Raw genomic sequence first — 41,947 nt, 5'->3', positions numbered from 1 at the left:
AATTGTCCTCCTATAACTAAGAATAGATATAACTAAAATAGCACGGATTGAAAAAGTTTTCCACAGATTACGATAAAAAAGGTTAGAAAAAAATACTTTTCCACAAAACGGGATAAAAGAAAAATGGAAATGCACATGTTCGAAATCCGACTATCCACAGGTAGAAAAAGAATGTGCATAACTGTAAAACAATCTCCTTTATCCACAGATCGATGTGAAGATCACACCTTGACAACACTAGGTTTCGGGGTAGTTATCAACAGTTAAAAAAGTGATTGTGGAAAACTTTTCTACAGGCTGTTTGTTTGTGGAAAAAGCCAAAATAACTCTGGGGAAAAAGTTATCCACAAAAATTGGCTATAAACAGCAAACCCACACAAATCAAAGGGATTGTGGATAAAGAATGCCTGATTTTGAGCAAACTTCTTATTGACAAACTAGTACTTGACTCGTTATACTATCAAAGTATGTCTGTGCGCATAAGCATTATCCTGATGGAGGTGGAAATAAATGAAAAGAACGTATCAACCAAATAAACGTAAACGTCAAAAAGTTCACGGATTCCGTAAACGTATGAGTACAAAAAATGGACGTCGTGTTTTAGCTAGCCGTCGTCGTAAAGGCAGAAAGGTTATTTCTGCGTAAGCCACTGAATGCCAGTGGTTTTTTTTTATGCCGTTTTTGCGGAATATAGTGTCTGACTTTTGGCAAATATGGTATTATTGACAGGTGAGTGGTTACGGATTCAATCCGTTTCGCGAAGCTTAATTGAAAGAAGTGAAGGAACCGAAGATGAGAAAATCCTATCGAGTAAAAACAGAGCAAGATTTTCAAAAAGTTTTTCAGGCAGGAAATTCTTTTGCAAATCGGAAGTTCGTGGTGTATGTCTTACCTAAAGAGCAATCACATTTTCGAGTTGGTTTATCTGTAGGGAAAAAAGTCGGTAATGCAGTGAAGCGAAATGAGATCAAGCGCAAGATCCGTGCAAGTTTAACGGAAATGAAGCCGCGAATCGAACCAGCGGTCGATTTCATCGTGATCGCCCGTCCAAGTATCGCCACTTGTTCCTCAAAGGAAATCTACTCGAATTTAGAGCATGTCTTAAAACTTGCCAAAATTATTCATTAATGGAAAGGAATTAGTTACGTGAAAAAAGGGAAACGCGTCTTACTATTTTTGGGAGTCCTCTCATTAGTAGTTGTCTTATCTGCCTGCGGTGCAACAGGTGAAGTAAATGCACAAAGTACTGGTCTATGGGACCGTTACATCGTTTATTATTTTGCAGAGGCGATCAAAGCCCTCTCCTTCGGCAATGCCGGGATCGGGATCATCCTCTTTACATTGATCATTCGGGTCATTTTGATGCCGTTGATGCACTTTCAAACCAAAAGCATGCGCAAAACGCAAGAATTACAACCGAAGTTAAAAGCGCTGCAACAGCAATATGCGTCAAAAGATACGGAAACACAAAGCAAGTTAAAAGAAGAAACACAACGCTTGTATGCGGAAAACAATGTCAATCCCTATGCCGGCTGTCTACCATTATTGGTACAAATGCCGATTTTGATGGCCTTGTGGCAATCGATCTCACGGGTTCCTGCTCTGCAAGAAGGAAAATTCTTATGGCTGCAGCTGGGTGATCGTGACCCATACTTCATCTTGCCGATTTTAGCGGCGCTCTTTACTTTTGCAAGTACCTACTTATCAAGTATGAGCCAAGTGGAATCAAATGCGAGTCTGAAAATCATGAATTTCGCTATGCCAATGATGATCTTACTGATGGGGATCAACATTGCCAGCGGTCTTTCCTTGTACTGGGTCGTTTCCAATGCATTCCAAGTTGTGCAAACAATGATCTTAAATAACCCATTCAAGATTCGCCAAGAAAGAGAAGAAGCTGCCCGCAAAGAACGCGAGCGTGAACGTGCGCTGAAAAAAGCAATGAGTCCTAAAAAGAAACGGAAAAAATAAGAGGAGGTTGCACTGCAATGCCGATTTATGAAAATCTGACAGTAGATGAAGCAATTCAAGAGGGATTGCAAGTCCTTGGTATCACCAAAGATCAAGCAATAATCGAAGTCCTGGATGAAGGAAAAAAAGGCTTCTTGGGTCTAGGAAAAAAACAAGCACGGGTCTCCATTGAAAAACGAATCGTTGAAGAACCGGCACCCGTTGAAGAAGTACCAGCAAAACCGCTGGTAGAACCAGATCCTGTGACGACAGAGGATGCAAGCAGTGTGATGGAAGCAGCAGCGAGCGAACCTGTTTTGCTGACGGATCTTTCAGATGAGGAAGCGCTGGCTCAGCTGGGACTCTATCTGACAAATATTTCAAAAGCATTGAATGCACCCGCCTTAGTAAAAACCGCTCGTCAAGACGGCGTGATCGTCTTTCATTTAGAAACGCAAAAACAAGGCATTTTGATTGGGAAGCACGGCAAAACCTTGAATGCACTGCAATATTTGGCGCAAGTGTATATTCACCGCATCGCGAAAAACAAATTGTCGATTGTAGTGAATGTCGGAGATTACCGTGAAAAACGTCAAGCGATCTTAGAACGTTTGGCTAGCCGTACTGCTGAAAAAGTCAAACGTACAGGCCGCCCAGTCTTTTTAGAACCGATGCCGGCGTTTGAAAGAAAGCAGATCCATTCAGTTTTGAGTAAAGATGCGTATGTTCACACTCATTCTGAAGGGGATGAACCGTATCGCTACTTAGTAGTGGAACCTGCGGACAAACGAATTTAATGAAAAAGGGAAAGGCGGTCTGACAAGCCTTTCCCTTTTTTGATGGGAAAAAGCGATTGACAACAAATTTAAAACCAAGTATCCTTGACTAGAAATCATTCTTATCAAAGTCAACATACGTTACGTAGGTCAGCCTTTGGTATCAAAAAAGAGTCCGTATGCCGCGGACTCTTTTTTGTATTTTTCTTTGATGATAGAGGCAATTAGCCGCCGATGGTTGATTGAGTAAATTGAACCACTGTACCATAGGCAAAGATCTCAAGGTAGGTTTTGTCGCCTTCGACGATGCGGTCATGTTCGAAATGACAGTTGATCACTGCATTCGCTCCGTAGCTGTGGGCGGTTTCTTTTAAGCGATAGGTCACATCTGCCAACAGATCGTTCAAATTCACAGATGTATCAAATAGATCTACTTCGATTTTGTCTGCCGCAAAGACGATATCCCGCACGACGTAAGGCCGATTCACGTTTCCTGTCGATAAAATGATTTCTTTAATGCGAGCAGCGCTGTTTGATGATTTGATGGTTTCCATAATAGATCCCTCTTTTCTTATTCTTTGCTTTTATTTTAAAGGTTTTTGCGGACAGATGCAAAATTTAAAAGTTTTTGAAGGAAGCTTGCGACTCACGCAAAAATGTGCTAATCTATTTCCAGAATTTAATTGACAAGCAGTCAAAGTGCTAAGTCTACTCGTTTTTATTGATTTTCAATCAATTTGACGGGTGGAGTGGGCACTTTTTTTATGTGAAAAAATAGGAGGAGCAAGCAACATGGCGAATATAACGCAAGAATTTGATACGATTGCCGCGATTTCCACCCCGCCAGGCGAAGGGGCCATCAGTATTGTGCGATTAAGCGGGGAAGAAGCGATCGCAATTGCGGATCGGATTTTTCAAGCAGGCACTAAAACCCTCGCCCAAGTCCCTAGTCATACGATCCATTATGGTCATATCGTGGACCCAGAAGAAAACCGTTTGATGGATGAAGTGATGCTATCAGTGATGAAAAAGCCACGGACCTTTACCCGAGAAGATGTCGTCGAGATCAACTGCCACGGCGGGATCGTTGTCGTCAATCAACTCTTGCAGCTGGTTTTACGACAAGGCGCACGGTTGGCTGAGCCGGGAGAATTCACCAAGCGGGCCTTTTTAAACGGACGGGTTGACCTTTCTCAAGCCGAGGCGGTGATGGACCTGATTCGTGCCAAGACCGATAAGGCGATGAATCTCGCAGTCAATCAGCTGGATGGCAATCTTTCCCACTTGATTCGGACCTTACGCCAAGAGATCTTAGAGACGCTGGCGCAAGTTGAAGTGAATATCGATTACCCTGAATACGATGATGTGGAAGAATTGACGACCCGCTTATTGCTAGAAAAAGCCACGATGGTCAAAGGGCAGATCCAAGCCTTATTAGCGACTGCCCAACAAGGAAAAATTTTGCGAGAAGGTTTGAGTACCGCGATCATCGGTCGGCCGAATGTCGGTAAATCCAGCTTATTGAACCATTTATTAAGGGAAGAAAAAGCCATCGTGACAGACATTGCTGGTACGACTCGAGATGTCATTGAAGAGTATGTCAATGTTCGCGGGGTACCGTTGAAACTGATCGATACGGCTGGTATCCGCGAAACAGAAGATGTCGTTGAGAAAATCGGGGTCGAACGCAGCCGCAAAGCACTGGCAGAAGCGGAGTTGATTTTGCTGGTTCTCAACCAAAGCGAAGGATTGACCCAGGAAGACAAACAATTGCTGGAGCTGACTGCTGGCAGCCGTCGGATCATCTTATTGAATAAGACCGACCTTGAGCCAAAATTAGCACCCGCTAAGCTAGCACAGTACGCAGCAGATGAACCGATTTTTTCTGTCTCTGTGTTGACGAGTGAAGGCTTGGATCAACTGGAACAAGCCATTGCCGATCTATTTTTTGGGGGCAAGACCACTGATAAGGATGCTTCCTATCTTTCTAACACTCGCCACATTGCCTTATTAGAAAATGCCGTTCAGTCGTTGTCTGAGGTCATCCAAGGGATCGAAGCAGGAATGCCTGTCGACTTGGTTCAAATCGATATGACACGCTGCTGGGACTATCTAGGAGAAGTTGTCGGCGACAGTGTCCAAGATGAGTTGATCACCCAATTGTTCAGTCAGTTTTGTTTAGGAAAATAAAGAATGCGCCACTGGCGCAAAAAGGAGAACACCATGCAAGAATATCAAGCAGAAAGTTATGACGTGATCGTTGTTGGTGCCGGCCATGCCGGATCAGAAGCTGCCTTGGCAGCCAGCCGAATGGGAGCAAAAACCCTCTTGCTGACCATCAACTTAGACATGGTCGCATTCATGCCTTGTAATCCCTCCGTCGGCGGACCAGCAAAAGGCGTCGTGGTGCGCGAAATCGATGCTTTAGGCGGAGAAATGGGCAAAAATATCGACAAAACCTACATCCAAATGCGGATGCTCAATACAGGAAAAGGTCCCGCTGTGCGGGCCTTGCGGGCGCAAGCCGATAAACATGCCTATGCGGCTGAAATGAAACGAACGATCGAAAAAGAAGCCAATCTGACACTGCGCCAAGGAATCGTTGAAAAGCTGATCGTTGAAGAAGGCGAATGCCGTGGCGTCGTGACCTCTACAGGCGCTCGTTACCAAGCCCAAGCTGTAGTGATCACTGCGGGAACAGCGTTGCGAGGAGAGATCATCATTGGAGAGTTGAAGTATTCTTCTGGACCAAACAACTCCCAGCCATCGATTGGACTAGCCGATCATTTGAAAGAGCTTGGCCTAGAGATCGCTCGTTTTAAAACGGGTACACCACCGCGGGTGAAATCCAGCACCATCAACTATGAGGTAACGGAGATCCAGCCTGGCGATGAACAACCGAATCACTTTAGTTACAGCACACCCGATGAAGCCTACAATCAAAACCAAGAACCTTGCTGGTTGACCTATACGAACGAAGGGACGCACCAAATCATCAACCAGAATTTACACCGGGCGCCGATGTTTACAGGGATCGTCGAAGGAGTAGGCGCCCGTTATTGCCCATCTATCGAAGACAAAATCGTGCGTTTTGCAGACAAATCTCGTCACCAACTGTTCTTGGAACCAGAAGGGTTGAACACCGAAGAAGTGTATGTTCAAGGGTTTTCTACTTCTATGCCAGAAGATGTCCAAGTTCAAATGCTGCATTCCATCGCAGGTTTAGAAAAAGCGGAAATGATGCGGACGGGCTACGCCATTGAATATGATGTCGTGGTGCCTCATCAATTGCGTCCAACATTAGAAACCAAAGTCATCGAAAACCTCTTTACGGCAGGACAAACCAACGGAACCAGCGGCTATGAAGAAGCGGCCGGTCAAGGCTTGATCGCAGGCATCAATGCTGCTTTGAAAATTCAAGGCAAAGAACCCTTCATTATGAAACGCAGCGACGGTTATATCGGTGTGATGATCGATGATTTGGTGACCAAAGGAACCAATGAACCTTACCGCTTATTGACCTCTCGTGCCGAATACCGCTTATTGCTGCGTCATGATAATGCGGATCTGCGTTTGACCGAAGTGGGACATCAAATCGGGCTCGTCCCAGAAGCACAATACGAAGCGTATGTAGCGAAAAAAGAAGCTGTTGAAGCAGAAATTAAACGTTTATCTAAGATCCGCATCAAACCAATGCCAGAAGTACAAGCGTATTTGACTGCTAAAGGGACGGCTACCTTGAAAGATGGCGTTTTAGCAAATGAATTCTTGCGTCGGCCTGAAGTGACGTATGCCGAAATGCTACAATTTATCGAAGCCAATGAAGCATTGAAGCCAAAAGAGATCGAACAAGTCGAGATCCAAATCAAATACGAAGGCTATATCAAAAAAGCTCTCGAAAAAGTGGAGAAACTCAAACGGATGGAAGCCAAACGCATTCCTGAAAACATCGACTATGCCGCTATCAATGGCTTGGCAACAGAAGCCAAACAAAAACTGCAAAAAATCCAACCCGAAACCATCGCCCAAGCGAGCCGTATCAGCGGAGTAAACCCAGCTGATATCAGTATTTTGATGGTGTATATCGAGCAAGGGAAGATTGCCAAGGTTAACTAAAGACGGTTAATATTCTTTGAAAAACCAATTTATAAATGGTAAATAGAGTGTCAAAAGCCCGCTGCGAAAACAATTCGCAGCGGGCTTTTTGTCTTAATAATTGAGTTATTCCACTTTTTCAATCGTAGTGGTTCCCCAATTCATGATGTTGCTGAGATGGACATAGCCATCGTACAAATTCAAGAAAATCGAGAAGGCACAGACGATATAGATCAATACATAAAAATTATTGGCTTTTTTGTTACGCCATAAAACAAAGCCATCTAAGATCAGTCCTAAAGGAAAAAGAAAGGAGCCGATTCCAGCTAACAGTAGCAAGAGCAGACTTTCATCTTTATCTGCTGCCATCGTTCTTTGGAGTAACGACAATTTTTCTTTCTTGTCGTTGATTTCTTGATTGTTGGTTTCGATCCGCTCTTTTAAGGCTTCGTTCTCACGTAAAAGCTCATCGATCGAGACTTGGTAGAGATCGCTCAACAAAATCAAATTCTCAATATCTGGATAGCCGCGCCCATTTTCCCATTTTGAAATCGACTGGCGTGAAATCTGTAATTTTTCTGCGACTGCTGTTTGCGACAATCCTGAAGACTCGCGACAGCTTTTTAATTGTTCTGCTAAAGCCAATGTATGCTCCTATCTGCTATTTAACAACTAGCTTCCCATTTGAGATCGTGGTTACGACACTCCCATTGGTAGTGATTATACCTGCTTTTTGCTTAAACGTACAGGTGGCTTTGGTGGACGTGTGAGTTAATGAACTAGAAGTGATACTTCCTCTGTGAGCAACTAAACTTAAATTCGAAGTGCCTGTAAATTGATTGCGGCTATTGACCGTTACATTATAACTAGCGGTCCAATTACCTGCGGATGTTTTTGACACACGATACGTTCCCGCTGCCAGATTTGCTCGGAATGACGGCAATTTTTCAATGGTCAAAATCACCTCGTTGCCTTCTTCATCTACCGTGATCAGCTGCTCATAGGGACTATCTGATGCTAAGTCATAAACGAGTTCAGGTTCTTCCACTGTCTGGGCGGCAGCTGGGAGAGCAAAGAGGAAACAAATAAAAATAAACGGCACAAAAAATAATTTTTTCACAAACACCACTCCTTGTACTTTTAATAATTCAAGTATACAAGGTTTATTTAGTTAAAGAAAGCACAAGCTAGTTTACATAGGTAACGGATGGTTCACAATTGTTGCTAGATCAGCATTTCATAGGATTATTTTTTAGGATGTCGAGAAATTTTAAAAGTGATGGTTCATTCAAAAGGTCTTCGTTTTTTAGGTTTCTGACAACGAACCACTGCTTTTTAAAAGAAACGTCAAAGAAGCGGTTGCTTTAGTTTTAATCAAACCTAGCTGTGAAAGGAAACAAAAAAGCGAAAGAGTAGGCAACGTTTTGCGCAACTAAAACGACAAAGGTAAGACCTCCTTCTGCTTTTTTGCAGCCAATTTTATTCTCTCAAATCAATATCCTTTTGATGGTCGCCGTCTTTTTTATAAACGTTCACCACGGATTCTTTGTTTTCGGCGATTTCTTTGGCACGGGCGATGGCATCTGCCTTCTTGTCGAAATGATCACTGACACGTTTCGCCCCTTTGGAACGGACTTGCCATTGGTCGTCTTCATACACAACTTCTACATCCGCATCCATTAATTTTTCCGCATTCTTATTGGTTTGATGGGCGTCGTCTTTTTGCGGATTTTTCTCTTTCTGAAAAGCTTTTTTCTCCTCTTCATCTGCATTGTCATACCATTTTTCTGCTTGACTCGTGGCGATCGGGATCGCCCGATCATCAGAATAGCCATCGGCTAGCAGGGCATTGGCGATATCGATCGCTTTTTTACGAACTAAGGGGTCTAGATTCTTCATTGACGCAGGATAATCACGGATATTCCAAGGCATTCTTTGTTTCCTCCTTTTTCTTGATCCAAGGTCATTTTCTTAGGGGTTCCCTTTTACAGGTACTACCAGTTGCTACTTATTAGTTTACCCCCTTCTAAAAAAAAGGGAAATTATTTGATTTCTGGTCAAAAATGGGGGCACTTTCTTTTTTCATTTTCTAATAAACGATGATTTATTTTTGTTAACAAAGCGTTATATTTCCCAAAAAAAAATGAATGGTTTAGAATTTTATTATAGAGAAAAGGAGGACGTAAGAATGAGTGAACCTATTTTGACTGATCCACGGGAACTTTATCACACGGGTAAATACAGCAAACAGGAACAAGATACGCCTGCTTTACAAGAAGAAATGCGACCAAAACCTGATTGTGGTGAAGAATCTTATGAGGGAAGTCAGCAGTTAGAAAACCGGCGTGTACTGATCACCGGTGGGGATTCTGGGATCGGACGAGCAGCAGCGATTGCCTTTGCCCGTGAAGGAGCAGACATTGCCCTACACTTTTTCCCAGGAGAAGAAGAAGATGCCGAAGAAGTTGCAGGGTACATCAAAGAAGCTGGGCGCAAAGTGATCTTGCTACCCTATGACCTGCGAGACGAAGCGGCACCACAAGAGATCGTTGACAAAGCGGTGGCAGCATTAGGTGGGTTAGATACATTAGTATTGAACGCAGCACAGCAAATCACGCGGCCATCGATTGCAGAATTACCGATTGAACAAGTGAAAGATACCTTTATGGTAAACATTATCTCCATGTTTGCATTAGTCAAAGCTGCTGAGCCGCACTTACCGGCTGGAGGAGCGATCGTGACAACGACTTCTGTCCAAGCCTTTAGTCCAAGTGCCCATTTAATGGATTATGCGGCAACCAAATCGGCGATCGCCAGTTTTACAGTCAGCTTGGCGAAACAATTTGCTGAAAAAGGAATTCGCGTCAATGGGGTAGCCCCAGGACCGATCTGGACACCATTACAGTTAGATCATGGTCAACCGCAAGACCAGCTGCCTGAATTTGGTCAGCAAGCGTTACTTGAGCGGGCAGGACAACCAGCTGAGCTAGCACCCGTCTATGTCTTTTTAGCTTCGAATAAAGCTAGCTATGTGACAGCACAGATTTATGGTGTTACCGGCGGAGAAGCCATCAACTTGTAAGCTTATCGAAAATTGGAGAAAAAGGAGGAGGTGTCCTATGAGTAAAGGGTGGAAAATCGTATCAATCATCGTTTCGTTGATCTTTATCACTGTCTTATTACCAATCGTATTAATGAGTAATCCTTATATGCAGCTGCCATTTGGTTTGGACAGCAGAGGCAATGTCGTCACGTATTTCTTTGACAACTTGTTTATGCGTCAATATATGTTTTGGGTAGCTGTTGTCTTGATCGCCTTATTCTTGATCGTGATCTTAGTCGTGCTTTTTTATCCAAAAACCAAAACGACCTTTGTTTTGAAAGAGGATAAGGGCGCATTGACGATCGATAAGAAAGCAATCGAAGGACTTGTACGTACGAAAGTAAATGAAAAAGAATTTGTTGAAGGACCAAAAGTTCATGTCAAGGCGACCAAAAATCGAATTTTGATTAAAATCAAAGGACGCTTGAAACGGACGTCTGCCTTAGTCGGCAAAACCGAAAACTTAATGGCGGAAATCCAACAAGATGTCCAACGAGTGCTTGGTTCAAGTGAGAAAGTCAAAGTCGAAGTCAACTACGCGAATTTTGAACAAAATGAGACTCCGGAAAACCCGCGAGTAGAATAGGAGGGCTATGATGAACGAACTACAACAATACAAAATCCCATTGATTTTTGGAGCAATCGGCCTTGTTCTGGCTGTGTTGTTTGTAACGATCGGTTTTTTCAAAACATTGCTGATTTTACTCCTAACAGGTTTGGGTTTTGCGTTAGGATTGTATCTCCAACGTACCGGTATCATCGACGAATTTTTTAACCAACAATAACGCATTTTAATAGGAGGAATTTTTAATGAATAACGATAAAAACGAATTAAACAATGATAAAAAAGTCAGCGCACATCCAGATCCAGTGGTTCCTAACACCAATCATCAAGCAAATGAAAATGCGATTCCGATGACTGAAGCACCAGATCCAGTGGTACCAAATGCTGAAAAAGCAGTAGCAGGACAACAAAACGGACCAAAACCAGGGGATCATCCAGCACCAGGAAATCCAAATCCAGCAGGACATCATCCAGCACCGCCAAAACCTGGTCACAACGATTTTGAAGGACCAACTGGCGACGCACCTGTTCATGGTTCATTGACCTATGATGACAAAGTGATCCAAAAAATCATCGGGATCGCATTAGAACACGTGGATGGTCTGTTGACGGTCGATGGTGGTTTCTTCTCTAACATTGCGGAAAAATTAGTCAATACAGACAATGTGACTGCGGGTATCAATACCGAAGTAGGGAAAAAACAAGTAGCCGTTGATTTAGATATCGTGGTTGAATACGACCGCAACATCCCAGAAATCGCTGACCAAGTCAAAGAAGTCATCCAAAAAGAAGTAACAACAATGACCCAATTAGAAGTCATCGAAGTCAACATCAATGTTGTAGATGTAAAAACGATCGCTGAATACGAAGAGGAACAAGAAACGGTTCAAGACAAAGTATCGTCAGCTGCATCTAAAACCGGCGACTTTGCTTCACGTCAAACTAACAAAGCCAAACATGCGGCTTCCCGCGCGTCTGATCGTATCGAAGAATACAACGAGCCTCGGGTGAAATAAAAAAGTTTCATATGAAACAAAAACAAGCATTGATCCTGTGATCAATGCTTGTTTCTTTGAGAAAAAAGCTGACCAGAAGGGTTGGCAGCCTCGCTGGTCAAGGAAAAATGAAAAAAGTTTTTTGGATTGAAATGAGTATAATTCCTCTGCCTTAAACCAACCTTAAAGCCCCAGTTAAAAAATGGTAAATTCTCCTAGAAAGCAATGTCTGGCTATTGCATCACATTGCTTTTTGCGTTAAAGTAGGAACTAGTCTGTGAAACATTTTTCTGTTTCACAAAATAGAAAGGATTCGTTATGCTACCTGAAGAATTTCATGAAGAATTACGCAAAAACGGGATCGTTTTAACCGAAGAACAAATGGAAAAATTCGCTGTCTATTTCGAGCGTTTAGTCGAATGGAATCAGAAGATGAATCTAACCGCAATCACGGAAAAATCAGAAGTGTATTTGAAGCATTTCTACGATTCTGTTTCCTTAGCTTTTGAAACCGCCTTTGACCCGCAAAGTCATTTGTGTGATGTCGGTTCAGGTGCTGGCTTTCCAAGTATTCCACTAAAAATCGTGTTTCCTGAATTAGAAGTGACGATCGTCGACTCTTTAAATAAGCGCATCACCTTTTTACAAACCCTTGTGACGGATCTACAATTGGAAAATGTCCACTTGTACCATGACCGTGCAGAAACATTTGGTCAAAACCCGCAATTTCGTGGGCAATTCGATTATGTGACTGCTCGTGCGGTTGCCCGTTTGAATGTGTTAACGGAACTCTGTGTGCCATTGGTGAAAAAAGCAGGCTATTTTTATGCGCTCAAAGCTGCCAAAAGCGAGGAAGAACTGGTTGAAGCCAAACCAGCCATCTCACTCTTAGGCGGCAAATTTATTGAAGAAAAAAGCTTTACCTTACCGGTCAGCGGCGATGAACGCCATCTTTTGATCATTCAAAAGAAAAAAGAAACGCCAAAGAAATACCCCCGCAAACCGGGAATGCCAGCGAAACAACCAATCAAATAGGAGGAAAATCAATGGCCCGTATTATTTCTGTTGCAAACCAAAAAGGCGGCGTAGGCAAAACCACCACAACGGTGAACCTAGGTGCGTCCTTAGCATTTGTCGGCAAAAAAGTGTTACTCGTAGATATTGATGCCCAAGGCAACGCCACAAGCGGTGTCGGCATTCGCAAACCAGATGTGGAACAAGACATCTATGATGTATTAGTCAATGAAACACCGATCGTTGAAGCGATTTTACCTAGCAGTCGGGAAAACTTGGATATCGTTCCAGCGACGATCCAATTAGCTGGTGCGGAAATTGAATTGACCTCCATGATGGCACGGGAATCTCGATTGAAATCGGCTTTGAATGAAATCAAAGAACAATACGATTATATCTTTATCGATTGCCCGCCATCTTTAGGTCATTTGACGATCAATGCCTTTACCGCCAGTGATTCGATTTTGATCCCAGTCCAATGTGAGTACTATGCATTAGAAGGGCTGAGCCAACTATTGAATACCGTGCGTTTAGTACAAAAACATTTTAACCCTGAGTTAGAGATCGAAGGGGTCTTACTGACGATGTATGATGCCCGTACGAACTTAGGCGCGGAAGTCGTGGAAGAAGTCCGCCGCTATTTCCAAGAAAAAGTATATGAAACCATTATTCCGCGGAATATCCGGTTGTCTGAAGCACCTAGTCATGGATTGTCGATCATTGATTATGATCCACGCTCAAAAGGAGCCGAAGTCTATCAGACGTTAGCAAAGGAAGTGTTAGCCCGTGAAGAATAAAGGGAAAGGATTAGGGCGTGGAATCGATGCGTTGTTTCAAGACCTGCAAGGGTTAGAAGAAGTCGATATCAAGACAGAAAAAGTCGTTGAACTGCCTTTAAACGAATTAAGACCCAACCCTTATCAACCGCGAAAAACCTTTGATGAGCTTTCATTACAAGAACTGGCCAATTCGATCCAGCATTCAGGGGTCTTTCAACCGATCATCGTGCGGCAATCATCCGTCAAAGGCTATGAGATCATTGCGGGTGAACGCCGGTTTCGAGCGTCCAAACTAGCTGGCAAGGAAACGATCCCAGCCATCATCCGCAATTTTGATGAAGAAGCGATGATGCAAGTCGCCGTTTTAGAAAACTTGCAGCGGGAAGATTTGAATCCTTTAGAAGAAGCAGAAGCTTATGACATGCTGATGAAAAACTTGAAATTGACCCAAGCACAAGTCGCTGAACGCTTAGGGAAAAGCCGCCCGTATATCGCCAATTATTTGCGGTTGCTGTCCTTGCCGAAACTCGTCAAAGAAATGGTTCAAGATGACCGTTTGTCTATGGGACAAGCCCGGACATTATTAGGTTTGAAAAATAAAGAACAGATCTTAAAATTAGCCAATCGTTGTGTCAAAGAAAATCTGACAGTCCGCCAATTAGAACAAATGGTCGCTGAGATGAACGACACGAAAAACGAAAAGAAAAAAGTTCCGCGTCTGATTCGAGAAAAACCGTACTATTTACGAGAAAGCGAAGAACGGTTGATGGATAAATTTGGCACGAATGTCGAGATCCGCGAAAAAGAAGGCAAAGGAAAAATCGAGATCGAATACCTGTCACAAAAAGATTTAACCCGTATTTTAGATTTATTGAACATTCAATTTGATGAAGCTTGAGGTGATAAAGATGTATGATCTTGGGGATATTGTCGAAATGAAAAAACCGCATGCCTGCAAAGCCAATCGTTGGGAAATCATCCGCATGGGGGCAGACATCAAAATAAAGTGTACGAATTGCGGCCACATCGTCATGATGACGCGCCGAGAATTTGATAAAAAGATGAAGAAAATCCTAGAAAAAAAAGAGAAAGAGTGAAGTGAAGCATGGCGTTAACTGCCGGAATCGTTGGATTGCCAAATGTGGGCAAATCTACTTTATTTAATGCAATAACCAAAGCAGGAGCAGAAGCCGCAAACTATCCGTTTGCGACGATCGATCCGAATGTAGGAATGGTGGAAGTGCCAGATTGGCGCTTACAGCGTTTAACAGAATTAGTCCGTCCGAAAAAGACAGTCCCAACCACCTTTGAATTTACGGATATTGCTGGAATCGTCCGCGGTGCCAGCAAAGGGGAAGGATTAGGGAACCAATTTTTGAGCCATATCCGCCAAGTGGATGCGATCTGTCATGTCGTTCGTTGTTTCGACGACGACAACATCACCCACGTGGAAGGCCGCGTGGACCCATTAGCTGATATCGACACCATCAACTTGGAGTTGGTTTTAGCGGATTTAGAATCCGTCAACAAGCGCTATACTCGGGTCGCAAAAATTGCCAAAACCAAAGACAAAGATGCGGTTGCGGAATTGGCCGTTCTTGATAAAATCAAACCGGTCCTAGAAGAAGGGATCTCAGCTCGTTCGATCGAATTTACAGATGAAGAACAGCGCATCGTCAAAAGTTTGTTTTTACTAACGACCAAACCAGTTTTATACGTTGCCAACGTAGCAGAAGAAGACGTGGCGGACTATGAAACCAATGACTATGTCAACAAAGTGAAAGAATTTGCAGCAAGCGAAAATGCGGAAGTGATCGTCATCAGTGCTCGTGCTGAAGAAGAGATCGCTGAGCTGGAAGAAGAAGACAAAGCAGAGTTTTTAGAAGCATTAGGAATTGAAGAATCAGGGTTGGATCAATTGATTCGTGCTGCCTATGATTTACTAGGTCTAGCAACGTACTTTACCGCTGGTGAACAAGAAGTGCGTGCGTGGACGTTCCGTAAAGGCATCAAAGCACCGCAAGCAGCGGGGATCATCCATACGGACTTTGAGCGCGGCTTTATTCGTGCGGAAACTGTTTCCTTTGAAGATCTGAACCAATACGGCACGATGCAAGCGGCCAAAGAAGCCGGTCGGGTACGTTTGGAAGGAAAAGATTATGTCGTGCAAGATGGCGACGTGATGTTGTTCCGTTTTAACGTATAAAGGGCTTTCTTCCCAGTGAATTTGTGGTAAAATGTCCATTGTGAAGAAAACGCAGAAGGGAGAATCAATTCATGGAACCAGAAACTCTGCGAAATTATGTTTCCGAAAATCGTGAATTAGAACAACAATTAACAAAACGAAACCAACAATATATATTTGATTTAAAAAAATCGCTAGAGGCAGCCAACCTTTCTGAAGAAGAAAAAACGATTGCCTTGCATGAGATGCTGCCGGTCTTAGTCAAAGAACAAAAAGGCGGCAAAACGGCCCGCCAATTATTTGGTACAGTGTCTGAACGTACCGAAGCCATCATCAACAAACCCGTTGAGCAAAAAGAATCCGGCCCCTTCTTGATGTGGTTGGATAACACCTTGCTGATTTTAGGGATCTTTGGCTTGATGTTAGGGGTTATGGGGATCTTTACTAGAGGACAAGCACAACCTTATGGCTTATTGACCCTCTTCTTGATGGCGATGCTTGCTGGTTGGGTCTTCTACTTGATGTACAAATACATGTATCAATATGAACGCCCAGGTGCCGATAAGAGCAAACGGCCGAAGATGTGGAAGATCATTTTGATTTTAGTCGCAGCCTTCATGCTATGGATCGTTGTGATCTCGCTTTCTGCGATGATCCAACCACCATTGAATCCACAAGTGGACCCTGTGATCGAAGCCTTGATCGGGGCAGTGGCATTAGCAGCGAAGTACTACTTGAAACGCAAATACAATATCATCAGCAGTCTGTCTGTTCCTAGAGGCTGATGGCTACACGTTGATCGTGCGCCTTCTTTTGTTAAAAAAGACCGCACGATCAGCGTGTTTTTTTTTAGAAAAAATGGCGAATTATGAGATTTGACCAAAGGTTTGAAGAGGATTATTAAGAAAGCTTTCCGAATGGTTGACTTATGAAAAAATCTTTGCTATTTTTTTTAAAATACCTAAAAACTTTAAGGAGTGGTTACAAAAATGTCCAACTGGGAAACCAAATTTGTAAAAAAAGGGTTAACGTTTGATGATGTCTTATTGATTCCGGCAGAAAGTCACGTCTTGCCAAATGACGTGGATATGAAAGTGCAGCTTGCCCCGAATATTACACTAAATATTCCAATCATAAGTGCCAGTATGGATACCGTAACTGATAGTAAAATGGCGATCTCAATGGCGCGTCAAGGCGGACTTGGCGTGATTCACAAAAACATGAGTATCGCAGCGCAAGCAGATGAAGTGCGCAAAGTAAAACGTTCTGAAAGCGGCGTGATCATCGATCCGTTTTTCTTAACACCAAGCCACTTAGTTGCTGATGCAGAACATTTGATGAGCAAGTACCGCATCAGCGGGGTACCGATCGTAGAAACGATGGAAAACCGCAAATTAGTCGGTATCATCACGAACCGCGACATGCGTTTTGTCACGGATTATACGATGCCGATCAATGATGTGATGACCAAAGACCAATTGATCACAGCACCTGTCGGTACGTCGTTGAAAGACGCTGAAAAAATCTTACAACAACACAAGATCGAAAAATTACCGATCGTTGATGAAGCAGGGATCTTAAGCGGTTTGATCACTATCAAAGATATTGAAAAAGTGATCGAATTCCCGAATGCAGCCAAAGACACGCATGGACGCCTATTAGTGGCAGCGGCAGTCGGCGTTACCAGCGATACCTTTGAGCGAGCACAAGCATTATTGGATGCAGGCGTGGACGCGATCGTTATTGATACTGCCCACGGACACAGTGCGGGTGTTTTACGCAAAATCTCTGAAATTCGTGCGCATTTCCCAGAAGCGACATTGATTGCGGGAAATGTTGCCACTGCAGAAGGCACGAAAGCATTGTATGATGCTGGTGTCGATGTCGTAAAAGTCGGGATTGGTCCAGGTTCGATCTGTACTACTCGGGTGGTAGCCGGTGTCGGAGTTCCTCAATTGACCGCGATCTATGATGCAGCCTCTGTGGCACGTCAATACGGCAAAGCAATCATTGCCGATGGTGGGATCAAATACTCTGGGGATATCGTCAAAGCTTTAGCAGCTGGCGGACATGCCGTAATGCTAGGCAGCATGTTGGCAGGAACCGATGAATCACCAGGTGAATTTGAAATCTACCAAGGCCGTCGCTTCAAAACGTACCGCGGAATGGGTTCACTGGGGGCAATGGAAAAAGGCTCCAGCGACCGTTACTTCCAAGGTGGCGTAAACGAAGCCAACAAATTGGTTCCAGAAGGCATCGAAGGGCGTGTCGCTTATAAAGGCAGCGTTTCTGATATCATCTTCCAAATGATCGGCGGCTTGAAATCAGGGATGGGTTATGTCGGTGCTGGCAATCTACAGCAATTACGTGATGAAGCACAATTCATCCAAATGAGCGGCAACGGACTAAAAGAATCACATCCCCACGATGTTCAAATCACGAAAGAAGCACCAAACTACTCTGTAAAATCATAAAATGTTTCACGTGAAAACCAACGCCCCCTCTGTTCAAAAGTGGACAGGGGGGATTATTTGTTCAAAAAAGAACGTCACTCTCAGCTATCTAGGCAAGAGTGGCGTTCTTTTCTTTAAAATCGCTGCTTGATGATCAGCAAATCGCTTTAGCAGCAGCTTATTCGTTTGATTTCAACGCATCGATCATGTTGACATGAGTCAGTTTCACATGGGTGACGTACATCACGATGATCGTAAAGAGAATCGTCATGCCGCCGGCTAAAGCATAGGCCGGCCAATTGATCACTAATGGAAAGACCATGTTTTCCATCGAAGCTTGGATCAAAATAAAGTCAGTCAAGAAGTAACCTACCACGTAGCCAGCGAGAATCCCAAATAACGTAAAGACGATATTTTCCCGTACGATGTACATGGTGACTTCTTTATTGTAAAACCCTAATACTTTAATAGTAGAAAGCTCGCGAATCCGCTCGGAAACATTGATGTTGGTCAAGTTATACAAGACGACAAAGGCTAATGCCCCTGATAGTACAACTAAGATCAAGACAATGGAGTTCAAGTTGCCCATCGAATCATCCTGCATTTTGATCTGAGTGGAAAGGAACGTCGTGTTTTTGACTTTGTCGGTAGCTAACAAGGCTGTTGATAAAGCTTCCTCTTGTTTTTTCGTCATCGTCTTGCTTTTGACTAAGAACGCATTCGGTTCAAAGGCACTGTCGGTGATTTCTTCGTAAAGAGTCGGTGACAGATACAGAGAATTGCCTAAATAGTTTTCTGCGATGCCGCTGATAGGTACTTCAAAAGCTTCTTGATCGCTAGTATAGAAGGTCAATGTATCCCCAACCTGCAGATCATACAATTCTGCGTATTTCATAGTCAGTACGGCGCCTTCTGTTAATGGCAGCTTCTGCCCTTCCGTCGTTTTCAAATGGACATAGTCGGTAAAAGCTTCTTGATCTGCCGGAACCATCAAGGTCAAACTTTGTTTTCCTTGGTTAGCTGGTCGAATCTCGATCGTTTCATTGTAGACTAGCATCGAATGGGTCACAAGAGGATCGTCTGTTAAAACCGTTTCAGCGGCAGCAACGGTTTCTTCCTTCGCATCATTTAAGGTCACGACGGCTTGATAATCCGTAATGGGCCCAAATTGTTTCGCAGTCACAGCACTTAAGGAATCTTTCAACCCAACGCCTGCCACCATCAGTCCCGTACAGCCGGCGATGCCAATGATTGCCATGATCATTCGCGATTTGTAGCGGAAGATGTTACGGAAGCTGACTTTTTGATTGAAGCTTAAACGTGACCATAAGGGTGTAATGGCCTCTAATAAAATCCGTTTCCCAGGTTTTGGCGCCCGAACTTGCAGTAGCTGGGCAGGTTTTTCCCGCAATTCTTTGATCAAAACAAAGAGGCAAGCACCGAGCGTCGCCAGTAAAAAGGCGATCGCGGCCAAAATAATTGGCGACCAGACATAATAGACGCGAATCCCGTCTAAAAGATACCGTTCGCTGGATAGAAAATAAATCAAACGCGGCAACAGTTCCGTCCCTAATACGGCACCACTGATAATGCCAATGGCCGAAGACAGGAGGGCATAAATCAAATATTTAAGGGAGATCTCGACTTTGCCATAGCCCATCGCTTTTAAGGTACCGATCTCTTTGCGGTTTTCTTCTACCATCCGCGTCAGTGTCGTAAAGGTGATCAACGCAGCGATAAAGAAGAAGAAGACAGGAAACACATTGGCGATCGCTGCGATGCGATCAGACAGCCCGCCATACTCTTGGAAACCGGGGTTGTCTTTGCGTTGGTTGTAAAGATACGTAGGTTCTGCCAAGTCTTCGATCTCTGTACGTTTTTCTGCCAGTGTTTGTTGGGCATCGGTTAGTTCTTGTTGCTGTTCATCTAATTGGGTTTGCTGCTGAGCCAATTCTTCTTCCCCAGCGGTCAATTGGCCTTCGAGGGCTGCTTGTTGTACGGGCGGCAGCTGTGCCAGGGCGGCTTGCTGTTGTTCTAGTTCCGCTTTGGCCTGATCCAGTTGGGCTTGTCCATCAGCTAACTGTTTTTGTCCATCGCGGACTTCTTTTTCTGCAGGCGCTAATTCATCAAAAGCATCTTGCTGAATTTCTGCTAAGCGTTCTTTAGGGCGATCCGCAAACAGTTCCTCAATCGTTTCTTGATGGGCTGCCATCTTGTCGGTATACGCATCGGAGTATGTTTCAAGGCCTGCGACATCATCAAAGGCGAGATAAAGGATCGATTTGACCTCCATCTTGAACTGTTCTTCCGGTACATAAGCAAAATACGTCACGACACCGCTGCCGACATTCGCATAGCCACGTTCGGCAGCACTGATATAAATGGGAGAGGTGGCGAACCCAACGACCATATAGTCTTTGTCCGACAGATTATCGGCATCATCGATCGTAAAAGTATCCCCTATTTGCCAGCCATAATTTTTTGCTTCGGTGTCCAGCACGATTTCATCGGCTTTTTCTGGCAGTCGGCCGTCCTTCACCAGTAGCTGGTTGAGTTCCTGTGAGGGATCATAAGAGGTCACTTGCACGACTTCATCTGAATTGGCAGCGTAATAAAATTGATAGGCGGCTTCTGTGTGCGCACCGCTTTTTTCCGCCGCATCAATGTCGTCCTCCGTCAATCCCAGCGTGGAAGTGACTTGCAGATCTGCTAAATGCTGACCGTTGACATATTCACTCGCGGAATGGTTCAGGATCGGTCCCGTCGCTTTGACACCGACAAAGAGAAACGTTCCTAAAAAAATGATCAAGGTGATTGCGATAAAGCGACCTTTTGATTGGCGAATCTCCCGCAAACTTGCTTTAAGATAAGTTTTATTTTTCATCAGATCCTCCTACCAAACGATTTCATCGATCGAGATTGGATGAGGATTCTCTTCAATGGAACGGACAGTGGCATCGTTGATATGGATCACCCGATCGGCAATCGGGGCAATGGCGCTGTTATGGGTAATGATCAACACCGTATTGCCGTTTTTCCGACTGGCGTTTTGCAAAAGCTTCAACACTTGTTTGCCTGTTTCAAAATCCAGCGCACCGGTTGGTTCATCGCATAATAGCAGTTTCGGGTTTTTGGCTAACGCCCGAGCGATCGATACCCGCTGCTGTTCCCCACCAGAGAGCTGCGAAGGAAAGTTGTTTTTACGGTTTTCTAACCCGACTTGTGCTAAGACTTCATCAGGATCGAGTGCATTCGGTGAGACTTCTGTTGCCAATTCAATGTTTTCTTTCGCTGTCAGGTTCGGCACCAAATTATAAAATTGGAAGACGAACCCGACGTCTTTGCGGCGGTATTCCGTCAGCTGTTTGTCGTTAAACTTCGCGATATCGACATTGTCGATAATGATTTGTCCTTCATCTGGCGAATCCATCCCGCCTAAAATATTCAAAACGGTCGATTTTCCTGCACCACTGGGGCCAAGGATCACCACTAATTCGCCTTCTTCAATGGCAAAGGAAAGATCGTTGTTGGCAGTGATGGTGGTTTCGCCCATCTGATAGCGTTTATATTCATTCTTTACTTCAACATAACTCATTAATAAAGCCTCCATTTTTTAAACACGTGTTGATTTAATCACATGGTGTTAGTATACTAAGAAAGAAAAGTAAGAGCAATCCTCAATGCTTACCTATTTGTCATTAAATAGACAAATATTGATCAAATGTACAGAGAAAAGGGGAAACGATATGGTGGGGACTGTGGGGAATCGTCGAACGATCTACTCGAAAAAAGTGATCCGACGCGCCTTTCAGGAGTTATTGTTGGAAAAAGAGTACCGCAAAATCACGATCAAAGAGATTGCGGAACGAGCCGATATCAACCGAGGAACATTTTATAAATATTATAAGGATACGGCCGCGTTGTTGGAGGAAATCGAAGGGGAGCTTGTTGAGCAGATCGCATCGAACTTGCAGCAGGAAAATTTGTCATTGGATCTTTGGTTGGAAAAGCTGTTGACGATTTTGTATGAGAATCCTAGTACGACCCATTTGATTTTGTTGAACAACAGCCATTTGCTGAATCTTTTATTGTCAGAGATCAAACCGGAGACCTTGAAACGGTTTGCCCAATACTTTCAAGATGCTTCCGAGGAAGAATTGGAACTGTGTCTTAGCTTTTTTGTCTGCGGGTCTATCGGGTTGATCGAACGCTGGCTCAAAGATTTCTCAACGATGTCGCCAAAAGCTGTCGCTGAACTGTTGATCCAAATTTTTGTGACTAATGTATATGAGGATAAGAAGGGCTAAAAAAAGAGGGAACGATCCAATAACCAAAAAGGAACGCAGCAAGAGACAATTTGCTGCGTTCCTTTTTTTATTTAGTCAACGAGGCGCTCGTCGTTCATCCCAAAGTATTGATGCAATGGTTTTTGCCGTGCTTCTAATAATTGATCGACAGTCACGAATTCGTAGCCTTCGTTTTTGAGCAATTTAATGACTCCCGGTACGGCTTTCACAGATTTCGGGTGAATATCATGGATCAAGATCATGGCACCATTAAAGACATTTTGTTGCACCAAGGCATTGATCTTCTTCGGATCCTTCAATTTCCAGTCTTGAGAATCGATGTCCCATTGAATGATCGGCATGCCAATGGTTTCTGCGCTTTGTTTGTCGATAGCGCCATAAGGGGGCCGTAAATTTCTAGGTAGTAAACCCGTCGCATTATAAATGGCTTTGTTGGTTTTTGTGACTTCTGCCTGCAAATCTTCCGCTGAAAGAGTATTCAGCTGTGGATGAGAGTAAGAATGACTGGCGATCTCGTGTCCAGCTTCTTGGACTTTTTTAGCAGCTTGCGGATATTGCTCTACCATTTGTCCCAGCATAAAGAAGGTCGCTTTAACGTCATTTTCTTGTAAGATGTTCAACAGATCCATGGTGGAGGTACTGTTGGGTCCATCATCAAAGGTCAATGCCACGTATTTTTTATTGGGGTCTAAACTTGGCAAGGCATTGTTGAGTTGGTCAGCAGCCACGAGATCAGGATCAATGAATGGGGCGATCTCGCTGTAAGACAGGGTGATTTCCGTCGCTCCCGTCTGATTTTTTGGCAATTCGATGGTCAGCTTCTCTGGATCGTAAGTAAATTTCGAATCGAAGGTGATCCGCTCCATGGCCAAGACGGCGTCGATGATTTTGGCGGGTTCTTTGGCTTGATCCAGCAGTTTCTGCTGAATGACTTGTTGAATACCTAATAAGCTGCCTTCATCAGGAACCAGTTCTTTCAAAGACAATTCGGTTTGCGTCTTCTCTGATACGAAGATCGGTGCATCCGTTAGACTGTCCGCATCTTCAAAACGTCCGGTTTCTCGATTCCACACATAACTGTCGGCTTTCAATGAATAAGTAGACACCTTTGAAGCCGCTGCTTGTGCTTGGATGCGGGCAACGGTGACGACTTCTTTATTCGTTTGTTTTTTACGCAAGTGATCAGCGGCTTGTGTCAACCGTTCTTTGATATCTTTGATGGGAAATGTATCAAGGTCTTGCGGGCGGTAGATCAATTCTTTGGTTGCGCCTTTGGAGAGCACTTCAGGCGTTGTTTTTAACCCATTTTGACTTTGTTCTGCTTGGATTGATGCCAGTAATTTCTCCGCAGCCGCCTCATATTTTTCTTGGGCTGCGACTTCTTGCTGGTGTAACGTGTAAAGGACTGAGCCAGCCGTCGCGATCAAAACGATTAATAATAAGGCGAATAAGGAAAAAATTGCTTTTCGATACGGCTTCTTTCTCGAGGCTGGTCCTTTCGGTCTTTCTTCAGCTGACGCTGTTCGTTTTTGATTATTGTTTGGTTTCTTGTGCAAGTCACTCCGACGGGCATAGGTCTTTCGCTCGGGCATTGGTGAAGCTCCCTTCATTCCATCCTAAATTATGCCCACGTTACCATAAGTCACAGGTACTTTCAACGATCATGCCCGGTTTCTGATAGAGACTTAAAAAGATGAAGGGATTTTTCTAATTATTCATTTAAAAATTACAGCCTTGTTGCGTTGTTTCTCTTGCAAGAAATGATCAAGGGCGTTAGGGGGTCTTTTGCAACCACTATCTATTAGGTGAACTAGAAAACCCCTTCGTAACAGATCACGTGGAGTGACTGTTACGAAGGGGGTGCAATTAAGGGTACTAAGGCTTAGGCTTTTTCGATTTTTGTCAGTCCGCCCATGTAAGGAACCAGAACTTCTGGTACCGTTACACTGCCGTCTTCGTTTTGATAATTTTCAAGCACTGCGGCTACCGTCCGACCGACAGCCAGACCAGAACCATTTAGTGTATGCATGTAGTGAATCTTGCCCTCTTGATCGCGGTAACGGATCATGGCACGGCGTGCTTGGAAATCTTCACAGTTTGAGCAAGAGCTGATCTCACGATACATTTCCTGAGCAGGGATCCATACCTCTAAATCATAGGTCTTCGCCGCAGAAAAGCCCATATCTCCTGTACACAAGCTAAGCACTCGGTAAGGTAAGTTGAGTTTTTGCAAAATATCTTCGGCATTAGCCGTCATCTTTTCTAATTCTTCATAAGAATGGTCAGCATCACTGAATTTCACCATTTCAACTTTATTGAATTGGTGCAGACGAATCAAGCCGCGGGTATCACGACCAGCGCTGCCAGCTTCTGAACGAAATGATGGGCTCAAGGCAGTGAAGTAGGCAGGGAGCTGTTCTTGTTCTAAGATCTCCCCTTGATAGTAATTGGTCAAAGGTACTTCAGCAGTTGGAATCAAAGTCAAATCCGTGTCTGCCAATTGGAAAACATCTTCTTTGAACTTTGGAAATTGCCCCGTGCCAAACATTGCTTGGCTATTGACGATATAAGGGGTGATCATCTCGGTATAGCCATGCTCATAGACATGCTGATCCAGCATGAAGTTGTATAAGGCACGTTCCAAACGAGCACCTAAGCCTTTGTAGTAAACAAAGCGGCTGCCAGAAACTTTGGCACCCCGCTCAAAGTCGAGGATCCCCAACTCTTCTGCGATCTCCCAATGGGGTTTTGGTTCAAAGGCAAAGGCTTTTGGTTCTGCCCAGCGGCGGATTTCTACATTGTCGTCTTCATCCTTGCCCACTGGAACAGAATCATTTGGCAAATTCGGCAATGTTGTGGCGATCTCTTTGATGTCTTCATCAATTTGAGCGATCTCTTCATCCAATTGCTTGATTTGGTTGCCGACTTCTTTCATTTGGGCAATTTTATCAGCCGCGTCTTCTTTTGCCCGTTTCAAGGCAGCGATCTCACTAGAAACATCGTTGCGCAATTTCTTGCGTTCTTCCGTTTGGACTAAGAGTTCTCTGCGACGTTCGTCAAGCGTTAAAAAGCGGTCCAATACTTCTTTTTGCACGCCTCGTGTTGCGAGTTTGCTTTGTACTTCAGCAAAATTTTGGCGAATCATTTTTACATCTAACATAGTGATACATCCTCCTTTGATTTTTCCATAGAAAAAAGGCCATTCCGATCCCGTGTTGCTTGGGACGAAATGACCATTCGCGGTGCCACCCAAGTTCAGCTTGCGCTGCCCTTGCTGCTCGTATCGTGAGCCAACGATTTTTCTTTCGAAAAATACACGTTAAAGAACTGGATTCTATTTTTTCCAACACTGATTTTCACCAACCATCAGCTCTCTTTACTAGATGAAAAAAATATACTAGGTTCTGTGCCTTGATTATTTTCTTTAGCATACCCAAAAAATGTTGGGGCGTCAACCATAGGTTTGTGTGTTGGACAAATTGTTGCGCTTCAACGGGAGATGAATAATAAAGGACGTCCATTCTGGCGTTGATTTGGCATAGATATAGCCGCCATGTAAGGCGACGATGCTTTGAGCGATCGCTAGACCTAAGCCAGTTCCTCCTGTTTCTTGAGAGCGGGATTCTTCCACTCGGTAGAAACGGTCGAATAGAGAATCAAGGGCTTGCTTAGGGATCATCTGCCCATTGTTTTTGACGGTTAAGATCGCTTCGGTTCCGACTTTCTCGACCTCCATGCGGATCTTATCGGCGCCTTTGCCGTATTTCAAGGCATTTGACAGCAGGTTGTTGAAAACTCGTACCAGTTTTTCGGTATCGCCATCCATTTCGATATGCTCTGGACGGGTGTAGGTTTCGATCTTGATGCCTTTTCGGCTAGCTTCTAATTCAAAGTCCGCCGCCAATTGTTCAACCAGCTGGGCCATATCAAATTCCATCACATTAATGGGCACGCTAGGCTGACGCACTTTCGTGTATTCAAACAAATCATCGACGAGGGATTTCATTTGTTTGGCTTTGACATACGCCGTATGAGTATATTTCAGCAATTCTTCTTCCGAATGGTATTGTCGATCTTCAATTAGACCTAAGTAGCCGATGATCGAAGTCAATGGTGTCCGAATGTCATGACTGACATTGGTGATCAGCTCATCTTTGGATTGCTCGATCCGCCGTTCATCTTCGATCGCCGCCACCGTACTGTCGACTAAGCCATTGATATTAGAAACGATCCGACTTAAATCGCCCCGTAACTCGAAGGGGATGCGATGATCGTAGTTGCCTTCTGCGATAAAGTGCAGCTCGCTGATAATGTGACGTAGCTGCATTTGATGGTAACGTCGAATCAAACGCCAATATAAGACGATCACATCTAATAGGAAGAACATCGGTAGAATGAAGTTGCGACCACTGCGGAAGATATCTGTGTTGAAGGCAGCCGTGAACGCATTCTTTGATTCATAGATCGCTTCGACTAAAACCGGTGAGTTTTCTCGTATTGAGGTCAAGATGACCAAAATAGCGACATTTAATAGAAGTAAAAGAACAATCGTTACAATTCCTTCAGCAAATAACTCACTGATTTCCTTTGAGGTCAACGTGATCCGTTTCTTTTTTTCGATTGGTGTGTTGCGCTTTTTTTCAGTTGGTTTACTTCGCATCTATTTTGTAGCCGACCCCCCATACTGTTTGGATGACTTTTTCACCATCCGTGGCTTCTTCGATCTTATCTCGCAAGTGACTGACATGGACCATCACTGTTTTGGCAGAAACGACACTTTCTTGTTTCCAAACTCGTTCAAAAATCTCATCGGCGCTAAAGACACGGTTGGGATGCGATGCCAATAAGTAGAGGATGCCAAATTCTAATGCGGTCAATTGGATCTCATTGCCATCCACCGTTTTTACTTCATGAGAATCGCGGTTGATGATAAGGGAGCTTACTTCCAGAATCTCTGGTTGATTTGAAGCAGCCTGCATCTTGGTTCTTCTCAATAACGATTTTACCCGTGCCATGACTTCTAATGGATTGAAAGGTTTGGTGACATAATCATCAGCACCGGCGACCAATCCACGAATCTTATCCATATCGGTTGTTTTAGCGGTCAACATAATAATGGGGATTTGGGATTCTTTTCTCAATTCTTTGACGACTTGCATGCCGTCCATTTCAGGCATCATGATATCTAAGATCAATAGCTCGATATCAGAAGTGGTGCGAATCTTGGTCAGTGCTTCTTTTCCATCGTATGCTTTGACTGATTCATAGCCTTCATTGTGTAAGTAAATGCTTAATAGTTCTACGATCTCTTTGTCATCATCTGCTACAAGTATTTTCATACTGGGTCCTCCTAGGAACAATATTCTTTTCTCCATTTTAGCAAATATTCCACAAAATAGATAAAATCATACTTAAATTTATAAGAATGATAGGAATTAAGAAAACACAAAAAGGAAAAAGACGAACGATAGGCTAATAATAACGGAAAAAGTCCTTAAAAAAGGCGGAAATCACGGACTAAAAATCACGAATCATCTTTGGAAACGGAGTAACTAGAAACGTTGGTCTATCAATCATTTTATGGTTGACGAATAGCATAAGTCTTGGTATATTATTACATGTGCCAAATGACTAAATGAATTCCTAAAAAGAATTGAAAAAAGTAGTTGACGCACAGCTCGACAGATGATATTATAACGAAGTCGCAATTTTAAAACAGTTAATTGATGTTGATACATCAACAAAATTAATTAAAAAAGTTGTTGACAAATAACAAATCATTTGTTATTCTAATTAAGTCGCTGAGATAGCCGCTACGAAGTTGAAAAACAACGAGCGAAAAAAAACTTTTAAAAAAGAGTTGACAATCAAACGTCGCTCTGATATGATATAAAAGTTGCTAACACAGCACGGTAGACCTTTGAAAACTGAACAAAGCAAGCAAACGAACCAATGTGTAGGACGTTTCAATTTATTGAAACAAATACATGCAAGCAATAGCTAGCAAAGTTAATTTTTATGAGCTTAATGACCGTATGGTCATTCAAACAAATCATTATGAGAGTTTGATCCTGGCTCAGGACGAACGCTGGCGGCGTGCCTAATACATGCAAGTCGAACGCTTTTTCTTTCACCGGAGCTTGCTCCACCGAAAGAAAAAGAGTGGCGAACGGGTGAGTAACACGTGGGTAACCTGCCCATCAGAAGGGGATAACACTTGGAAACAGGTGCTAATACCGTATAACACTATTTTCCGCATGGAAGAAAGTTGAAAGGCGCTTTTGCGTCACTGATGGATGGACCCGCGGTGCATTAGCTAGTTGGTGAGGTAACGGCTCACCAAGGCAACGATGCATAGCCGACCTGAGAGGGTGATCGGCCACACTGGGACTGAGACACGGCCCAGACTCCTACGGGAGGCAGCAGTAGGGAATCTTCGGCAATGGACGAAAGTCTGACCGAGCAACGCCGCGTGAGTGAAGAAGGTTTTCGGATCGTAAAACTCTGTTGTTAGAGAAGAACAAGGATGAGAGTAAAATGTTCATCCCTTGACGGTATCTAACCAGAAAGCCACGGCTAACTACGTGCCAGCAGCCGCGGTAATACGTAGGTGGCAAGCGTTGTCCGGATTTATTGGGCGTAAAGCGAGCGCAGGCGGTTTCTTAAGTCTGATGTGAAAGCCCCCGGCTCAACCGGGGAGGGTCATTGGAAACTGGGAGACTTGAGTGCAGAAGAGGAGAGTGGAATTCCATGTGTAGCGGTGAAATGCGTAGATATATGGAGGAACACCAGTGGCGAAGGCGGCTCTCTGGTCTGTAACTGACGCTGAGGCTCGAAAGCGTGGGGAGCGAACAGGATTAGATACCCTGGTAGTCCACGCCGTAAACGATGAGTGCTAAGTGTTGGAGGGTTTCCGCCCTTCAGTGCTGCAGCAAACGCATTAAGCACTCCGCCTGGGGAGTACGACCGCAAGGTTGAAACTCAAAGGAATTGACGGGGGCCCGCACAAGCGGTGGAGCATGTGGTTTAATTCGAAGCAACGCGAAGAACCTTACCAGGTCTTGACATCCTTTGACCACTCTAGAGATAGAGCTTCCCCTTCGGGGGCAAAGTGACAGGTGGTGCATGGTTGTCGTCAGCTCGTGTCGTGAGATGTTGGGTTAAGTCCCGCAACGAGCGCAACCCTTATTGTTAGTTGCCATCATTTAGTTGGGCACTCTAGCGAGACTGCCGGTGACAAACCGGAGGAAGGTGGGGATGACGTCAAATCATCATGCCCCTTATGACCTGGGCTACACACGTGCTACAATGGGAAGTACAACGAGTTGCGAAGTCGCGAGGCTAAGCTAATCTCTTAAAGCTTCTCTCAGTTCGGATTGTAGGCTGCAACTCGCCTACATGAAGCCGGAATCGCTAGTAATCGCGGATCAGCACGCCGCGGTGAATACGTTCCCGGGCCTTGTACACACCGCCCGTCACACCACGAGAGTTTGTAACACCCGAAGTCGGTGAGGTAACCTTTTTGGAGCCAGCCGCCTAAGGTGGGATAGATGATTGGGGTGAAGTCGTAACAAGGTAGCCGTATCGGAAGGTGCGGCTGGATCACCTCCTTTCTAAGGAATATTTCGGAAGACTACACATCGTTTGCCTTTGTTCAGTTTTGAGAGGTTTACTCTCAAACAAAATTTGTTCATTGAAAACTGGATATCGAAGAAATAATCAAAACAAGTAACACACACCGAGTTGAAATGTTAAAAGAGTTTTTTAATAAGTTCAACGCTTATTTTCTTGAGCAACCTTCTATCGCTAGAAGAAGTACTCAAAACCGACCGTAAGGTCAAAGGTTAAGTGAATAAGGGCGCACGGTGGATGCCTTGGCACTAGGAGCCGATGAAGGACGGGACTAACACCGATATGCTTTGGGGAGCTGTAAGTAAGCTATGATCCAGAGATTTCCGAATGGGGGAACCCAGCATCTTTTATAGGATGTTACGTCTGCGTGAATACATAGCGCAGTCGAGGTAGACGCAGAGAACTGAAACATCTAAGTACCTGCAGGAAGAGAAAGAAAATTCGATTCCCTGAGTAGCGGCGAGCGAAACGGGAAAAGCCCAAACCAACAAGCTTGCTTGTTGGGGTTGTAGGACTCCGATATGGTAGTCTATTCAGATAGTCGAAATACTTGGAAAAGTATGTCAAAGAGGGTAAAAACCCCGTAGGCGAAATTTGGATAACACCTAGGAGGATCCTGAGTACGGCGGAACACGAGGAATTCCGTCGGAATCCGGGAGGACCATCTCCCAAGGCTAAATACTCCCTAGTGACCGATAGTGAACCAGTACCGTGAGGGAAAGGTGAAAAGCACCCCGGAAGGGGAGTGAAATAGATCCTGAAACCGTGTGCCTACAACAAGTTAGAGCCCGTTAATGGGTGATAGCGTGCCTTTTGTAGAATGAACCGGCGAGTTACGATAGCATGCGAGGTTAAGTTGAAGAGACGGAGCCGTAGCGAAAGCGAGTCTGAATAGGGCGAATGAGTATGTTGTCGTAGACCCGAAACCATGTGATCTACCCATGTCCAGGTTGAAGGTGCGGTAAAACGCACTGGAGGACCGAACCCACGTACGTTGAAAAGTGCGGGGATGAGGTGTGGGTAGCGGAGAAATTCCAAACGAACTTGGAGATAGCTGGTTCTCTCCGAAATAGCTTTAGGGCTAGCCTCGGAATTGAGAATGATGGAGGTAGAGCACTGTTTGGACTAGGGGCCCATCTCGGGTTACCGAATTCAGATAAACTCCGAATGCCATTCATTCATATCCGGGAGTCAGACTGTGAGTGATAAGATCCATAGTCGAAAGGGAAACAGCCCAGACCACCAGCTAAGGTCCCCAAATAACTATTAAGTGGAAAAGGATGTGGGGTTGCACAGACAACTAGGATGTTGGCTTAGAAGCAGCCACCATTTAAAGAGTGCGTAATAGCTCACTAGTCGAGTGACCCTGCGCCGAAAATGTACCGGGGCTAAATAGTTTACCGAAGCTGTGGAGTGCACCATGAGGTGCATTGGTAGGAGAGCGTTCTAAGGGCGTTGAAGGCAGATCGTGAGGACTGCTGGAGCGCTTAGAAGTGAGAATGCCGGTATGAGTAGCGAAAGACAGGTGAGAATCCTGTCCACCGAATGACTAAGGTTTCCTGGGGAAGGCTCGTCCGCCCAGGGTTAGTCGGGACCTAAGCCGAGGCCGACAGGCGTAGGCGATGGACAACAGGTTGATATTCCTGTACCCGTTGTTTTTGTTTGAGCAATGGAGGGACGCAGGAGGCTAAGAAGTGCAGACTGATGGATATGTCTGTTCAAGCAGTAAGTCTTGGTAGGAGTCAAATGCTTCTACCTATACGGACAAGCTGTGATGAGGAGGGAAATAATAGTACCGAAGCTTCTGATGTCACACTGCCAAGAAAAGCTTCTAGTGAGAAAACAACGGCCCGTACCGCAAACCGACACAGGTAGTCGAGGAGAGAATCCTAAGGTGAGCGAGAGAACTCTCGTTAAGGAACTCGGCAAAATGACCCCGTAACTTCGGGAGAAGGGGTGCTGCTCTAACGAGCAGCCGCAGTGAATAGGCCCAAGCGACTGTTTATCAAAAACACAGGTCTCTGCAAAATCGAAAGATGACGTATAGGGGCTGACGCCTGCCCGGTGCTGGAAGGTTAAGAGGAGTGCTTAGCGTAAGCGAAGGTACGAATTGAAGCCCCAGTAAACGGCGGCCGTAACTATAACGGTCCTAAGGTAGCGAAATTCCTTGTCGGGTAAGTTCCGACCCGCACGAAAGGCGTAACGATTTGGGCACTGTCTCAACGAGAGACTCGGTGAAATTTTAGTACCTGTGAAGATGCAGGTTACCCGCGACAGGACGGAAAGACCCCATGGAGCTTTACTGTAGTTTGATATTGAGTGTCTGTACCGCATGTACAGGATAGGTAGGAGCCGTAGAGATCGGGACGCCAGTTTCGATGGAGGCAATGGTGGGATACTACCCTTGCGTTATGGCCACTCTAACCCGCAGCCCTTATCGGGCTGGGAGACAGTGTCAGATGGGCAGTTTGACTGGGGCGGTCGCCTCCTAAAAGGTAACGGAGGCGCCCAAAGGTTCCCTCAGAATGGTTGGAAATCATTCGAAGAGTGTAAAGGCAGAAGGGAGCTTGACTGCGAGAGCTACAACTCGAGCAGGGACGAAAGTCGGGCTTAGTGATCCGGTGGTTCCGCATGGAAGGGCCATCGCTCAACGGATAAAAGCTACCCTGGGGATAACAGGCTTATCTCCCCCAAGAGTCCACATCGACGGGGAGGTTTGGCACCTCGATGTCGGCTCGTCGCATCCTGGGGCTGTAGTCGGTCCCAAGGGTTGGGCTGTTCGCCCATTAAAGCGGCACGCGAGCTGGGTTCAGAACGTCGTGAGACAGTTCGGTCCCTATCCGTCGCGGGCGTTGGAAATTTGAGAGGAGCTGTCCTTAGTACGAGAGGACCGGGATGGACTTACCGCTGGTGTACCAGTTGTCTCGCCAGAGGCATCGCTGGGTAGCTATGTAGGGAAGGGATAAACGCTGAAAGCATCTAAGTGTGAAGCCCACCTCAAGATGAGATTTCCCATTTCTTTAAGAAAGTAAGATCCCTGAGAGATGATCAGGTAGATAGGTCAGAAGTGGAAGGCCAGTGATGGTTGGAGCGGACTGATACTAATCGATCGAGGACTTAACCAAAAAGAAAAAACATGTAAACTCGTAGAGTTTTGATTCTTCGATCCAGTTTTGAGTGAGCAACACTTACTCAATTGAATAGTGTGGTGGCGATAGCAAGAAGGATACACCTGTAACCATGCCGAACACAGAAGTTAAGCTTCTTAGCGCCGATTGTAGTGAAGGGTTTCCCTTTGTGAGAGTAGGACGTCGCCACGCGTTTTTTTTACCTTATGGGGGTTTAGCTCAGCTGGGAGAGCATCTGCCTTACAAGCAGAGGGTCAGCGGTTCGATCCCGTTAACCCCCATATGAGTCGTTAGCTCAGTTGGTAGAGCATCTGACTTTTAATCAGAGGGTCACAGGTTCGAGCCCTGTACGACTCATAGTAATAACCTATGCGGGTGTGGCGGAATTGGCAGACGCACTAGATTTAGGATCTAGCGCCTTCGGGCGTGGGGGTTCAAGTCCCTTCACCCGCACTTCATTGCCGGCTTAGCTCAGTTGGTAGAGCATCTGATTTGTAATCAGAGGGTCGAGGGTTCAAGTCCTTTAGCCGGCATCAGGAATATGCGGAAATAGCTCAGTGGTAGAGCACCACCTTGCCAAGGTGGGGGTCGCGGGTTCGAACCCCGTTTTCCGCTTTGCCTTAGCAATTTTCAGCCGGGGTGGCGGAACTGGCAGACGCACAGGACTTAAAATCCTGCGGTGAGTGATCACCGTACCGGTTCGATTCCGGTCCTCGGCATTTCATAATATGCGCCCATAGCTCAATTGGATAGAGTGTTTGACTACGGATCAAAAGGTTAGGGGTTCGACTCCTCTTGGGCGCGTAGTCTTTTTATTTGTTTCATTTTTATTATCGGGAAGTAGCTCAGCTTGGTAGAGCACTTGGTTTGGGACCAAGGGGTCGCAGGTTCGAATCCTGTCTTCCCGATTTTTTGATGCCTGAAGCATTCGCTTCAGGCTTTTTTTGTGTTTTCAGCCAGTGAGAAGACCTGAAAATATGATACAATAGTAAAAAACGAGGAGGAAATTGTTTGAAGGGAAAAATCATCAAAGCGCTAAGCGGATTTTATTATGTGGCATCAGAAGATGAAATCTTTCAAACCCGCGCTCGAGGAAATTTTCGGAATCGAAAAATCACTCCTTTGGTGGGGGATGAAGTGATCTTTGAAAGCAGCAATCAAACAGACGGTTATCTTTTAGAGATCTTGCCGCGAAAAAATGAGCTGGTTCGACCGCCAGTCGCAAATGTGGATCAAGGGGTGGTCGTGACAAGTCTAGTTGAGCCGAACTTCTCCTATAACCTATTGGATCGCTTTTTAGTGACGTTAGAGTATGAGGGGATCGAACCGATCATCTTTTTGACAAAAGCGGATCTTGTGAAAGATCTTGCCGCAATGAAAGCAATTGAGGAGACCTATCAAGCAATTGGCTACCACGTGATCACGTCAAAAGCAGAAGGCGAAGATCTATTGGAACTTCAACGGTACTTTCCTGAGCGGATCACCGTCTTTATGGGGCAATCCGGTGCTGGAAAGTCGACATTGCTGAATCGGATCGTCCCAGAATTGGCATTGGAAACAGGAGTGATCTCAGAATCTCTCGGGCGGGGGAAACATACGACCCGTCATGTGGAGCTCTTGCCGATTTGTGATGGATTGGTTGCCGATACACCAGGATTTAGTTCGATCGACTTTTTGGAAATCGAAGCGGTGGAGTTACCCAAACTATTTCCTGACTTTTTAGCGGTAGCTGCCAACTGTCGTTTTAGGGAATGTATGCACCTTAATGAACCTGATTGTGCAGTTAAGCAGGGGGTTGCAGCAAATGAGATTGCCGAGACTCGTTATAAGAATTACGTGCAATTTTTAGAAGAGATTGAAAACCGACGTCCGGTTTATAAAAAGAAGAAAAAGTGAGGGAAAAGCATGATAAAACTAGCACCATCTATTTTAAGTGCCGATTTTGCAAATCTTCAAAGAGACATTGAGCTGGTAGAGCGCCATGGCGCAGATTATATTCACGTAGACGTGATGGACGGTCATTTCGTCCCTAATATTACCTTAGGCCCAAACATCGTTAAAGCGATTCGCCCAGTTACCAAACTGCCGTTGGATGTTCACTTAATGATCACCGAACCAGAAAAGTATATCCATGCCTTCGCAGAAGCTGGGGCAGATATCATTGGGATCCACGCGGAAGCAACACCTCATATCCATCGTGCGATCCAAATGATTGTGGCAGAAAATGTCAAAGCAGAAATCGTCATCAACCCAGGCACACCAGTATCAGCCATTGAACATGTTTTATCCATGTGTGATCAAGTGTTAGTCATGACGGTCAATCCAGGGTTTGGTGGGCAATCCTTTATTGAAGAATCACTAGAAAAAATTGCGGTACTGGCTGCTTTAAAAGAAGAAAAAGGCTACCATTATGATATCGAGGTAGATGGCGGGATCGTTCCTGAAAAAGCCAAACGTTGCCTGGAAGCAGGTGCAAATGTCTTCGTAGCAGGAAGCTATATTTACGATGCCGATGAACCTGCAGCACAAATCAGAGCCTTGAAAGAAGCTTTGCAATAAATGAAGATTTTGTTAGCAGCAGGGGGGCGCCCTGAAAATTGGCCACCGCTGATGACGTATGACAAATACATTGGGATTGATCGTGGGGCATTGTTTTTGCTTCAGCACCAACGGCCAGTCGATCTAGCGATTGGTGATTTCGACTCTTTGACCGCAGGCGAACTGCAAGCAGTCAAACAACAAGTCAACACAGTGATCCAAGCGCCTGCTGAAAAAGATGATACAGATACCCAATTGGCATTGGTGGAGACGTTGCGTCGCTATCCAGAAGCGCAAATCGACTTGATTGGTGCAACAGGAGGACGTCTCGACCATCTTTTAGCCAATCTATGGCTGCCTTTAGAAGATCGGTTTCGTCCATTTGCCCCAAATCTGCGTTTTTTAGATCGTCAAAATGTCGTTCAGTTCTTTTTACCAGGCACCTATCAATTGGAAAAAGAACCCGAGATGCAGTATTTGGCGTACTGCTGTTTGACGCCGGTAACAGATTTGACGTTGACAGGTAGCAAGTATTTATTAGAAAACGTCCAAGTGCCGTACCCAACTTCTTATGCCAGCAATGAATTTCTGAAACAAACAGCAGGTTTTTCCTTTAGCAGCGGGATGATAGCAGTCATTCAAAGTTGTGATTAAGAGACGGAACGTCTCTTTTTTTTGTTGAAAATTTCAGAAACTTAATTACAAAAAAAACATTAAGACGGTCAACTTAGCTTTTGTTTGCAGGGTATTAATGGTAAAATTGGAACTACAGTTTGGAATTATTTGAGGTGTCTTTGTGAAAAAGTTTAATCCTAATAAAAATATTATCATCACATTGATTATTGTGATTTTAGTTGTCACCGTATTAAGCGTGACGATCGCCCGCAGAGCTGCGGGAAACTCCACCAATGTTGTGCAATCAACGGTCAATGACTCCGTTGGCTTTATCGATAAAGTGATTACAGCGCCTTTTCGTTGGATCGAAAATGGGGCGAATTCAGTCAAAAACTTGTTTGTGACGTATGAAGAAAATGAACGTTTAAAAGAGAAATTGGACAGTTTTGATGAATTGGAACAAGCGAAGGACAATGCGCAAAGAGAAATCGATGCCTTGAAAGAAGAGCTAGAGCTGAATGCGACCTTGACGAATTATGAACGGATCTCCGCCAATGTCATCAATCGGTCACCTGATACTTGGCAAGATATGCTGATCGTGGATCGAGGCTCAAGAGACGGCGTTGAGGTCAACATGGCGGTCATGTCGCAAAAAGGCTTGATTGGTCGTGTAATAGAAGTCAATGCGGCTTCTTCTAAAATTGAACTTTTGACTTCTGAAAACCAGAATTCTAACCACTATCCGGTTCGGATCAGCGGCGAAGATGGGTCAAACTTTGGGATTCTAAGTAGTTACGATCAAAAAGAACGTTCCTTGGTCATTACCCAGTTGACAGGGGACAATGAGCTGAAGGAAGGCGATGTCGTGCAGACCTCTGGATTAGGAGGAAACTCGCCTGCCGACTTAGCGATCGGAACAGTGATCCGTACCACCAAAGATGAGTTTGGTCTTGATACCCAAGTATTTGTAAAACCGTATGCCCAAATGTATGATATTCAAGCAGTAACGATTATCAAACGCTTGGCAGGTGAGGAATAGCCATGAAAAAGCATGACTACATCAAATACCTGGCAGCGGGCGTCTTCTTTTTGATGATGCTGGCAGATGGACAACTGACGCGTTTTTTAGAAAAATGGACCCAAGACAATTATATCGCCAGTGCGCATCTTTTATTGATCGCCCTTTTATGTGGCGCGAAGTATTTGCCGAAAAACTTTTTGATCACCACGGCGCTTGTGATCGGTTGCCTTTATGACGTGTATTATGTCGGTGTGATCGGCATCTACACGGTGGCGTTTCCCTTGATCGTATGGATCATGTATATTTTGCAAAATACGCTTTATCAAAATGTATTTACCATGTTTTTCGGAATGATCATCTTTGTTACAAGCTTAGAAGTTGTGACGTTGGGCGTCCAGTTGCTATTTAAGATCGCCTCAGTTAGCACGTCATTCTTTGTTTCCCGCTTTCTAGCACCAACGCTTTTATTGAACATCATTTTGTTTATCCTTTTAGTCGTTCCATTCATGAAGCTATTCAAAGACGAATAGCTTCATTTTTTTTGCGTTTGACTGTATAAAAATAACAGCGATTGAAATGTTTTTGTAATATTCCTTTTATCTCTCTGACATACGGCTGTGTTACAATCACACTATCGTGAAGGACTTTAGGTATTCTTAAGCATTTATACATAAAAAAACCATATTAGGGGAAGCAACAGCCGGAGGAATGAAGAGTGAAAAAGCGAATTTTATCTTTATTGTTAGTAAGTTCAATTGTTCTTACTTCTGCAGCAGCACCGACACTTGTCTTTGCATCAGATTTTGACAATAAAATTGAAGAAAAAAATAAAGAGATCTCTGACTTGCAAAACCAGCAAGCGAGCATCCAGTCACAAGTAGCAGCACTTGAAAGCGACGTGGCTGCAATCAATGAAAAAGCCCAAACTTTGTTGCAACAACAAGGTGATTTGCGTGCGGATTCTGAGAAGTTGAAGCAAGAAATTGCTGATTTGAAAGTCAGAATCGAAAAGCGTGAAGAAGCGATCCAAAAACAAGCCCGTGACGTTCAAGTCAATGGTCAAAGTACGAACTTTATTGATGCAGTATTAGAAGCTGACTCTTTAACAGATGCTATTGGCCGTGTGCAAGCAATGACGACGATCGTCAATGCTAACAAAGATCTTGTGGATCAACAAAAGGCAGACCAAGAAGCAGTTGAAGCGAAGAAAGCAGAAAACGACGATAAATTGGCAGAAATCGCAGCGAACCAATTTGAGCTAGAAACACAATTAGGGGATCTACAAGCCAAACAAGCCGATTTAAATGTTTTACAAGCGGAATTGGCTGTTCAACAAGCATCTAAAGAAGATGAAAAAGCTGATTTAGAAAAACAAAAAGAAGAATACGAAGCAGAACAAGCACGCATCGCTGCAGAAGAAGCGGCGGCAGCCGCTCGTGAACAAGCAGCACAAGAAGCAGCGGCTCAAGAAGCGGCAGCAGCTGAAGCAGCTACTCAGGAAGCAGCATCAAGCGAGTCTTCAACGTCGAATTCAACGACATCAAACTCAACAACAAATTCTAGTACGACGACTGATACTACGCAAGGCAGTTCATCACAAGGTGGCGGTTCAACAAATACGACACCATCGACTCCTGCCAACAATAGCAATAACAACCAAGGATCGAACAATAGCGGCAATGGTGCAAGCAATACTCCTGCACCCGCACAAACGGTCAACGGTTCAGCAATCGTAGCAGAAGCAATGAAATACATTGGTACTCCTTATGTATGGGGTGGTACGACACCAGACGGCTTTGACTGTTCTGGCTTTACACAATATGTATTTGCTAAAGTTGGGATCTCATTACCACGGGTAACTTACGCACAAGAATTTTCTGGTACGGTGATCTCGATCAATGAAGCAAAAGCTGGTGACTTGTTATTCTGGGGTAGCCGCGGAAGCACACACCACGTGGCGATCGCTATGGGTAACGGACAATACGTTCATGCACCAACACCAGGTCAAAATGTTTCTGTTAGCAGTTACTCTTATTACTCACCAGATTTCGCGGTACGCGTAAACTAAATCAATTGAAGCTATTTCAAAAGCTGGCGTTTGACGTCAGCTTTTTTTGATTTCTGTTTTAAAAAACGTATGCTTTTTTTGTTTTCAGTCTTGCCAGAACATCTTATAATAGAGAAGAGAAAGGAAGCGGATAAAATGAACAAGACCTCGTCTTCCAGAGAAAAAATGATAACGGTTAAGTTTTATACGAATTATCTTTCTCGCATGATGATGCCGAATTTAAGTATTTTTATTGCGTGGATGCTGATTTCATTCCTGCTGCCTTTTTTCTCAGTCGATCAACAAGTGATCCAGCAAATGGAACAAGGAGTCTTGACTGTGCTGCTGCCCCTCATGATCGCCTATACAGGTGGGCAGATGTTGGCGCCTGAACGAGGTGGGGTCGTAGGAGCAGTGGCGGTCTTAGGGGCTATTCTCGCAACGGATATTCCCCAGGTCTTTGGGGCGATGCTGCTGGGACCGCTAGCGGGCTGGCTATTGTACCGCAGTGATTCGATCGTGAGCAAAGTCAAAAGTGGCTATGAGATGCTGGTGCGCAATTTTATTGCAGGTGCGTTTGGCGGACTCCTCTTTTTAGGCAGTTACTTCCTATTGGCGCCGCTTTTTAATTGGTTCAGTCTCGGCAGCTATCAGCTCGTTGATTATTTTGTTCAGCAAAACGTCTTGCCCTTTATTCATATCATTGTAGAACCATTGAAGGTTTTGTTCTTTAATAATATTGTCAACCATGGTCTATTTACACCGCTAGGGATCGAAGCAGCGGCACTCAATGGTCAGTCGGTTTTATTTTTGATCGAGGCCAACCCCGGTCCAGGATTAGGGGTCTTAGCGGCGTATCTTTTTTTTGGTTCAAAGCGAAACCGAACGAATGCCGCAGCATCCGTTTTTGTGCAGGCTATTGGTGGGATTCATGAAGTGTATTTCCCGTTTGTTCTGCTCGATCCTTGGGTGTTGCTCGGTCCGATCATTGGTGGTTTCAGTGGCACGCTGATCTTCCAATTTTTAGGGGTAGGCTTAAGAGCGCCTGCGTCTCCGGGCTCGATCTTAGCGATTTTACTCAATACACCGCCGTCTATGATCCTAGGTGTCTTAGCTGGGATTATCGTCAGTACGGTCGTATCGTTTGCGATCGCTAGTGTGCTGTTAAAACGGAAGTCCAATACAGAAAATGAGGAGCGTAAGATGCCGAAAATGAAGAAAGTCACGGAGATCGTCGTGGCCTGTGACGCAGGGATGGGGTCCAGTGCGATTGGTGCCAGCATACTAAAAAAACAGTTACAAGAAGCCCAGCTAACGTTTCCTGTCCGCTATCAATCGATTTATCGTGTGATCGATGATCCCGCGCTTTTGGTGATCACCCAACGGGAATTAGCAGCTATTGCCCAAAAGCAGACACCACACGCACAGCATTATGTGTTAGATAATTTTTTGGCGGCTGATGAGTATGCCCCGCTGATCCTAGAATTACAAAGAAGAGAACAGGATCCGCAAAAATCGCTGCAAACCGAGGCAGCAAGTTCGTTAGGATTTTCAACGATCATCTTTTTGTATACTGGAAAAAAACGCGGTTCACAAACGATGGCAGTGGAGATACTAAGCAAAATGGCCCGCCAACAAGCGCTGTCTTTGACCATCAAAAAAATGGCGTATGAAGGACAAGCTCTTGACCCTACGGCAGTCTATATCCTCCCGAAAGAACTTGCAGAAAAGTGCCCGATCCCAGATGTTCCTTTGCTGGTGGTGGATGATTTATTGACGACAGATGCGTATCGTCAGTTACTGACAGAAGGAGTCGACTATGTTTTTGACCAATCGTGAAACACTTTTATTAACGGAATTGATGAACAGTACCGGTCCAGTTTCTTTAGATCGCATGATGCAAGTCTTAAAAGTCAGTAAACGAACGGTGTACCGTGAACTGGCTAATTTAGAAAAATCGCTGGAAACAGTAGGAGCTACCTTAGAGAAGGTCGGTCGTGGTCATTTCCAAATTTTTGCATCAGAAACGAGCATTCGCCAATTGCAAGAAGCCATTATGGCAGATACCGATCAAGAATTCGCGGCTAGTGAGCGACAACATCGTATTTTGCTGCAACTGACTACCGCCACGAAGCCTGTATCTAGTCATTTCTTCTTGGATCGCTACCAAATCAGCAATACGACGTTTTTTTCAGATATTAAACAGCTAGAAGAAAGTCTCGCACGGCTGCCGTTAAGGATCGTGCGCAATCAAGGGTATGAGATCGAAGGCTCCGAAAAATATCGGCGGTTGATCACAGCCAATACACTAGTGATGGAGATCAATGAGTACCAATTTTTCCATTTGCTGGAAACCGATGATGAAGCCCCGTTTATTTTTCAATTTCTGTCCCGTGACCATCTATTGCTAGCCCAGCGGCTGATTCGAGAAACCATCGAGCCGCAGTTCAAGGAACTTAGTGACCGCAAATTGGCGTTTATCGTCTTGATGCTGGCGCTAGCCATGGATCGGGTAGCTTTGGGCTACACTGTGGAAGAAGAGACGTACCCGAGTCAGATCAACAAAGACTTGCTGAAGGTGGCGAAAAAGATTTTTGCTCAGATCGCCGAAAAGACGAAACTGCTTTATTCCATCAACGAAATCGTCTTTTTTGCCGTGTTACTAGGTGATTTTGCTAATTCCTTTGATCGTGATTTTTTTGATGACAATTTTGATACTGACTTGGCTTATCGTGTGAAACGCT

36 protein-coding genes, 8 tRNA genes, 3 rRNA genes and 1 other annotated feature (1 of these 48 only partly in view) are annotated in these 41,947 nt (G+C 44.6%); of the genes, 37 read left to right on the top strand and 10 right to left on the bottom strand.

The window, feature by feature from the left end:
* Positions 1–510 precede the first annotated feature (510 nt).
* The 4 genes from rpmH to jag all read left to right on the top strand — a co-directional run bounded on the left by rpmH (position 511) and on the right by jag (position 2,747).
* Positions 511–645, top strand: a complete 135-nt coding sequence (gene rpmH, locus QN079_RS16580) for a 50S ribosomal protein L34 (RefSeq protein WP_002356012.1) — start codon at positions 511–513, stop codon at positions 643–645.
* 147 nt (positions 646–792) lie between these two features.
* Complete coding sequence (gene rnpA / locus QN079_RS16575; protein WP_015510644.1) at positions 793–1,128, top strand: ribonuclease P protein component; 336 nt, start codon at positions 793–795, stop codon at positions 1,126–1,128.
* Positions 1,129–1,146: 18 nt separating this feature from the next.
* Positions 1,147–1,971 carry a YidC/Oxa1 family membrane protein insertase gene (locus QN079_RS16570; protein ID WP_010748469.1) on the top strand — a complete coding sequence of 275 codons (825 nt, stop codon included), beginning with the start codon at positions 1,147–1,149 and terminating at the stop codon, positions 1,969–1,971.
* A 17-nt stretch (positions 1,972–1,988) separates the two neighbouring features.
* Positions 1,989–2,747, top strand: coding sequence for an RNA-binding cell elongation regulator Jag/EloR (gene jag / locus QN079_RS16565; protein WP_289230172.1), 759 nt, complete (start codon positions 1,989–1,991; stop codon positions 2,745–2,747).
* Between the two features lie 203 nt (positions 2,748–2,950).
* Here the strand turns inward: jag and QN079_RS16560 are convergent, their stop codons facing one another.
* Positions 2,951–3,280, bottom strand: a complete 330-nt coding sequence (locus tag QN079_RS16560; protein WP_005226284.1) for a heavy metal-binding domain-containing protein — start codon at positions 3,278–3,280, stop codon at positions 2,951–2,953.
* Between the two features lie 238 nt (positions 3,281–3,518).
* Between QN079_RS16560 and mnmE the strand changes: the two genes are divergently transcribed.
* On the top strand, positions 3,519–4,916 hold the full coding sequence (mnmE, locus tag QN079_RS16555; protein ID WP_289230171.1) for a tRNA uridine-5-carboxymethylaminomethyl(34) synthesis GTPase MnmE: 1,398 nt from the start codon (positions 3,519–3,521) through the stop codon (positions 4,914–4,916).
* Positions 4,917–4,949: 33 nt separating this feature from the next.
* Positions 4,950–6,842, top strand: coding sequence for a tRNA uridine-5-carboxymethylaminomethyl(34) synthesis enzyme MnmG (mnmG, locus tag QN079_RS16550; protein WP_289230170.1), 1,893 nt, complete (start codon positions 4,950–4,952; stop codon positions 6,840–6,842).
* Between the two features lie 105 nt (positions 6,843–6,947).
* On the opposite strand, the gene QN079_RS16545 is transcribed toward mnmG, so the two are convergent.
* The 3 genes from QN079_RS16545 to QN079_RS16535 form a co-directional block, all read right to left on the bottom strand.
* Complete coding sequence (locus QN079_RS16545) at positions 6,948–7,466, bottom strand: helix-turn-helix domain-containing protein (protein ID WP_005226263.1); 519 nt, start codon at positions 7,464–7,466, stop codon at positions 6,948–6,950.
* Positions 7,467–7,482: 16 nt separating this feature from the next.
* Positions 7,483–7,950, bottom strand: a complete 468-nt coding sequence (locus QN079_RS16540) for a DUF5626 family protein (RefSeq protein WP_081117589.1) — start codon at positions 7,948–7,950, stop codon at positions 7,483–7,485.
* A gap of 350 nt (positions 7,951–8,300) precedes the next feature.
* Positions 8,301–8,753, bottom strand: a complete 453-nt coding sequence (locus tag QN079_RS16535) for a DUF2188 domain-containing protein (protein ID WP_289230169.1) — start codon at positions 8,751–8,753, stop codon at positions 8,301–8,303.
* Between the two features lie 256 nt (positions 8,754–9,009).
* On the opposite strand from QN079_RS16535, the gene QN079_RS16530 reads away from it, so the two are divergent.
* The 11 genes from QN079_RS16530 to guaB all read left to right on the top strand — a co-directional run bounded on the left by QN079_RS16530 (position 9,010) and on the right by guaB (position 17,936).
* Entirely contained in the window at positions 9,010–9,903 is an 894-nt protein-coding gene (locus tag QN079_RS16530) for an SDR family oxidoreductase (RefSeq protein WP_005226260.1), read from the top strand.
* Between the two features lie 37 nt (positions 9,904–9,940).
* Entirely contained in the window at positions 9,941–10,510 is a 570-nt protein-coding gene (gene amaP, locus QN079_RS16525; RefSeq protein WP_005226259.1) for an alkaline shock response membrane anchor protein AmaP, read from the top strand.
* Between the two features lie 7 nt (positions 10,511–10,517).
* On the top strand, positions 10,518–10,709 hold the full coding sequence (locus QN079_RS16520; RefSeq protein WP_005226258.1) for a DUF2273 domain-containing protein: 192 nt from the start codon (positions 10,518–10,520) through the stop codon (positions 10,707–10,709).
* 25 nt (positions 10,710–10,734) lie between these two features.
* Positions 10,735–11,505, top strand: coding sequence for an Asp23/Gls24 family envelope stress response protein (locus QN079_RS16515; protein ID WP_010748461.1), 771 nt, complete (start codon positions 10,735–10,737; stop codon positions 11,503–11,505).
* Positions 11,506–11,802: 297 nt separating this feature from the next.
* Positions 11,803–12,519, top strand: coding sequence for a 16S rRNA (guanine(527)-N(7))-methyltransferase RsmG (gene rsmG / locus QN079_RS16510; protein WP_005226256.1), 717 nt, complete (start codon positions 11,803–11,805; stop codon positions 12,517–12,519).
* 11 nt (positions 12,520–12,530) lie between these two features.
* The gene (locus tag QN079_RS16505; RefSeq protein WP_005226255.1) at positions 12,531–13,295 is read left to right on the top strand and encodes a ParA family protein; all 765 of its coding nucleotides are present in this window, start codon (positions 12,531–12,533) and stop codon (positions 13,293–13,295) included.
* Complete coding sequence (locus QN079_RS16500) at positions 13,285–14,175, top strand: ParB/RepB/Spo0J family partition protein (protein WP_005226254.1); 891 nt, start codon at positions 13,285–13,287, stop codon at positions 14,173–14,175. Before QN079_RS16505 ends, QN079_RS16500 begins: the two co-directional genes overlap by 11 nt.
* A 10-nt stretch (positions 14,176–14,185) precedes the next feature.
* Positions 14,186–14,374, top strand: a complete 189-nt coding sequence (locus QN079_RS16495) for a DUF951 domain-containing protein (RefSeq protein ID WP_005226253.1) — start codon at positions 14,186–14,188, stop codon at positions 14,372–14,374.
* Between the two features lie 8 nt (positions 14,375–14,382).
* Positions 14,383–15,483, top strand: a complete 1,101-nt coding sequence (gene ychF, locus QN079_RS16490; RefSeq protein WP_005226252.1) for a redox-regulated ATPase YchF — start codon at positions 14,383–14,385, stop codon at positions 15,481–15,483.
* 71 nt (positions 15,484–15,554) lie between these two features.
* Positions 15,555–16,247 carry a DUF1129 domain-containing protein gene (locus tag QN079_RS16485; protein ID WP_005226251.1) on the top strand — a complete coding sequence of 231 codons (693 nt, stop codon included), beginning with the start codon at positions 15,555–15,557 and terminating at the stop codon, positions 16,245–16,247.
* A 204-nt stretch (positions 16,248–16,451) separates the two neighbouring features.
* Positions 16,452–17,936 (top strand): IMP dehydrogenase, encoded by a 1,485-nt coding sequence (gene guaB, locus QN079_RS16480; protein ID WP_005226250.1) that lies wholly within the window; start codon positions 16,452–16,454, stop codon positions 17,934–17,936.
* A gap of 157 nt (positions 17,937–18,093) precedes the next feature.
* Here guaB and QN079_RS16475 read toward each other — a convergent pair whose 3' ends face one another.
* Positions 18,094–20,799 (bottom strand): FtsX-like permease family protein, encoded by a 2,706-nt coding sequence (locus QN079_RS16475; protein WP_289230168.1) that lies wholly within the window; start codon positions 20,797–20,799, stop codon positions 18,094–18,096.
* A gap of 9 nt (positions 20,800–20,808) precedes the next feature.
* Entirely contained in the window at positions 20,809–21,510 is a 702-nt protein-coding gene (locus QN079_RS16470) for an ABC transporter ATP-binding protein (RefSeq protein WP_010748457.1), read from the bottom strand.
* 85 nt (positions 21,511–21,595) lie between these two features.
* Here QN079_RS16470 and QN079_RS16465 point away from each other — a divergent pair, with 85 nt between their 5' ends.
* Positions 21,596–22,222 carry a TetR/AcrR family transcriptional regulator gene (locus tag QN079_RS16465; RefSeq protein ID WP_010748456.1) on the top strand — a complete coding sequence of 209 codons (627 nt, stop codon included), beginning with the start codon at positions 21,596–21,598 and terminating at the stop codon, positions 22,220–22,222.
* Between the two features lie 71 nt (positions 22,223–22,293).
* Here QN079_RS16465 and QN079_RS16460 read toward each other — a convergent pair whose 3' ends face one another.
* From QN079_RS16460 to croR, 4 genes are all read right to left on the bottom strand, one after another.
* A complete protein-coding gene (locus QN079_RS16460; RefSeq protein ID WP_289230167.1) occupies positions 22,294–23,814 on the bottom strand; it encodes a polysaccharide deacetylase family protein in 1,521 nt (506 codons plus the stop codon).
* Positions 23,815–24,104: 290 nt separating this feature from the next.
* Positions 24,105–25,382 carry a serine--tRNA ligase gene (gene serS / locus QN079_RS16455; protein ID WP_289230166.1) on the bottom strand — a complete coding sequence of 426 codons (1,278 nt, stop codon included), beginning with the start codon at positions 25,380–25,382 and terminating at the stop codon, positions 24,105–24,107.
* A gap of 57 nt (positions 25,383–25,439) precedes the next feature.
* Positions 25,440–25,638, bottom strand: a binding site (T-box leader).
* Between the two features lie 35 nt (positions 25,639–25,673).
* Complete coding sequence (locus QN079_RS16450) at positions 25,674–26,882, bottom strand: sensor histidine kinase (protein ID WP_005226244.1); 1,209 nt, start codon at positions 26,880–26,882, stop codon at positions 25,674–25,676.
* The gene (croR, locus tag QN079_RS16445; RefSeq protein ID WP_008376963.1) at positions 26,872–27,561 is read right to left on the bottom strand and encodes a response regulator transcription factor CroR; all 690 of its coding nucleotides are present in this window, start codon (positions 27,559–27,561) and stop codon (positions 26,872–26,874) included. Before croR ends, QN079_RS16450 begins: the two co-directional genes overlap by 11 nt.
* A gap of 714 nt (positions 27,562–28,275) precedes the next feature.
* Between croR and QN079_RS16440 the strand changes: the two genes are divergently transcribed.
* From QN079_RS16440 to QN079_RS16350, 19 genes are all read left to right on the top strand, one after another.
* A 16S ribosomal RNA gene (locus tag QN079_RS16440) occupies positions 28,276–29,835 on the top strand.
* A 229-nt stretch (positions 29,836–30,064) separates the two neighbouring features.
* Positions 30,065–32,979, top strand: a 23S ribosomal RNA gene (locus tag QN079_RS16435).
* Between the two features lie 79 nt (positions 32,980–33,058).
* A 5S ribosomal RNA gene (gene rrf / locus QN079_RS16430) occupies positions 33,059–33,174 on the top strand.
* Together the 16S, 23S and 5S rRNA genes with 8 tRNA genes alongside form the textbook arrangement of a ribosomal RNA operon.
* A 16-nt stretch (positions 33,175–33,190) precedes the next feature.
* Positions 33,191–33,263: transfer RNA gene (locus QN079_RS16425), tRNA-Val, on the top strand.
* A gap of 3 nt (positions 33,264–33,266) precedes the next feature.
* Positions 33,267–33,339: transfer RNA gene (locus tag QN079_RS16420), tRNA-Lys, on the top strand.
* Positions 33,340–33,353: 14 nt separating this feature from the next.
* A tRNA-Leu gene (locus tag QN079_RS16415) sits at positions 33,354–33,435 on the top strand.
* Positions 33,436–33,442: 7 nt separating this feature from the next.
* Positions 33,443–33,515: transfer RNA gene (locus QN079_RS16410), tRNA-Thr, on the top strand.
* Positions 33,516–33,525: 10 nt separating this feature from the next.
* A tRNA-Gly gene (locus tag QN079_RS16405) sits at positions 33,526–33,597 on the top strand.
* Between the two features lie 18 nt (positions 33,598–33,615).
* A tRNA-Leu gene (locus QN079_RS16400) sits at positions 33,616–33,701 on the top strand.
* Between the two features lie 11 nt (positions 33,702–33,712).
* Positions 33,713–33,786, top strand: a tRNA-Arg gene (locus QN079_RS16395).
* Positions 33,787–33,816: 30 nt separating this feature from the next.
* A tRNA-Pro gene (locus QN079_RS16390) sits at positions 33,817–33,890 on the top strand.
* Between the two features lie 103 nt (positions 33,891–33,993).
* Positions 33,994–34,878: a ribosome small subunit-dependent GTPase A gene (rsgA, locus tag QN079_RS16385; RefSeq protein WP_074934251.1), complete on the top strand. Its 885-nt coding sequence runs from the start codon at positions 33,994–33,996 to the stop codon at positions 34,876–34,878.
* Positions 34,879–34,887: 9 nt separating this feature from the next.
* Positions 34,888–35,541: a ribulose-phosphate 3-epimerase gene (rpe, locus tag QN079_RS16380; RefSeq protein ID WP_289230165.1), complete on the top strand. Its 654-nt coding sequence runs from the start codon at positions 34,888–34,890 to the stop codon at positions 35,539–35,541.
* Entirely contained in the window at positions 35,542–36,174 is a 633-nt protein-coding gene (locus QN079_RS16375) for a thiamine diphosphokinase (RefSeq protein WP_289230164.1), read from the top strand.
* Positions 36,175–36,316: 142 nt separating this feature from the next.
* The gene (gene mreC, locus QN079_RS16370; RefSeq protein WP_010748844.1) at positions 36,317–37,174 is read left to right on the top strand and encodes a rod shape-determining protein MreC; all 858 of its coding nucleotides are present in this window, start codon (positions 36,317–36,319) and stop codon (positions 37,172–37,174) included.
* Positions 37,175–37,176: 2 nt separating this feature from the next.
* Positions 37,177–37,686, top strand: coding sequence for a rod shape-determining protein MreD (gene mreD / locus QN079_RS16365; RefSeq protein WP_010748845.1), 510 nt, complete (start codon positions 37,177–37,179; stop codon positions 37,684–37,686).
* Positions 37,687–37,871: 185 nt separating this feature from the next.
* Positions 37,872–39,224, top strand: coding sequence for a C40 family peptidase (locus QN079_RS16360; RefSeq protein ID WP_289230163.1), 1,353 nt, complete (start codon positions 37,872–37,874; stop codon positions 39,222–39,224).
* Between the two features lie 69 nt (positions 39,225–39,293).
* On the top strand, positions 39,294–41,042 hold the full coding sequence (locus tag QN079_RS16355; protein ID WP_353957175.1) for a PTS sugar transporter subunit IIBC family protein: 1,749 nt from the start codon (positions 39,294–39,296) through the stop codon (positions 41,040–41,042).
* On the top strand, positions 41,023–41,947 hold the beginning of the coding sequence (locus QN079_RS16350; protein ID WP_289230161.1) for a BglG family transcription antiterminator. 1,106 nt of this gene lie beyond the right edge of the window; only the first 925 of its 2,031 coding nucleotides appear in the window; it begins with the start codon at positions 41,023–41,025; its stop codon lies off the right edge, out of view. The genes QN079_RS16355 and QN079_RS16350 overlap by 20 nt, the downstream gene beginning before the upstream one ends.

It is taken from the genome of Enterococcus sp. FZMF (genome assembly GCF_030263915.1).
GTDB lineage: Bacteria > Bacillota > Bacilli > Lactobacillales > Enterococcaceae > Enterococcus_D > Enterococcus_D casseliflavus.
Note: the sequence above shows the minus strand (reverse complement) of the source record. Positions and strands in the feature narration are given on the sequence as shown.

Coding starts and splice junctions, on each gene's coding strand:
- rpmH (WP_002356012.1), top strand. CDS start 511: ATGAAAAGAACGTATCAACCAAATAAACGTAAACGTCAAAAAGTTCAC.
- rnpA (WP_015510644.1), top strand. CDS start 793: ATGAGAAAATCCTATCGAGTAAAAACAGAGCAAGATTTTCAAAAAGTT.
- jag (WP_289230172.1), top strand. CDS start 1,989: ATGCCGATTTATGAAAATCTGACAGTAGATGAAGCAATTCAAGAGGGA.
- QN079_RS16560 (WP_005226284.1), bottom strand. CDS start 3,280: ATGGAAACCATCAAATCATCAAACAGCGCTGCTCGCATTAAAGAAATC.
- mnmE (WP_289230171.1), top strand. CDS start 3,519: ATGGCGAATATAACGCAAGAATTTGATACGATTGCCGCGATTTCCACC.
- mnmG (WP_289230170.1), top strand. CDS start 4,950: ATGCAAGAATATCAAGCAGAAAGTTATGACGTGATCGTTGTTGGTGCC.
- QN079_RS16535 (WP_289230169.1), bottom strand. CDS start 8,753: ATGCCTTGGAATATCCGTGATTATCCTGCGTCAATGAAGAATCTAGAC.
- QN079_RS16530 (WP_005226260.1), top strand. CDS start 9,010: ATGAGTGAACCTATTTTGACTGATCCACGGGAACTTTATCACACGGGT.
- amaP (WP_005226259.1), top strand. CDS start 9,941: ATGAGTAAAGGGTGGAAAATCGTATCAATCATCGTTTCGTTGATCTTT.
- QN079_RS16520 (WP_005226258.1), top strand. CDS start 10,518: ATGATGAACGAACTACAACAATACAAAATCCCATTGATTTTTGGAGCA.
- QN079_RS16515 (WP_010748461.1), top strand. CDS start 10,735: ATGAATAACGATAAAAACGAATTAAACAATGATAAAAAAGTCAGCGCA.
- rsmG (WP_005226256.1), top strand. CDS start 11,803: ATGCTACCTGAAGAATTTCATGAAGAATTACGCAAAAACGGGATCGTT.
- QN079_RS16505 (WP_005226255.1), top strand. CDS start 12,531: ATGGCCCGTATTATTTCTGTTGCAAACCAAAAAGGCGGCGTAGGCAAA.
- QN079_RS16495 (WP_005226253.1), top strand. CDS start 14,186: ATGTATGATCTTGGGGATATTGTCGAAATGAAAAAACCGCATGCCTGC.
- ychF (WP_005226252.1), top strand. CDS start 14,383: ATGGCGTTAACTGCCGGAATCGTTGGATTGCCAAATGTGGGCAAATCT.
- QN079_RS16485 (WP_005226251.1), top strand. CDS start 15,555: ATGGAACCAGAAACTCTGCGAAATTATGTTTCCGAAAATCGTGAATTA.
- guaB (WP_005226250.1), top strand. CDS start 16,452: ATGTCCAACTGGGAAACCAAATTTGTAAAAAAAGGGTTAACGTTTGAT.
- QN079_RS16475 (WP_289230168.1), bottom strand. CDS start 20,799: ATGAAAAATAAAACTTATCTTAAAGCAAGTTTGCGGGAGATTCGCCAA.
- QN079_RS16470 (WP_010748457.1), bottom strand. CDS start 21,510: ATGAGTTATGTTGAAGTAAAGAATGAATATAAACGCTATCAGATGGGC.
- QN079_RS16465 (WP_010748456.1), top strand. CDS start 21,596: ATGCTTACCTATTTGTCATTAAATAGACAAATATTGATCAAATGTACA.
- QN079_RS16460 (WP_289230167.1), bottom strand. CDS start 23,814: ATGCCCGAGCGAAAGACCTATGCCCGTCGGAGTGACTTGCACAAGAAA.
- serS (WP_289230166.1), bottom strand. CDS start 25,382: ATGTTAGATGTAAAAATGATTCGCCAAAATTTTGCTGAAGTACAAAGC.
- QN079_RS16450 (WP_005226244.1), bottom strand. CDS start 26,882: ATGCGAAGTAAACCAACTGAAAAAAAGCGCAACACACCAATCGAAAAA.
- croR (WP_008376963.1), bottom strand. CDS start 27,561: ATGAAAATACTTGTAGCAGATGATGACAAAGAGATCGTAGAACTATTA.
- rpe (WP_289230165.1), top strand. CDS start 34,888: ATGATAAAACTAGCACCATCTATTTTAAGTGCCGATTTTGCAAATCTT.
- QN079_RS16375 (WP_289230164.1), top strand. CDS start 35,542: ATGAAGATTTTGTTAGCAGCAGGGGGGCGCCCTGAAAATTGGCCACCG.
- mreD (WP_010748845.1), top strand. CDS start 37,177: ATGAAAAAGCATGACTACATCAAATACCTGGCAGCGGGCGTCTTCTTT.
- QN079_RS16355 (WP_353957175.1), top strand. CDS start 39,294: ATGCTTTTTTTGTTTTCAGTCTTGCCAGAACATCTTATAATAGAGAAG.